Source organism: Mesorhizobium sp. M6A.T.Cr.TU.016.01.1.1 (assembly GCF_003952585.1).
GTDB lineage: Bacteria > Pseudomonadota > Alphaproteobacteria > Rhizobiales > Rhizobiaceae > Mesorhizobium > Mesorhizobium mediterraneum.
Genome location: NZ_CP034452.1, coordinates 4,777,001 through 4,834,364, shown reverse-complemented (window position 1 = coordinate 4,834,364; position 57,364 = coordinate 4,777,001). Strand labels below are relative to the sequence as shown.

The 57,364-nt window shown below is 63.4% G+C and carries 52 protein-coding genes and 1 other RNA gene (2 of these 53 cut by a window edge); 17 read left to right on the top strand and 36 right to left on the bottom strand.

Annotated features, from left to right (window positions below):
- A protein-coding gene (locus EJ075_RS23360) for an SCO family protein (RefSeq protein ID WP_126105903.1) crosses the window boundary here: on the top strand, positions 1-146 show its 3' end. 430 nt of this gene lie to the left of the window's left edge; only the last 146 of its 576 coding nucleotides appear in the window; its start codon lies off the left edge, out of view; the stop codon is at positions 144-146.
- Positions 147-211: 65 nt separating this feature from the next.
- Positions 212-1,084 (top strand): 50S ribosomal protein L11 methyltransferase, encoded by an 873-nt coding sequence (locus tag EJ075_RS23355; protein ID WP_126107428.1) that lies wholly within the window; start codon positions 212-214, stop codon positions 1,082-1,084.
- A 34-nt stretch (positions 1,085-1,118) separates the two neighbouring features.
- Here EJ075_RS23355 and EJ075_RS23350 read toward each other — a convergent pair whose 3' ends face one another.
- Positions 1,119-1,304, bottom strand: coding sequence for a hypothetical protein (locus EJ075_RS23350; RefSeq protein WP_095483353.1), 186 nt, complete (start codon positions 1,302-1,304; stop codon positions 1,119-1,121).
- 271 nt (positions 1,305-1,575) lie between these two features.
- On the opposite strand from EJ075_RS23350, the gene EJ075_RS23345 reads away from it, so the two are divergent.
- The 6 genes from EJ075_RS23345 (at position 1,576) to EJ075_RS23320 (ending at position 7,656) form a co-directional block, all read left to right on the top strand.
- Positions 1,576-3,420 carry an aminopeptidase P family protein gene (locus EJ075_RS23345; RefSeq protein WP_126105902.1) on the top strand — a complete coding sequence of 615 codons (1,845 nt, stop codon included), beginning with the start codon at positions 1,576-1,578 and terminating at the stop codon, positions 3,418-3,420.
- Positions 3,421-3,637: 217 nt separating this feature from the next.
- Positions 3,638-4,186 carry an RNA polymerase sigma factor gene (locus tag EJ075_RS23340; RefSeq protein ID WP_126105901.1) on the top strand — a complete coding sequence of 183 codons (549 nt, stop codon included), beginning with the start codon at positions 3,638-3,640 and terminating at the stop codon, positions 4,184-4,186.
- The gene (locus EJ075_RS23335; RefSeq protein ID WP_126105900.1) at positions 4,183-4,587 is read left to right on the top strand and encodes a hypothetical protein; all 405 of its coding nucleotides are present in this window, start codon (positions 4,183-4,185) and stop codon (positions 4,585-4,587) included. Before EJ075_RS23340 ends, EJ075_RS23335 begins: the two co-directional genes overlap by 4 nt.
- Positions 4,584-5,051 carry a periplasmic heavy metal sensor gene (locus tag EJ075_RS23330; RefSeq protein ID WP_126105899.1) on the top strand — a complete coding sequence of 156 codons (468 nt, stop codon included), beginning with the start codon at positions 4,584-4,586 and terminating at the stop codon, positions 5,049-5,051. The genes EJ075_RS23335 and EJ075_RS23330 overlap by 4 nt, the downstream gene beginning before the upstream one ends.
- A gap of 73 nt (positions 5,052-5,124) precedes the next feature.
- The gene (locus EJ075_RS23325) at positions 5,125-6,495 is read left to right on the top strand and encodes a DUF1800 domain-containing protein (RefSeq protein WP_245457994.1); all 1,371 of its coding nucleotides are present in this window, start codon (positions 5,125-5,127) and stop codon (positions 6,493-6,495) included.
- 21 nt (positions 6,496-6,516) lie between these two features.
- Positions 6,517-7,656: a DUF1501 domain-containing protein gene (locus EJ075_RS23320; protein WP_206437504.1), complete on the top strand. Its 1,140-nt coding sequence runs from the start codon at positions 6,517-6,519 to the stop codon at positions 7,654-7,656.
- Between the two features lie 24 nt (positions 7,657-7,680).
- Here the strand turns inward: EJ075_RS23320 and EJ075_RS23315 are convergent, their stop codons facing one another.
- From EJ075_RS23315 to mraZ, 23 genes are all read right to left on the bottom strand, one after another.
- Entirely contained in the window at positions 7,681-7,977 is a 297-nt protein-coding gene (locus EJ075_RS23315) for an AzlD family protein (RefSeq protein ID WP_095483346.1), read from the bottom strand.
- Positions 7,974-8,702, bottom strand: coding sequence for an AzlC family ABC transporter permease (locus tag EJ075_RS23310; protein ID WP_126105896.1), 729 nt, complete (start codon positions 8,700-8,702; stop codon positions 7,974-7,976). The genes EJ075_RS23315 and EJ075_RS23310 overlap by 4 nt, the downstream gene beginning before the upstream one ends.
- 140 nt (positions 8,703-8,842) lie before the next feature.
- Entirely contained in the window at positions 8,843-9,535 is a 693-nt protein-coding gene (locus tag EJ075_RS23305; RefSeq protein ID WP_126105895.1) for a TIGR02453 family protein, read from the bottom strand.
- On the bottom strand, positions 9,532-11,682 hold the full coding sequence (gene ligA, locus EJ075_RS23300) for an NAD-dependent DNA ligase LigA (protein ID WP_126105894.1): 2,151 nt from the start codon (positions 11,680-11,682) through the stop codon (positions 9,532-9,534). The genes EJ075_RS23305 and ligA overlap by 4 nt, the downstream gene beginning before the upstream one ends.
- 236 nt (positions 11,683-11,918) lie before the next feature.
- The gene (gene recN / locus EJ075_RS23295) at positions 11,919-13,589 is read right to left on the bottom strand and encodes a DNA repair protein RecN (RefSeq protein WP_126105893.1); all 1,671 of its coding nucleotides are present in this window, start codon (positions 13,587-13,589) and stop codon (positions 11,919-11,921) included.
- Positions 13,590-13,602: 13 nt separating this feature from the next.
- Entirely contained in the window at positions 13,603-14,472 is an 870-nt protein-coding gene (locus EJ075_RS23290; protein ID WP_126105892.1) for an outer membrane protein assembly factor BamD, read from the bottom strand.
- A 215-nt stretch (positions 14,473-14,687) separates the two neighbouring features.
- A complete protein-coding gene (gene lpxC / locus EJ075_RS23285) occupies positions 14,688-15,635 on the bottom strand; it encodes a UDP-3-O-acyl-N-acetylglucosamine deacetylase (RefSeq protein WP_126105891.1) in 948 nt (315 codons plus the stop codon).
- A 273-nt stretch (positions 15,636-15,908) separates the two neighbouring features.
- Positions 15,909-17,573: a cell division protein FtsZ gene (gene ftsZ / locus EJ075_RS23280; protein ID WP_126105890.1), complete on the bottom strand. Its 1,665-nt coding sequence runs from the start codon at positions 17,571-17,573 to the stop codon at positions 15,909-15,911.
- A 67-nt stretch (positions 17,574-17,640) separates the two neighbouring features.
- Complete coding sequence (ftsA, locus tag EJ075_RS23275) at positions 17,641-18,948, bottom strand: cell division protein FtsA (RefSeq protein ID WP_095483339.1); 1,308 nt, start codon at positions 18,946-18,948, stop codon at positions 17,641-17,643.
- Positions 18,945-19,886: a cell division protein FtsQ/DivIB gene (locus tag EJ075_RS23270; protein ID WP_126105889.1), complete on the bottom strand. Its 942-nt coding sequence runs from the start codon at positions 19,884-19,886 to the stop codon at positions 18,945-18,947. Before EJ075_RS23270 ends, ftsA begins: the two co-directional genes overlap by 4 nt.
- The gene (locus EJ075_RS23265) at positions 19,874-20,800 is read right to left on the bottom strand and encodes a D-alanine--D-alanine ligase (protein WP_126105888.1); all 927 of its coding nucleotides are present in this window, start codon (positions 20,798-20,800) and stop codon (positions 19,874-19,876) included. The genes EJ075_RS23270 and EJ075_RS23265 overlap by 13 nt, the downstream gene beginning before the upstream one ends.
- A 302-nt stretch (positions 20,801-21,102) precedes the next feature.
- Positions 21,103-22,068, bottom strand: coding sequence for a UDP-N-acetylmuramate dehydrogenase (murB, locus tag EJ075_RS23260; protein ID WP_126105887.1), 966 nt, complete (start codon positions 22,066-22,068; stop codon positions 21,103-21,105).
- A complete protein-coding gene (gene murC / locus EJ075_RS23255; RefSeq protein ID WP_126105886.1) occupies positions 22,065-23,471 on the bottom strand; it encodes a UDP-N-acetylmuramate--L-alanine ligase in 1,407 nt (468 codons plus the stop codon). The genes murB and murC overlap by 4 nt, the downstream gene beginning before the upstream one ends.
- Positions 23,468-24,595, bottom strand: a complete 1,128-nt coding sequence (gene murG, locus EJ075_RS23250) for an undecaprenyldiphospho-muramoylpentapeptide beta-N-acetylglucosaminyltransferase (protein WP_126105885.1) — start codon at positions 24,593-24,595, stop codon at positions 23,468-23,470. Before murG ends, murC begins: the two co-directional genes overlap by 4 nt.
- A gap of 1 nt (position 24,596) precedes the next feature.
- Positions 24,597-25,748 carry a putative lipid II flippase FtsW gene (ftsW, locus tag EJ075_RS23245; protein WP_095483333.1) on the bottom strand — a complete coding sequence of 384 codons (1,152 nt, stop codon included), beginning with the start codon at positions 25,746-25,748 and terminating at the stop codon, positions 24,597-24,599.
- Positions 25,748-27,151, bottom strand: coding sequence for a UDP-N-acetylmuramoyl-L-alanine--D-glutamate ligase (murD, locus tag EJ075_RS23240; protein ID WP_126105884.1), 1,404 nt, complete (start codon positions 27,149-27,151; stop codon positions 25,748-25,750). Before murD ends, ftsW begins: the two co-directional genes overlap by 1 nt.
- Positions 27,152-27,159: 8 nt before the next feature.
- Positions 27,160-28,242: a phospho-N-acetylmuramoyl-pentapeptide-transferase gene (gene mraY, locus EJ075_RS23235; protein WP_126105883.1), complete on the bottom strand. Its 1,083-nt coding sequence runs from the start codon at positions 28,240-28,242 to the stop codon at positions 27,160-27,162.
- A 24-nt stretch (positions 28,243-28,266) separates the two neighbouring features.
- The gene (locus tag EJ075_RS23230) at positions 28,267-29,700 is read right to left on the bottom strand and encodes a UDP-N-acetylmuramoylalanyl-D-glutamyl-2,6-diaminopimelate--D-alanyl-D-alanine ligase (RefSeq protein ID WP_126105882.1); all 1,434 of its coding nucleotides are present in this window, start codon (positions 29,698-29,700) and stop codon (positions 28,267-28,269) included.
- The gene (locus EJ075_RS23225) at positions 29,697-31,151 is read right to left on the bottom strand and encodes a UDP-N-acetylmuramoyl-L-alanyl-D-glutamate--2,6-diaminopimelate ligase (protein WP_126105881.1); all 1,455 of its coding nucleotides are present in this window, start codon (positions 31,149-31,151) and stop codon (positions 29,697-29,699) included. The genes EJ075_RS23230 and EJ075_RS23225 overlap by 4 nt, the downstream gene beginning before the upstream one ends.
- 54 nt (positions 31,152-31,205) lie before the next feature.
- Positions 31,206-32,939 carry a penicillin-binding protein 2 gene (locus tag EJ075_RS23220; RefSeq protein ID WP_126105880.1) on the bottom strand — a complete coding sequence of 578 codons (1,734 nt, stop codon included), beginning with the start codon at positions 32,937-32,939 and terminating at the stop codon, positions 31,206-31,208.
- Positions 32,936-33,313, bottom strand: a complete 378-nt coding sequence (locus EJ075_RS23215; protein ID WP_095483327.1) for a hypothetical protein — start codon at positions 33,311-33,313, stop codon at positions 32,936-32,938. The genes EJ075_RS23220 and EJ075_RS23215 overlap by 4 nt, the downstream gene beginning before the upstream one ends.
- Positions 33,314-33,317: 4 nt before the next feature.
- On the bottom strand, positions 33,318-34,349 hold the full coding sequence (gene rsmH / locus EJ075_RS23210; protein WP_095483326.1) for a 16S rRNA (cytosine(1402)-N(4))-methyltransferase RsmH: 1,032 nt from the start codon (positions 34,347-34,349) through the stop codon (positions 33,318-33,320).
- Positions 34,346-34,804, bottom strand: a complete 459-nt coding sequence (gene mraZ, locus EJ075_RS23205; RefSeq protein WP_095483325.1) for a division/cell wall cluster transcriptional repressor MraZ — start codon at positions 34,802-34,804, stop codon at positions 34,346-34,348. Before mraZ ends, rsmH begins: the two co-directional genes overlap by 4 nt.
- 404 nt (positions 34,805-35,208) lie before the next feature.
- Between mraZ and EJ075_RS23200 the strand changes: the two genes are divergently transcribed.
- Complete coding sequence (locus tag EJ075_RS23200; protein WP_095483324.1) at positions 35,209-36,324, top strand: cystathionine gamma-lyase; 1,116 nt, start codon at positions 35,209-35,211, stop codon at positions 36,322-36,324.
- Between the two features lie 3 nt (positions 36,325-36,327).
- Here the strand turns inward: EJ075_RS23200 and EJ075_RS23195 are convergent, their stop codons facing one another.
- From EJ075_RS23195 to EJ075_RS23165, 7 genes are all read right to left on the bottom strand, one after another.
- Positions 36,328-36,621, bottom strand: coding sequence for a type II toxin-antitoxin system RelE/ParE family toxin (locus EJ075_RS23195; protein ID WP_095483323.1), 294 nt, complete (start codon positions 36,619-36,621; stop codon positions 36,328-36,330).
- Positions 36,618-36,902: a type II toxin-antitoxin system ParD family antitoxin gene (locus tag EJ075_RS23190; RefSeq protein ID WP_126105879.1), complete on the bottom strand. Its 285-nt coding sequence runs from the start codon at positions 36,900-36,902 to the stop codon at positions 36,618-36,620. Before EJ075_RS23190 ends, EJ075_RS23195 begins: the two co-directional genes overlap by 4 nt.
- A gap of 198 nt (positions 36,903-37,100) precedes the next feature.
- Positions 37,101-37,498, bottom strand: an RNA gene (rnpB, locus tag EJ075_RS23185) — RNase P RNA component class A.
- Positions 37,499-37,557: 59 nt separating this feature from the next.
- Entirely contained in the window at positions 37,558-38,337 is a 780-nt protein-coding gene (locus EJ075_RS23180) for a transglycosylase SLT domain-containing protein (protein ID WP_126105878.1), read from the bottom strand.
- A 186-nt stretch (positions 38,338-38,523) separates the two neighbouring features.
- Positions 38,524-39,291, bottom strand: coding sequence for an N-acetylmuramoyl-L-alanine amidase (locus EJ075_RS23175; RefSeq protein ID WP_126105877.1), 768 nt, complete (start codon positions 39,289-39,291; stop codon positions 38,524-38,526).
- Positions 39,288-40,007 (bottom strand): DnaJ family molecular chaperone, encoded by a 720-nt coding sequence (locus EJ075_RS23170; RefSeq protein WP_095483319.1) that lies wholly within the window; start codon positions 40,005-40,007, stop codon positions 39,288-39,290. Before EJ075_RS23170 ends, EJ075_RS23175 begins: the two co-directional genes overlap by 4 nt.
- Before the next feature lie 378 nt (positions 40,008-40,385).
- Complete coding sequence (locus EJ075_RS23165) at positions 40,386-40,589, bottom strand: hypothetical protein (protein WP_095483317.1); 204 nt, start codon at positions 40,587-40,589, stop codon at positions 40,386-40,388.
- A 178-nt stretch (positions 40,590-40,767) separates the two neighbouring features.
- On the opposite strand from EJ075_RS23165, the gene EJ075_RS23160 reads away from it, so the two are divergent.
- From EJ075_RS23160 to EJ075_RS23150, 3 genes are read left to right on the top strand one after another with little or no spacing between them, the layout of a single operon-like run.
- On the top strand, positions 40,768-44,682 hold the full coding sequence (locus tag EJ075_RS23160; RefSeq protein ID WP_126105876.1) for a hydantoinase B/oxoprolinase family protein: 3,915 nt from the start codon (positions 40,768-40,770) through the stop codon (positions 44,680-44,682).
- Positions 44,683-44,713: 31 nt separating this feature from the next.
- Positions 44,714-46,012 carry a DUF3419 family protein gene (locus EJ075_RS23155; protein WP_126105875.1) on the top strand — a complete coding sequence of 433 codons (1,299 nt, stop codon included), beginning with the start codon at positions 44,714-44,716 and terminating at the stop codon, positions 46,010-46,012.
- Complete coding sequence (locus tag EJ075_RS23150) at positions 46,009-46,695, top strand: class I SAM-dependent methyltransferase (protein WP_126105874.1); 687 nt, start codon at positions 46,009-46,011, stop codon at positions 46,693-46,695. Before EJ075_RS23155 ends, EJ075_RS23150 begins: the two co-directional genes overlap by 4 nt.
- Before the next feature lie 5 nt (positions 46,696-46,700).
- Here the strand turns inward: EJ075_RS23150 and EJ075_RS23145 are convergent, their stop codons facing one another.
- Positions 46,701-48,080: a serine hydrolase gene (locus EJ075_RS23145; RefSeq protein WP_126105873.1), complete on the bottom strand. Its 1,380-nt coding sequence runs from the start codon at positions 48,078-48,080 to the stop codon at positions 46,701-46,703.
- A 222-nt stretch (positions 48,081-48,302) separates the two neighbouring features.
- Here EJ075_RS23145 and EJ075_RS23140 point away from each other — a divergent pair, with 222 nt between their 5' ends.
- Positions 48,303-49,094 (top strand): GH25 family lysozyme, encoded by a 792-nt coding sequence (locus EJ075_RS23140; RefSeq protein WP_095483313.1) that lies wholly within the window; start codon positions 48,303-48,305, stop codon positions 49,092-49,094.
- A gap of 79 nt (positions 49,095-49,173) precedes the next feature.
- Positions 49,174-50,349 carry a lytic murein transglycosylase gene (locus tag EJ075_RS23135; protein WP_095483473.1) on the top strand — a complete coding sequence of 392 codons (1,176 nt, stop codon included), beginning with the start codon at positions 49,174-49,176 and terminating at the stop codon, positions 50,347-50,349.
- A 224-nt stretch (positions 50,350-50,573) separates the two neighbouring features.
- Here the strand turns inward: EJ075_RS23135 and EJ075_RS23130 are convergent, their stop codons facing one another.
- Positions 50,574-51,467, bottom strand: a complete 894-nt coding sequence (locus tag EJ075_RS23130) for a LysR family transcriptional regulator (protein ID WP_126105872.1) — start codon at positions 51,465-51,467, stop codon at positions 50,574-50,576.
- 131 nt (positions 51,468-51,598) lie between these two features.
- Between EJ075_RS23130 and EJ075_RS23125 the strand changes: the two genes are divergently transcribed.
- Positions 51,599-52,330, top strand: coding sequence for an SDR family oxidoreductase (locus tag EJ075_RS23125; RefSeq protein WP_095482943.1), 732 nt, complete (start codon positions 51,599-51,601; stop codon positions 52,328-52,330).
- 12 nt (positions 52,331-52,342) lie between these two features.
- On the opposite strand, the gene EJ075_RS23120 is transcribed toward EJ075_RS23125, so the two are convergent.
- Positions 52,343-53,563 carry an alanine racemase gene (locus EJ075_RS23120; protein ID WP_095482869.1) on the bottom strand — a complete coding sequence of 407 codons (1,221 nt, stop codon included), beginning with the start codon at positions 53,561-53,563 and terminating at the stop codon, positions 52,343-52,345.
- Between the two features lie 230 nt (positions 53,564-53,793).
- Here EJ075_RS23120 and EJ075_RS23115 point away from each other — a divergent pair, with 230 nt between their 5' ends.
- Positions 53,794-54,711, top strand: a complete 918-nt coding sequence (locus EJ075_RS23115; RefSeq protein WP_095482870.1) for a DMT family transporter — start codon at positions 53,794-53,796, stop codon at positions 54,709-54,711.
- A 36-nt stretch (positions 54,712-54,747) separates the two neighbouring features.
- Entirely contained in the window at positions 54,748-54,879 is a 132-nt protein-coding gene (locus tag EJ075_RS34055) for a hypothetical protein (RefSeq protein ID WP_280953341.1), read from the top strand.
- 677 nt (positions 54,880-55,556) lie between these two features.
- Here the strand turns inward: EJ075_RS34055 and metF are convergent.
- Together metF and EJ075_RS23105 are read right to left on the bottom strand one after the other, a co-directional pair.
- A complete protein-coding gene (gene metF / locus EJ075_RS23110; RefSeq protein ID WP_095482871.1) occupies positions 55,557-56,474 on the bottom strand; it encodes a methylenetetrahydrofolate reductase [NAD(P)H] in 918 nt (305 codons plus the stop codon).
- A protein-coding gene (locus EJ075_RS23105; protein ID WP_126105871.1) for a metalloregulator ArsR/SmtB family transcription factor crosses the window boundary here: on the bottom strand, positions 56,474-57,364 show its 3' portion. It continues 132 nt past the right edge of the window; only the last 891 of its 1,023 coding nucleotides appear in the window; its start codon lies beyond the right edge, outside the window; the stop codon is at positions 56,474-56,476. The genes metF and EJ075_RS23105 overlap by 1 nt, the downstream gene beginning before the upstream one ends.

Below are 57,364 nucleotides of genomic sequence, written 5' to 3'. Positions count from 1 at the left end.
TCGATACCGGTAACGGCGACTACACGATGGACCACACCGCTTCAGTGCTGCTGCTCGACGCCAGGGGCGACTTCGCCGGCACCATCGCCTACGGCGAAAGCTCGGACACCGCCATCGCCAAGCTCAAGCGACTGGCGGAAGGTTAGAGCATGATCCCGAAAAGTGGGACCGGTTTTCGGAAAAGATCATGCTCAAACAAGAACATCGTTTGATGACCCAAACGCGGCTTTATTTCACCGCTGGAAAGATCGGGGCCGACCGTATCTTCGCGGCGTTCGAAGCGGCCTTCGAGGACGAGGGTCTGCCGATTGCCATCCTCGAAGTCGATGAGGATCGCGACATCCACGAAGTGTCGCTCTATGCCGACGGCGATGTCGATGCCGTCGAGGCACGCGTGGAAGAGATTCTTGCCGGGCTTGCCCTGTCGAGGCCGATTGCGCGCGAGCCCGTGCCTGATATCGACTGGGTAACGCGTTCGCTGGAGGGACTGAAGCCGGTGCGCGCCGGCCGTTTCTTTGTTCACGGCGCGCATGACCGCAGGAAGCGCCACAGCGGCGAGCTCGCCATCGAGATCGAAGCGGGCCTTGCCTTCGGCACCGGCCATCACGGCACCACCGCCGGCTGCCTTGAAATGCTGGAAAAGGTTGTGCGGCGCGAGCGCCCGCGCAACGCGCTCGACCTCGGCACCGGCAGTGCTGTGCTGGCGATCGCGGTGGCCAAGCTCGCTCACATCCCGGTGCTGGCGACCGACATCGACCCGGTCGCCATAAAGGTCGCCGCCGCCAATGCGCGGCTCAACCATGTCAAGGCGCTCGTCGAAACGGTGACGGCGCCCGGCTTCCACCATCCGATCTTTGCCGCGCGCGGTCCCTTTGACCTCATCGTCGCCAACATACTGGCGCGGCCGCTGATGCGGCTGGCGCCCGAAATGGCCGGGCATGTCACCTTGGGCGGCTCGATCGTGCTGTCAGGCATCCTCGACCGGCAGCGCGACGCAGTGATCTCGGCCTATGTCGGCCAGCGGTTCCGCCATGTCAGGACGTTGCACCGCGAGGGCTGGGTGACGATCCACCTCAAGCGGTGACGCGCAGCGCCTTCAAACGCAAGCAGCAAGTCGCTCAGACGTAGGGCGACCTTGCCGCCTTCCTCAGCTCTTCGCGATCGTAGCCGTGCGCTTTCAGCGTTTCGTCGTCAAAGCCAAGCAGAACGCCGCTCACATAGCGGCTCGCTTCGCGCTGGCGCGCTTCGATGAGAGCGTTCATGGCGCTTCGGAAAAATCCGCGTCTGGCTGAAATCGTGGACATGATGGTCTCCTTTGCAGGGCAATAAGACTCTTTCCTCCACGCGAAAAAGGTAAGCTCTGCTGACCTATTTGAAAATCGCCGATTCTGCATGGCGCCTATGCGCAAAAGCGATGCTGCTGGACCAAATCCCGCCGATTGTCAGGCGGATGACGCTGTAGCACTTTGATCTTGCGCTGATTTTCTCCGAACCGAAGATCAGCCCAGCAAAAGTCGATTCCGATTTTCGGGGTCATGCGCTACGGTCGCGCCAGCATCCGAGGAGGGCCCCGTCATGTTCCAGACTTTTGATTCCGCCGGCGACCCCGCCGTCGGCAAGCCGCGTGTGGCGCTGCTGCGTCAATGGCTGGCGGCCAATGGGCTGGATGGCTTCATCGTGCCGCGTGCCGATGAGCATCAGGGCGAATATGTCGCCGACCGCTCGGCGCGGCTGAAATGGCTGACCGGCTTCAGCGGCTCGGCCGGCATCGCCATCGTGCTCGGCGACCGCGCCTTCATGTTCGTCGATGGGCGCTACACGCTGCAGGTGCGCCAGGAGGTCGATCTCGACATCTTCTCGATCGAAAGCCTGGTCGACAATCCGCCCGCCACCTGGATCAAGGACAATCTCGGCAAGGGTGTGCGGCTTGGCTTCGACCCGTGGCTGCAGACGATAGGCGATGTGAAAGCGCTGAAAGCTTCGGCCGAAAAATCGGGGGCGGTTTTGGTGCCGCTCGAGAAGAACCCAATCGACGCCATCTGGAAGGACCAGGCCGACCCGCCGCGGGCGCCGGTCGAGCTCCATCCGATTGCCTTTGCCGGCGAACTGGCCAAGGACAAGCTGGCGCGGCTGGCGTCGGCCATTGGCAAGGATGGCGCCACCCATGCCGTGCTGACCGATCCGTCCTCCATCGCCTGGGCCTTCGACATCCGCGGCGGCGACGTGCCGCACACCCCACTGGCGCTCGGCTTTGCCGTGCTTGCCGCCGATGGGTCGCACCTGCTTTTCATGGACCAGCGCAAGTTTTCGCGCACCGTCGCGGCTTATCTGACGCAGCTCGCCGAATTGCACCAACCCGGTGAATTCGAAGCTGTTATCGCAGCCCTGGCCAAGGGCGGCGCAAAAATCGCGCTGGATCCGGTGCTGGCGGCGGAGAAGCTCAGGACGCTGGTCGAGGACAATGGCGGCACCGTCATACCAGCGCCCGATCCTGCCCGCATCCCACGCGCAACGAAGAACCAAGCCGAGATCAACGGCGCCCGCGCCGCGCATCGCCGTGATGGCGCCGCCGTGGCCAAGCTGCTTTGCTGGCTCGACCGCCAGAAACCCGGCAAGCTCGACGAAATCGCCGTCGTTACCAGGCTCGAGGAGTGCCGCCGCAGCACCGGCGAGGAAACGCAGATGCCGTTGCGCGACGTGTCCTTCGACACCATCTCGGGCGCCGGTCCGAATGGCGCCATCATGCACTACCGCGTTTCCCGCGCCACCAGCCGAAAACTGAGGGATGGCGAGCTATTCCTGCTCGATTCGGGCGGGCAGTATCAGGACGGCACCACCGATATCACCCGCACCGTGCCGATCGGCAAGCCGACCGAGGAAATGCGCGAACGCTTCACGCTGGTGCTGAAGGGCATGATCGGCATTTCCATGCTGCGTTTTCCCCCGGGCACGCGCGGCTCCGAGATCGATGCCGTGGCGCGGCTGGCGCTGTGGAAACACGGTTGCGATTTCGCCCACGGCACCGGCCACGGCGTCGGCTCCTATCTGGCCGTCCACGAAGGCCCGCAACGCATCGCCAAGACCGGCACTGAAAAGCTGCTGGCGGGCATGATCCTCTCCAACGAGCCGGGCTACTACAAGGAAGGCTCTTACGGCATCCGCATCGAGAATCTCCTCCTAGTGACGCCAGCCGAGCAGATAGAGGGCGGCGACATCGCCATGCATGGCTTCGAGACGCTGACGCTGGCGCCCATCGACACCAGACTGGTGCGGTCCGACCTTTTGACGCGTGACGAGTTGCATTGGCTCGACCAATATCATGCGCGCGTGCTGGCCGAGATCGGACCAATGCTCGACGGCGAGACGCTGGCATGGCTGGAAAAGGCAACCGCACCGCTGCCGCACGACCAGAAGTCGTGATTTTCGGAAAGGTGGTGGGGTCAGCTATCGCCCCCTAAACGGACATCTGGCTCTCGATGTCGCGCCAATGGTGTGCCACCAGACTGGGGCCATGTCTGTCCCCCAAGCACGGGTCGCCGACGGATTTCGCATTGAAACCCGTTGAAGACACATAGCGGGTGCAGGATGACGGTCGTGTCAGCGGAAGGTCTGGCGTGGTGGAACGAGAAGGCAAAGCGTGGGCGAGACCGACGAGCGGCTGCTGGCGCTGATCGCGCAAAACAATGCGGCTGCGGTGGAAGCCATGGTCGAGCGCAAGCTGCCGCGGCTGATCCGTCTCGCCACGCGAATGCTGGGCGACCGCGGCGAGGCAGAGGACGTCGCGCAGGAGACCTTCTTGCGCATCTGGCGGGCGGCTCCGGGCTGGCGCGCCGGCGAGGCGAAGTTCGACACCTGGCTGCATCGCGTCGCACTCAATCTCTGCTACGACCGGCTGCGCAGGCGGCGGGAGACGCCGGTGGCGGAACTTCCCGATCGCCCCGATGAACGACCGGGCGCGGAAGCGGATATGCTCGCGGCCGACGATCAGCACCAGGTGCGGCGCGCTCTGGCCGAGCTGCCGGAGCGCCAGCGCGAGGCGATCGTGCTGCAGTATTATCAGGAGCTTTCGAACGGCGATGCCGCAGAGGTCATGGGAATCAGCGTTGAAGCATTGGAAAGCCTCTTGTCGCGGGCGCGGCGGCAGTTGCGCTCCAGGCTCGGACGAGACAGGGACGAAATGACATGACTCCAGAGAGGTTTTCCGCGCTCGTTGCCGCCTATGGCGGGTCGCCGCAGCGCTGGCCTGAAAACGAGCGGGCGGCGGCGCTGGACTTCATCGCCGCCTACCCGACTCAAGCCGAAGTCGCACTTGCACCGGCGGCGGAGCTCGACGATCTGCTGTCGCGCCATCGCGTCGCAGCTCCGGACGGCGCGCTCGCGCGAAGGATCATTGCCACGGCGCCGTCTGCGCTGTGGCGCCGCACACGGCTCATCTGGCAGTGTGCCGGGTTGGCCGGCGTCGGACTGGCGGGCGCACTAGCCGGTGTGCTGACAGTCGCCGTGCTGTTGTCGCTCAACAGCGCCCCTGACGATGGTGACGCCTATGCGCTGACCGCATTCGGCGACATGCAAGGGGATGTGCAATGAGCGAACGCAGCATCAGGATCCTGCTTGCCGTCTCGCTGGCGCTCAACATCTTCGTGCTCGGCGCCGCTGCCGGAGCTGGCTACATGTGGCAGGCGCAGGAGGGGCAGCGCGACGGGGCGGGCGACCAGCGCGGCCTGCGCTTCGCCGCAGCCGGCCTGTCGCCCGAACAGCGCAAGGCGTTCCGCCAGGCGCTCGCCGAGGCGCGGCGCCAGTCGGCTGCCGACATCGAAGCAGCTCGGGCCGGCCGCGAGGCGGTCGCGCGCCTGATCGAGGCTGAGCCGATCGACGCAGCGGCGATCAATGCGACGCTCGCCTCGGTCCGGCAAGCCGATATGGCGCTACGCGGCCGGCTCGAACAGGCAATCGTGACCTTCGCGACGGGATTGACGCCAGCCGACAGGGCTCGGCTTGTCGACGGCCTGCGCGGCCGCACCAACATGCTGCGCCGAGCGCACGAAAAATAGAGCCGGAAATAGCGACGGATTCCGGTCACCGCCGCGTTGAAGCCTCTGAAAAGCAATGCTGACGGAGGCACGATTGGCACGTCCAAGCGAGGTCGCGGTTGCGCTCAACCGCTTCGGCCTGGGCGCCCGGCCCGACGACGAGGCGCCTGCCGACCCGAAATCCTGGTTGGTAGCGCAGTTCGAAAACTACGACGCAAACCCAGCCGTCTTTTCCGGTGCGCAGGACTCGGCCACACTCGGTGCCGGCTATGCCGAGGCGATGCTCGAGGCCAAAGACGCCGACCGGGCCGCAAAGATGGCCGCCCGCAAGACGGCGCGCCAGAAGGCTCAAGCGCTTTATCGCGACGAGGTCGACACGCGAGCACGCGCGGCGCTCGAAACATCGACCCCCTTCGTCGAACGGCTCGTGCATTTCTGGTCGAACCATTTCGCCATCTCGGCGGAGAAACCGCAGGTGACCCTGATCGCCGGCGCCTTCGAGCGCGAGGCGATCCGCCCGCATGTGCTCGGCCACTTCGAGGATATGCTGCTCGCCGCCGAGCGCCACCCGGCGATGCTGTTCTATCTCGACCAGGTGCGCTCGATCGGTCCCAACTCAAGATTTGCCAGCCGCGCCGCAAAACGCAACGCCAAGCGCAAGCCCGGCATCAACGAGAACCTGGCCCGCGAAATCATGGAACTGCACACACTCGGCGTGCGCTCCGGCTACAGCCAGACCGACGTGACCGAATTCGCGCTGGCCCTGACCGGTTTCAGCACCGGGCGCGCTCAAGAGCGAGGCCAGGCTGGCGCCTTCACCTTTCGACCTGGGCTGCATGAGCCAGGCGAACGCACGATCATGGGCAAGACCTACCACCAGAGCGGTGAGAAACAGGCGCTTGCCGTGCTGAGCGACCTCGCGGCGGCCGAAGCGACCGCAACGCACATCGCGACCAAGCTGGCGCGCCACTTCATCGCCGACGAGCCGCCGGCAGCGGTCGTGACGCGGCTCGCCGAAGCCTTTCGCCGGTCGAAGGGCGATCTCGTCGCCGTCTACCGCGCGCTCATCGACAGTCCAGAAGCTTGGCAGCCGGCGGCGGCCAAGTTCAAGACGCCGTGGGAATGGACGATCTCGGCGCTGCGCGGCCTGGGCCGCAGCGACATCGGCAAGCCGCGCCTGGCGCAACTGCTCAACCAGATCGGCCAACCGGTGTGGCGGCCGCGTTCGCCGGCTGGCTATGATGACGTTGCCGGGAGCTGGGCCGCGCCCGACGCACTGGTGCGCCGGGTCGAGGCGGCGCAGCGCCTCGCCGCGCAGCGTGGCGACATCGATCCGCGAGATCTCGCGCGAAAACTCTTTGCCGGCTCACTCAGCGAACTGACGGTGGCCGAGATCGACCGCGCCGAGAGCCGGCGCACCGGCATCGCGCTGCTGCTCGTGTCGCCCGACTTCCAACGAAGATGATTTCCAGAGGAGATGACCAACATGAAACGCCGTCAATTCCTCACTCTCGCTGGCGCCGGCCTCGGCTCGATGCTGATTGCGCCGCGCATCGTCTTCGCCAATGTGGAAACCGATCGCCGCTTCGTTTTCATCATCCAGCGCGGCGCCGCGGACGGGTTGAACACGATCATTCCCTATGCCGAGCCCGCCTACCGCACACTGCGCGGCCCATTGGCAATCGACAATCCGATAAAGCTCGACGGCACGTTTGGCCTGCATCCTTCGCTCACCGGGCTTCGCAAGCTGCATCAGGACAAGCAGGCACTGTTCGTCCACGCGGTCGCTTCGCCCTATCGCGAGCGCTCGCATTTCGACGGTCAAAACGTGCTCGAAAGCGGCGGCACCTCGCCCTATGAACGCAAGGACGGTTGGCTAAACCGGCTGGTCGACATGCTGCCTAAGTCTCGCGGCGAAGCGATCGCTTTTGCACCGACCATCCCGCTGGCGCTACGAGGCCAGGCGGACGTCACCTCCTATGCGCCATCCGCTCTGCCAGAGGCGCCGGACGACCTGATGATGCGCGTCGGCAAGCTCTATGACGCCGACGAACAGCTGCATCCGCTGTGGAGCAGCGCGATGGAGACACGAGCGCTTGGCGCAGTGAATGCGCAGCGCAAGGACGCGGCGAGCGTCGGCCGCACCGCTGCGGGCTTCCTCTCCAAGGCCGACGGACCGCGCGTTGCCATGATCGAAACCAGCGGCTGGGACACGCATAGCGGCCAGCAAGGCAGGCTAGCCAATCAGCTCAGAGCGCTCGACGCGCTCATTGATGCGTTGCACGTTGGGCTCGGCGACGTTTGGAACGATACGACCGTGCTGGCCGCCACTGAGTTCGGCCGCACTGCCGCCGTCAACGGCACTGGCGGCACCGACCACGGTACGGCATCGGCCGCGATGCTCGCTGGCGGGGCGGTGAATGGCGGGCGGGTGCTGGCCGACTGGCCGGGGCTATCGACCAGTGCGCTCCACCAAGGACGCGACCTTGCACCGACACTCGACCTCGACGCTCTGATTGCGGTGACGGCCGCCGAAACGTTTGGTCTCGATCCGGAAGAGACGATGCGCACGCTCTTTGCAGGAGGTCGATTCGACCCCGCGATCTCCGACATCGTGCGCAAGTAGGACCGGCCTACTCAGTCGGTCCAGTCACCCGACGAACTGCCGGGCGAGGATCAGCACGGCGGCACCGGCCAAAAACATCGCCATAAGCCCGCCGCGCAGCGAGACCAGCCCGGCGACGATCAATGCCGCCCATTCCGTCGGCCCGGCGCTCAGCGCTGCCGGCGCGACCAGAGTGGTCAGCACCGCCGCCGGCACCGCATTCAGCCCGGCCTCGACGCGCGGATGGATGTTTTCGAAGCGCGAGATGACCAGATGGCCGCCGATGCGGGTGAGATAGGTGGCGATCGCGCCGGCGATGATGATCCACAGGGTTGTGCTCATGGCCGCGCCTCCACACCACTGTGGTGCGGCGGCAGGATGACTGCGAGCAGCACGCCAGCCACGGCGCCAATGGAGACGTGCCAGGGCGAGCCCACCGTCTTGTAGGCGATGATGGAGGCAGCAGCACTGGCGACGACCACCGGTAGCCACAGTGGCCGTTTGCGAAAGCTCATGACCAGTCCGAGAAAATAGATCGGCAGCAGGAAATCGATGCCCAGCGCATGCGTATCGGGAATGAGCTTGCCGAACATCGCGCCGAGCGCGCTTTCGGTTACCCAGAACACATAGACCGGCAGGCCAAGCCCCATGTACCAGGCGAAGCCGACCGTCTCGCCGGCTTCCGCCTTACGCTCAGCCACCGCGAACTGCGGATCGGTGAGCAGGAAATAGCCTACCGCTTGCTGGATCAGCGGCCAGTGCGCGATGCGCCGGCCGATACCGGCGGAATAAAGCACATGGCGGAAATTCACGGCGAAGATCGACAGCACGATCAGCCATGGCGCGACATGCTGCCCGAACAATTCGATACCCACCATCTGGCTCGCGCCGCCGTAAACCATGGCGCTCATCAGGACGGCTTCGAGCACCGAAAAACCATTGTCGACGGCAAGCGCACCGAACAGCAGTCCAAACGGCGCCGCCGCCACCACGACGGGCATCGAGAGCCGCACGCCTTGCCAGAAATCGCTCTTCGCGCGGTTTTCGGAGATTGCTTCCGCCGACATCAGCCACTCCTTGGGACCATTCTTTTGGAGAAAGGTCGTATGTAGGGAGCGCCACTTGCCTTGTCACACCAATTCGCTTGAGCCAATGATCAGCGGAAATGATCCCTCACAAGTTCGGGTGTGCACCATGGGCCCGAAGCTTAGTCCACCGGGACCTTGGCTTCGATCGCCCTGCCCCAGTCGAGCAGCGGCTTGGCCCGCATGGTGAAATCGACGAGTTCGTCGACCAGTGCCGCACTGTGGATTCCCGCAGGGTCGATCTCGTGCCGGACTACGAAATGCCGATTGCGGATGGCGGCCACGAGGTCGATGTCGGTGACATGCTCGAAGCCACGCGGTGTGCGCTTCATGCAGCCTTCCGGATCAAGTTCGAGACGGTTTTGCTTCAACGCCTTGATCAGCGCTCGAAATTCACCCGGCCGTGTCCCGATGGCTTGGCGCATCGCCAGCAAAAGCGCCGGCCCGGGTTGCCACCAGGCAACGGCGGCAAAGCAGCGCTCAAGCCCGATATAGACGAACAACACGCCCTGTTCCATCTTGGTGCCGTCAGGCGAAAGAATTGCCGACAGATGCCGGTTATAGGGTCGTTTATCCTTAGCGAAACGCACGTCGCGATTGATCCGGAACAGCGACTTCTTGCGATCGCCGCGCAAACCCAGCCCTATCGCCGCGAAGCGCTCGGAGAGCGTTTCGACCAGATCGCCGAACGGGTCGCGCAGCTCACCTTCGAAAAGGTCGCGGTTTTCCACAAACCATTCCCGGCTCTGATGAAAATCGAGCGCCTTGAGGAAGGGAATGGCCTTTTGCCCGAACCCGTTAAATGCCACCGTCACGCCTTGCCGATCCGCACGAACCACGCATCCTCGTCGATCACTTCGATGCCCAGTTCGGTGGCGAGCTTGAGCTTGGAGCCGGCACCGGGTCCGGCAACGACGAGATCGGTCTTCTTCGACACCGAGCCGGCGACTTTGGCGCCGAGCTTTTCGGCCATCGCCTTGGCCTCGTCGCGCGACATTTTCTCCAGCGCGCCGGTGAAGACCACCGTCTTGCCGGAGACCGGCGACGACACGCCACCGACCGGCTCCTCGTCGAGCACTGTTACTTCCGCCAGCAATGCATCGAGCGCCTGCCGGTTATGGTCTTCAGCGAAGAAGTCGACCACCGCTTCGGCAACGATTGAGCCGATGCCGTTGATGCCGTTCAACTCCTGCCAGGCAGCGTTGCCCGGGTCGCCCTTGCCGGCCGGCATGACGGCGCTTTGCCCGGTTTCGCGGAAAGCGGCAAAGGAAAGAAAATGGCGAGCCAGCCGCTTGGCGTTGGTTTCGCCGATGTGGCGAATGCCGAGCGCATAGAGGAAGCGTGAGAACTCGACCTGACGCCGGTCGTCGATTGCCGCGAACAGCTTGCGTACCGAGGTCGCGCCGAAACCGTCGACATTCTCGAGCTTGGTCAGCGATGCTGCCTGCCGTGCATTCAGTGTGAAGATGTCGCCCGGCGAATAGATGCGCAGCGATGGATCCTCGGCATGGAAGAAGAACTCAATCTGCTTCTCGCCCAGCCCCTCGATATCAAAAGCGCCTCGAGACACGAAATGGCGCAGACGCTCCACCGCCTGCGCCGGGCAGATCAATCCGCCGGTGCAGCGCCTGACTGCTTCACCCTCCTCACGCACGGCGTGGCTGCCGCAGGCCGGGCAAAGCACTGGGAATGCATATGGCACACTGTCGGGCGGCCGCTTTTCCATGACCACGTCGATGACCTGCGGGATGACATCGCCAGCACGCTGGATGCTCACAGTGTCGCCGATGCGAATGTCACGGCCTTCGCGGATCGGCTGGCCGCTATTGCCAATGCCCTTGATGTAGTCCTCATTGTGCAGCGTCGCGTTGGTCACCACGACGCCGCCGACCGTCACCGGCGCCAGCCGCGCCACCGGTGTCAGCGCTCCGGTGCGGCCGACCTGGATGTCGATGCCGGTCAGGATCGTGGTCGCCTTCTCGGCCGGGAATTTATGCGCGATCGCCCAGCGTGGCGAGCGTGACACAAAACCCAGCCGCTGCTGCAGCTCGAGACTGTTCACCTTGTAGACGACGCCGTCGATGTCGTAGCCGAGCGTCGCCCGGTTGGATTCGATCAGCCGGTATTGTTCAAGCAACCCCTCGACGCTGTCGAACAGCTTCATCAGCGGATTGACCCTGAAGCCAAAGCGCTCGAACGCTGCCACCATGCCCATTTGCGTGTCGGCGGGCATGGCGCTCACCGCGCCCCAGGCATAGGCGAAAAACCGCAGCGGCCGGCTGGCGGTGATCGAGGTGTCGAGCTGGCGCAGGGAGCCTGCCGCCGAGTTGCGCGGATTGGCAAAAACCTGCTTTCCGGCCTCGGCATTGCGGCGATTGAGCTCGGCGAAATCAGTGAGGCGCATATAGACCTCGCCGCGCACTTCCAATACCTCGGGAAAATCCCCCGAAAGCACATTGGGAATCTCAGCGATGGTGCGGGCGTTGGCTGTCACATCCTCGCCGACCTGGCCGTTGCCACGCGTTGCTGCCGTCACCAGCCGTCCCGCCTCGTAGCGCAGCGACAGCGACAGGCCGTCGATCTTCGGCTCGGCCGTCATGGACAACGGCGCGTCGGCGCCGAGCCGCAAGAAGCGGCGAATGCGGCCGACGAAATCGATCACGTCGGCATCGGCAAAAGCGTTGTCGAGCGACAGCATCGGAATGGCATGGACGATCTTGCCGAATTTCTCCGAGACCGCCGCCCCGACTTTCCGTGACGGCGAATCATCGCGCACAAGATGAGGAAAACGCTGCTCGATGGCGAGATTGCGCCGCCGCAGCGCGTCGTAGGCGGCGTCCGAAATCGTCGGCGCATCTTCGGCGTGATAGCGCTGATCATGGCCGGCGATTTCCTCCGCCAGCCGCTTCAGCTCGCTTGCTGCCTCGCTTTCACCAAGCGAATCGACAGGTTTTTCGGACATGCACTGCTCCTCGACGCACACCCCCGGAGACCGAAGCGATCTTCAGAAAGGATCCTGTGCAAAATCAATTGCTACAGAGTCCCTTGCGCGCCCGAAAGGACGCGCGGCGCTGCAGCGGTGGCGCGCCACAATAGATCAGGATTTTGCCGTGAGGGAGCCGTGTCTTGAGAAAATCATTCCGGAACAGCAGCATGGAGCCACATCCTGACTCGATCCATAACGCTGAGGAATCTCCGCTATGCGGCTGTGTTCTCCCGCAGCAGGCGCTCGGCCGCCGCGCGTGCCTCGTCGGTGATGGTCGCTCCGGCAAGCATGCGCGCGATCTCTTCCTGGCGTGCCGCCCGGTCCATCTCGGCGATGCCGGTGGCGACTCGATCGGCGCTGCCGGATTTGGAGATCAGGAAATGCGTCGCTGCGCGCGCCGCCACTTGCGGGGCGTGCGTAACCGAAAGCACCTGCACGCGCTTCGACAGCCGCGCCAGCCTTTGGCCGATGGCGTCCGCAACCGCGCCGCCAACGCCGGTGTCGATTTCGTCGAAGACCAGCGTCGGCGCCGAGCCACGGTCGGCCAGCGCCACCTTCAGCGCCAGCAGGAACCGTGAAAGTTCGCCACCGGAAGCGACCTTCATCATCGGCCCTGGCCTTGTGCCGGGATTGGTGCGCACCCAGAACTCGACCTGATCGATGCCGTCTTCCATTCGGCTCTCGGCCTCACTTGCCATCTCGACGATGAAGGCGGCCCGTTCGAGCTTCAGTGCCGGCAGTTCGGCCATCACCGCCTTGGTCAATCCGACCGCCGCAGCGTGGCGAAGCGACGAAAGCTGTGCCGCGGAAATGTCGTAGGTCTCGCGCGCCGCGGCGGCTTGCTTCACCAGCCCGTGCAGGCGCTCCTCGCCGGCGTCGAGATCGGCGAGATCGGCCGCCATCGTGTCGCGCAATTGCGCCAGATCGTCGACCGCCACGCTGTGCTTGCGTGAGGCGGCGCGCAACGAAAACAGCCGCTCCTCAGCCTGTTCCAGCCGCCGCGGATCGTATTCGGTGGCGCGAAGTGCCGCTTCGACCCCCGACTGTGCCGCGTCGAGCGACAGCATCGCCTCATCAAGCGATTTGACCACGTCTTCGAGCAGGCCGGGTGCCTCGGTCACCTTGCGCTGCAGCCGCCGCAACAGGCTGGCGAGTTGCGGCAAGGGCGAGGACGGGCCCGAGAGCACATCCTGCGCGTCGTGGATTTCCGATGCGATCTTTTCCGCCCGCATCATCGAGGCGCGCAATTCGGCAAGGTCGGCTTCCTCGCCTGGCTGCGGGTCGAGCTTGGTCAATTCGGCGACCGCGGCGCGCAGATAGTCGGCCTCGCGGGCCGCCGCTTCCACTTTGGCGCGGTGTCGCGAAAGTTCCTGCTCGCAGGTCCGCCAGTGCCGCCATGCCTCGCCGGTCGCCCGGACGGCGCCGAGGTGACGGCCAAAACTGTCCAGCAATTCGCGATGGGCGCCGGGATCGACCAGGGCGCGCTCGTCATGCTGGCCGTGGATCTCGACCAGCGCGTGACCGACGTCGCGCATCAGCGTCACGCTCGAAGGCTGGTCGTTGACGAAGACACGGGTGCGGCCGTCCGCCGTCTGCACGCGGCGCAGGATGATGTCGCCATCGTCCTCGATGGCGTTGTCGGCAAGCAGCATGCGGGCAGGATGGTTGCGCGGCACGTCGAACACGGCGATGACCTGGCCCTGTGCCGCGCCGTGCCGCACCAGCGAAGCGTCACCGCGCGCGCCAAGCGCCAGCGAAAGCGCGTCGAGCAGGATGGATTTTCCAGCGCCGGTTTCGCCGGTCAGCACCGAAAGGCCGGACGAGAAGTCGATGTCCAGCTTCTCGATCAGAACGATATCGCGGATCGACAGTCTGGAAAGCATGGTGACGCGCCGCTCAGGCGCCGGTGATCAGCTTCCCGGCCTTGGCGATCCACGACCCGGCATTCTCGCGCGGCTCGAGCCCACCAGTCTGCAGGAGCTTGTAGGAATCCTTATACCACACGCTGTCGGGATAGTTGGTGCCGAGCACAGCCGCGGCAGTCTGCGCCTCCGATGTCAGCCCCATCGCATAGTAGCTTTCGGTAAGGCGCGCGAGGGCCTCCTCGACATGGCGCGTGTTGGAATAGGTCTCCACCACGTTGCGGAACCGCTTGACGGCGGCGATATACTCACGGCGCTCGAGATAGTAGCGGCCAATCTGCATCTCCTTGCCGGCGAGCTGGTCGTTGGCGAAGCGGATCTTTTCCTTGGCGTCGTCGACATATTCGGAATCTGGCCAGCGCGTCACCAGATCCTGCATCGTCTGCACGGTCTGACGCGCTTCCTTCTGGTCCTGGGTGACGTCCTTGATTTGCCGGTAGTAGCTCAGCCCGATGATGTACTGGGCATAGGCGGCGTCGTCGGTCGAGGGATAGAGCGTGAGATAGCGCTTGGCCGAACCGATCGCCTCGCTGTAGTTGCCTTGGCGATAGTCGGCAAAGGCGCCCATCACCATCGATTTGCGGGCATATTCCGAATAGGGATGCTGGCGGTCGACCGCACTGAATTTGCGGCTCGCCTCTTGCAGGCGCCCGGCATTCAGGTTGGCGAGGCCCTGATTGTAGAGAACGTCGGCCGGCTCGGTCTGCTCGACATAGGTCGACAAGTCGACATCCTTCTCGGACGACATGCAGGCCGACAGGAACAGCGATGGAACAACCACCGAAAGCGCCAGGAAAACAGACCGATGCGGCGCTTTCGATTGACCAACTCGCTTGAAAAACATGATTGGATTCCGCCCTTTCGGCGTCATTTCAGTCGTCATTCGCTCTGGGGCAGCAGCCATAAACCATAACCGCCGTGCCCGGCAACGCTATCCCCGGCCAATCGCACATTTTTGTGGCGGCTTGGCGCGGCCCGCGCACTTACATGATTTCGCCGGCCAATGATGCATTCATGCAACACAGGCCGGCGCCTATAAAACCCGAAAAACGTTAAGAATCAGATCATCCAGGGCGCGTAAACGGGCGCATAGACGGCGCTCATATCGGCCGCACGACCGCGCTCGCGGCGTGTCGTCTCGACGATCTCGAACGCCGAACGGTCCGACAAAAGGCGGCGCAACGCTGCCGCGTTCAGCCTGTGGCCGCCGCGATACGAACGGAAGCAGCCAATGAACCGGGCGCCGGCCAGCGCCAGATCGCCCATGGCGTCCATCGTCTTGTGGCGCACGAACTCGTTGGGATAGCGCAAGCCTCCCATATTGATCACGCGGTTGTCGTCACCGATCACCAGGGAGTTTTCCAACGAGGAGCCAAGCGCATAGCCGGCTGCCCACAGCCGCTCGACATCCTTCATGAAACCAAAGGTACGGGCCCGCGCGATATCGCGGCGGAAAATGTCGGCGTTCATGTCGGATGCGAAGAGCTGACGGCCGATCGCCGGGCTTTCGAAATCGATCTCGATCTCGAAGCGCGTGCCGTCATAGGGCCTGAACTCCGCCCAGGAGGCACCGTTCTCGATGCGAACCGGCTTGACGACACGGATATAGCGGCGCTTGACCGGCAGCGTGTCGATGCCCGCCTGGTCGATTGCCTCCAAGAATGCCATGGCGCTGCCGTCAAGGATCGGAACCTCATGGCCGTCGATCTCGATGACGACATTATCGATGCCAAGCCCGAAAAGCGTGGCCATCAGATGTTCGACGGTGGCGATATGCTCACCTGCCGGGTCGCCGAGCATCGTGCAGAGATCGGTGGCGCCGACTTCCGAGACGAGCGCACGGAACTCACGGCCCTCGCTTCCATTCGAAAGCTGGAACACGACACCTGTATCAGCGTCTGCCGGCAGGAAATGAACGGTAACGGAATTGCCGCTGTGAACGCCGGTACCGGTCAGCGTCGCACGCGATTTAAGTGTCGTCTGATAGTCGTGCAAAACAAACCCCATAGCCCATACTGCCTAAGTCCGCTTCATGAGCCCGAGGGCGCGGCTCTTTGATCGGCAGGCAGGGTACTTCCCCCGAATCCCGGCAAACCGACATTGCTCGGGGCGAAGATAGTGGTCCGGCAGGAAGTCTCCAAATCACGGTTTCTTACTATCTGTAACCGCAATCCGGAGCAGGCATGGTCTCGTAAAGCTCTGTTTTCCCATTGCTTTTAACATTAACAGGCAAACAATTTCTTGTCTGCCTGTTAACAACTGTTACGGACCGTTAACAGGTCAATTGGCCTGGCGGCGCAGGAATGCCGGAATCTCCAGCTGATCGTCTTCCTGGACAGCCCTGCTCTGTGGCGTCAGCCGGCCCTGGTCATCCAACTGGCCGCGGCGCGGCGCGTAAAGCTGCGGGTCCTGGCTGGCAAGACGGCGCACTTCGGGTGCCGCCTGGCGCAGTTTCGGCTCGCGCGGCTGCGCCGGCTGCAGCCGTGCAGGCTCCTCTTCGCGGCGGGTAAGGCCGTTCGTCAGACGCTTGAGCAGCCCCATCGGCCCGCTGTTCTCATGGTCGGCCGGGCGGCCCTTGGCTTCCACTTCGGCTTTCACCACCGGCGGGAAGTCCTCGACGCGCGGCATGCGCTGGGGTGCCGCGGCTACCGGCTGAAGCATCTCGCGCTGTGGCGCAGGCTGCATCGCTTGCTGAACCATTGGCTGCACCATCGGCTGCGGCTGGGCCGGCGGCGCCTGGAAGATCTTGCTCTGCGGGCGGAAGTCTTCCGCCTGGGCAGCCGGTGCGGGACGCGCCATCGCCGCGGCATTCGCCTCGGCAAGCTGGATCGCCTCGGCTACAGGATCGGCGGCGCGTGGCTCGTAGCCTCCTTGCTGGACAGGCGCCGGACGGCTTTCCGTGACCGGAACGGCCGGGCGGCTGACCGGCTTTGGCGGAGCCGTGCGGATGGCGATCGGCGCGGCGGCGATGTCAGCCGCCGATTTGTCGATGCCGGTAGCAACCACCGATACGCGGATGACGCCTTCGAGATCCTCGTCGAACGTCGCACCCAGGATGATGTTGGCTTCCTGATCGACCTCCTCGCGAATGCGGGTTGCCGCCTCGTCGACTTCGAACAGGGTCAGGTCGCGGCCGCCGGTGATCGAGATCAACAGGCCCTTGGCGCCCTTCATCGAGGTCTCGTCGAGCAGCGGGTTGGCGATTGCGGCTTCGGCGGCGGCCATGGCGCGGCCCTCGCCGGAAGCTTCGCCCGTCCCCATCATCGCCTTGCCCATCTCGCGCATGACCGAGCGGACGTCGGCGAAGTCGAGGTTGATCAGCCCTTCCTTGACCATCAGGTCGGTGATGCAGGCGACACCGGAATAGAGCACCTGGTCGGCCATGGCGAAAGCGTCGGCGAAGGTCGTCTTGTCATTGGCCAGCCGGAACAGGTTCTGGTTGGGGATGACGATCAGGGTGTCGACGCATTTCTGCAATTCCTCGATGCCCAGATCCGCCGTCTTCATGCGGCGCTGGCCTTCGAAATGGAACGGCTTGGTGACGACGCCGACGGTGAGAATCCCCTTTTCGCGGGCAGCACGTGCAACGACAGGCGCGGCCCCCGTGCCGGTGCCGCCGCCCATGCCGGCAGTGACGAAGCACATATGGGTGTTGGAGAGATGATCGATGATCTCGTCGATGCATTCCTCCGCCGCCGCGCGCCCGACTTCCGGTTGCGATCCCGCACCCAGGCCCTCGGTGACATGCGCGCCGAGTTGGATCAGGCGATCCGCCTTGGACATGGTCAGCGCCTGCGCGTCGGTATTGGCCACCACGAACTCGACGCCGCGCAAGCCGGCGGTGATCATGTTGTTGACGGCATTGCCGCCGCCGCCGCCGACACCGAACACGGTGATACGCGGCTTGAGCTCGGTGATGTCCGGCTTCTGCAGATTGATGGTCATTGTCTCCGTCCTTTGCCTTTCCCGCCGCTTCGCCGCTGCGGCCGCCTATGGGGCTGTCCCCGTCAATTTAAAAACTGTCTCTCAACCACTGACTCATTCGATGCAGTTTTCCGCCCGTTCCGGTCATCCTGAGACCAGAAATTCCTTTCGCCGGATGGCTCTCGAAATTCGCCATCTGCGGATAGATCAGAAGCCCGACCGGCGTCGAGAAAGCCGGTCCCTTGGCCGCCTCGGGCAGGCCCGCCACGCCGAGCGGACGGCCGATGCGCACATTGCGTCCGAGAATGCGGCGCGCCGCCTCGGGCAGGCCGGAAAGCTGGCTGGCGCCGCCGGTCAGCACGACGCGCTTGCCGACGGCGTTGCCGTAGCCGGACCTGTTGAGCCGGTCGCGCAACAGTTCGAGCGTCTCGTCGATGCGTGCCCGGATGATGCGCGTCATCACCGAACGCGGTATCTGCAGCGGCATCTCGCCATCCTCGCCGATCGGCTGTATCGAGACCAGATCGCGGTCGTCGGCACTGCCGGGCAGCGCCGAGCCATGCATCACTTTCAGCCTCTCGGCGGCGTCGAGCGAGGTCGACAGGCCCTTGGCCATGTCCAGCGTCACATGGTTGCCGCCGATGGCGATGGCGTCGCCATGGACGAACTTGCCTTCCGAAAAGACCGAGATCGTCGTGGTGCCGCCACCCATGTCGATGCAAGCTGCGCCCATTTCGAGTTCGTCGTCGACCAGTGCGGCAAGCCCGCTGGCATAGGGCGTCGCCACCATGCGCTCGACCGACAGGTGCGAACGGTTGATGCAAAGCTCCAGATTGCGCAACGGTGCCGCGTCACCCGTCAGCACATGCATGTCGACGCCGAGCTGGTCGCCAACCATGCCGCGCGGATCACGCACGCCGCGCTCGGCGTCCAGCGAAAAGCCGACGGGAAGCGAATGGATCACCTCGCGCTCGGCCCGCAGTGCCTGCTTGGCACCGGCGGCAAGCACGCGCTTGATGTCGGCCTCGTCGGCCTCATGGCCGCCGAGATTGATGGTTGCCGAGAAGCTTTCGCTCTTCAGCCGGCCGGCCGTCATGTTGACGATCAGCGAATCGACGGTCAGGCCGGCCATGCGCTCGGCGGCATCGACGGCAAGGCGGATGGCGTGCTCGGCCCTGTCGAGATCGATGACGACACCCGATTTCACGCCTTGTGATTTCTGGTGGCCGATGCCGATCACCTGGATGCGATGCGAGCGCCCGCGCAGCAGATTGCCGTCCTCGCGCGGCTTGAGCTTGGCCACCACGCAGCAGACCTTGCTCGAGCCGACATCCAGCACCGTCATGATGCCGGATCGGCGCGACGAGGCATCGCTGTTGCCGCCAAGCCAGCTCATATTTTCGTCTCCGCCTTGCGCTTCGGCATTTTCGGCTTTTCGTTGAGCGCAGCCTGGCGCTGCGTTGCCGCCTCCGGCGTCAACTGGACGACGAGGCGATCGGAAAGGCGCATGTCGACGGCGGCGATGTCGCGCGTCAGCAGCCCGTTCTCGCGGTCCATCCTGACCAGATCGGCGATCGCCTGATCCTCGCCATCTTCGGGGAGCTTGACCGTAATGCCGTTCTCCAGCTTCAGGTCCCAACGCCGTTCGCCGATGCGAATATAGCCTTTGACCCGCGCAGCAAGCTCTGGATATTTCTTGACCCTTGCCAGGAAATCGGGCGCCTTGGCCGGGGCACCAGTGCCGACGATCAGCGGCAGCAGCGCTTGCTTGCCGCCGGAGAATGGCGCGATCACGGCGCCGGACCGTTCGATGACGGAAAGCTCGCTGCCCTGCTGCCAGAGCGCAAAAGGCTCTCGCTCCTCGATGCGCACCTCCAGCGTGTGCGGATAGACCTTGCGCACCGCCGCAACCTCGACCCAGGGCAGCGTGGCTATGCGCTCCCGCGCGGCTTCGACATCGAAGCCGATCAGCGACGTCCAGCCATCGAGCTGCATCCTGTCGAGAATGTCGATCTCTGAGGTTGCGCGGTTGCCAACCACCTTGATCTGATCGACGGCAAAGCCGGTGCGGGCGGTGATGCCCTGAACGATACCGTCGACATGTCCGCCGAGATAGGCGCCATAGGCACTGCCCGATACGAGCAGCGCCGCCGACAGGATGGCCGCGGAAAACGGCGGCACCTCGAAGTCGTCCTCGCCCAGACGCGCAAGCACGCGCACCGGCCGGCGAAGCAGACGCGGCAGCACGAAATGGTCGAACGACAACGACACACCGAACAGCGTCGGCCCGGCCGCGCCCTTCCCCTTGCCCTGTCCCCACCTCAACGCAGACACGAAGCGTCCTCCACCATCCAACTCAACAAATCGCCGAACGAGTGTCCTGCCTGCGCAGCGATTTCAGGCACCAAGGATGTCGGCGTCATGCCCGGCTGAGTGTTGACTTCGAGCCAGACAATTTCGCCGTTCTCGGAGTGTCGATCATCATAACGGAAGTCCGACCGGGAAACGCCCCGGCAGCCGATAGCTTGGTGAGCCTTGAGCGTCAGTGTCTGTATTTTTTGGTAAATATTCGGTGAAATTTTTGCAGGGCATTCGTGTTTTGATCCGCCCGCGACGTATTTTGAATCATAGTCGTAGAAGGAATGGCCGGTCGGGATGATCTCGCAGACGCCAAGCGCCACGTCGCCCATCACCGCGCAGGTCAATTCCCGTCCGTGCACGTAGCGCTCCACCATGACGGTATCGCCGTACTTCCAGTCGGACGAACCGATAACCTGCGGCGGATGCGACTGCCCTTCATGCACGATGACGACGCCGAAGCTCGACCCTTCGTTGACCGGCTTGACGACATAGGGCGGCTTCATCGGGTGCTTGTTCTGGATGGCGAAGCGATTGACCACCTTCGATTCCGCGACCGCGATGCCGACAGACTTGGCGATCTTCTTGGCCTGTTCCTTGTTCATGGCAAGCGCCGAGGCGAGCACGCCGGAATGGGTGTAGGGAATGGCAAGATATTCAAGGATGCCCTGGATGGTGCCGTCCTCTCCGAAAGGGCCATGCAGCGCATTGAAGGCAACATCGGGCCTGAGCTCGGCGAGCACCGATCCGACGTCACGCGAGACGTCGACGCGAGTAACCCGGTAGCCTTCCTTCTCGAGCGCATCGGCACAGGCTTTCCCCGAGGACAAAGACACGGGCCGCTCGGACGAGAATCCACCCAGAAGGACGGCCACGTGCTTGCTTTTCATTTCCCGTCATTCCCTCTCACGGCGGGCCCTTTCACGGCGGGTCTGCATCTCACATGCCCCGGAAAGGGCCGCACACTCAAACGCTCGGAGCAGTCCCTGCTCTCATGATTTCCGCAACATCGAGTCCCCGAGCCTCCCGGCAGGCTGCCCCTGACGGAAAAACGCTGGCAACGCGTCGAAACGACTCAAATCAGGAAACGCTTCAGGGCAGAGAATCAGAGAGTTGATTCACTGGCAAGTCCTTACGATTCCGAGAGATTCACTTTCCGCAAAAACGGCAGTGAAAACTGTGTTGTGAGTCTTTAGAGCAACTGTCCGAGGAACTCCTGAACCTCGTGTCCCGGCCGGAAATTGCCGATGCGCTTGATTTCCCAATGCAGCCGGATGCCCGACTTTTCGAGCACACGAGCGCGCACCGTCTCGCCGAGATATTCGAGGTCGTAGCCGGTCGCGGTTCCGGTGTTGATCATGAAGTTGCAGTGCATCGGTGACATCTGCGCGCCGCCGATCATCAGCCCCCGACAGCCCGCCCTGTCGATCTCCTTCCAGGCCGAGGTGCCCTCCGGATTCTTGAAGGTCGAGCCGCCGGTCTTTTCGCGGATCGGCTGCACGGTCTCGCGATGATGCTGGACGGCGTCCATCGCCGCCTTGATCGCGGCCTTTTCTGCCAAAACCCCTTCGAACACAGCCGATGTGAAGATCAGCCCGGCAGGTGCTGCCGAATGGCGATAGGCGTAGCCCATATCGGCGTTGCTCAGCGTGTGCAAATTGCCCTTGCGGTCGAGCGCCCGCACCTCGACGACGCGCTCGCGCGTCTCGACGTCATTGGCGCCGGCGTTCATCCTCAGCGCGCCGCCGACGGCGCCCGGAATGCCGTGGTAAAAATCAAAGCCGCCGATCCCGGCCTGGTAGGCAACGGCCGCAACGCGCTTGTCGGGCGTGGCAGCCCCCGCCTTGATCGTGGTCGGCGCAATCACTTCGGCTTCGCCAAAGCCTTTGGCCGAAAGCCGGATGACGAAGCCGGCAATGCCCCCGTCGCGGACAAGCAGGTTCGAGCCGATGCCTACGATGGTCAGCGGTATCTCTTCGGGCACTGCTCTAAGGAACGCGGCGAGATCGTCCTCGTCGGCCGGCTGGAACAGCGCGTCGGCCAGTCCGCCGGCGCGGAACCAGGTGATCTTGTCCATCTCGGCATTGGGCGTGATGCGGCCGCGCAGGCCGGCAAGCCGGCCGCCAAGCTTGTCGATCAATGCCTGGCCGCGCATCATGAGGCGGTACCGCCGAGTTCCTTGGGCAGCGCGTAAGCCCATTGCGTGATGTTGCCGGCACCAAGGAAGACGATGAAATCGCCTGGTTTCGCCAGGTCGCGGATAACCGGCGCAATCGCCGCGGGGCCTTCGATGTAGCGCGCGTCGCGATGGCCGCCGGAGCGGATGCGCGACACCAATGCTTCGGACGTCACCCCGTCGATCGGCTCTTCGCCTGCCGCATAGACCGGCGCCACCATCACCGTGTCGGCATCGTTGAAGCAGACGGAAAACTCGTCGAACAGGTCGTGCAGCCGGGTGAAGCGGTGTGGCTGGGCAATGGCGATGACGCGGCCCTTGGTGGCATCGCGCGCCGCCTTCAGAACCGCCGTGATCTCGACCGGATGGTGGCCGTAATCGTCGAATATTTCGACGCCGTTCCACGAACCGGTTCGGGTGAAGCGCCGCTTGACGCCGGCGAAGGACGACAGGCCCTTCTTGATCGCCTCGGCCGAAAGGCCGAGCTCATGCGCGACGGCGATCGCCGCGGTCGCGTTGGAGACATTGTGACGGCCGGGCATCGGCAGGCGCAGGCCTGATATCGTCGACTGGCCGCGGGTCTTGCGGTCGCGGATCACCACGTCGAATTCCGAGGTCGGGCCGTCCATCCGGTGATTGGTGAAACGCACGTCGGCCTGCGCGTTCTCGCCATAGGTGATGACGCGCCGGTCCTCGATGCGGCTGACCAGCGCCTGCACCTCCGGATGGTCGGTGCACATGACGCCGAAACCGTAGAACGGCACGTTCTCGACGAACTGGCGAAAGGCCTCGCGCACCTTGTCGAAGGAGCCGTAATGGTCGAGATGTTCGGGATCGATGTTGGTGACGACGGCAATCTCGGCCGGCAGCTTCAGGAACGTGCCGTCGCTCTCGTCGGCCTCGACCACCATCCATTCGCCGTCGCCCATGCGGGCGTTGGTGCCATAGGCATTGATGATGCCGCCATTGATCACGGTCGGATCGAGCCCGCCGGCTTCGAGCAGCGTCGCCACCATCGAGGTCGTCGTCGTCTTGCCATGGGTGCCGCCGATGGCCACCGCCTGCCGAAAGCGCATCAGTTCGGCAAGCATCTCGGCGCGACGGACGACGGGAAGCAGTTTCTCCCGCGCGGCCTTCAGCTCCGGATTGGATTTCTTGATCGCCGTCGAGACGACAACCACTTCGGCATCGCCGACATTATCGGCGTGATGGCCGACAAAGCACTCGATGCCCTTGTCGCGCAGCCGCTGCACATTGGCGCTGTCGGCCTGGTCGGACCCCTGCACCTTGTAGCCGAGATTATGCAGCACCTCGGCGATGCCGCTCATACCGATACCGCCGATGCCGATGAAATGCACAAGGCCGATCGTCTGCGGCATCTTCATGCGTGCGTCTCCTTCCTGAAGTCCGATATGCTTTTCTTCGACGCAATAGCCTCTGTCAGATCGGCGAGCAACCGTGCCGCGTCCGGTTTTCCGGCCGATTTCGCCGCCGCGGCCATTGTGGTCAGCCGCTCCGGATTGTCCATCAGAGTACCAATCAGCGCGGCAATGCGCTTGGACGAAAGCGTGGATTGCGGATGCACTTCCGCTCCACCTGCAGCGGCCAATGCCGCGGCATTGGCCGCCTGGTCGTGGTCGAGCGCGTGCGGATAGGGCACCAGCAGCGCCGGACGGCCGATCACCGCGATTTCCGAAACGGTCGATGCACCGGACCGCGACATCACCAGATGCGCCGCAGCGATGCGCGCCGCCATGTCGGTGAAGAAGGGCGACACCTCAGCCTCGACGCCAAGGGCGGCATAGGCCGCCTTCACCCGCTCGACATCGTCGGCGCGGGCCTGCTGCGTTATATCAAGCCGCTTGCGTTGTGCATCGGAAAGCAGTCCGACCGCCCCCGGCATTACATCGGAAAAGAACTGTGCGCCCTGGCTGCCGCCGAACACCAGAAACCGGAAGCGCTGGTTTCCGGTCGAGGTCGTGTAAGGCGTCTTTGCCGCCTCCAGCACTTGCGGCCTGACCGGATTGCCCGTCGTCACCGTCTTGGCGCCTGCAGCGCTTGAATCTTCCGGCAAAAACCCGCCGGCAATGGCATCGACGCGGCCGGCCAGCGCCCGGTTGGCGCGCCCCATCACCGCGTTCTGCTCGTGGATCATCGTCGGCACCTTGCGCCGCGTCGCCGCATAGAGCGGCGGCAGCGTCGGATAGCCGCCGAAACCGACCACGACGGCGGGCTTGATCCGGCCGATCACGGCGGATGCCTGCCGCACGCCACCCCAGATTTTCCAGAAGGCGGCGAGCACCGCAAAAGGATTTTTCGAGCCGATGGTTGCCGACTGGATCGGATGGATGCCTGCGGCCGGAAACTGGCCGGCAAAACGCGCGGCGCGGTCATCGGTGGCCAGATGCACCGTCCAGCCGCGCCTGGTCAGCTCGTGCGCCAGCGCCTCGGCCGGGAAGAGATGCCCGCCCGTGCCGCCGGCCGCTAGTAGGATAACGCCCCTCGACATTTCACTCCGCCGGCATGGCGCGCTGCGACGGTGCGAAGCCCAACTGCTTGCGCTTTTCCGGCCGCTTGCGGGTCAGCGCCAGCACCATGCCCATCGAGATTGCGATGGCGATCTGCGAGGAACCGCCATAGGAGATGAACGGCAGGGTCATGCCCTTGGCCGGCATCAGCTGCAGGTTGACGGCCATATTGATGACCGACTGCAGGCCGAAAACCGTGACCAGGCCGCCAACCGCATAGCGTGTGAAATCGTCCTGCTCCTTGAGCGCGGTGCTGAGCCCGCGCAGCACGATGAAGGCGAAGATGGTCATGATGAAGAAGCACATGATCAGTCCGAACTCCTCGCCGGCCACCGAGAAGACGAAATCGGCATGGCTGTCGGGTATGACCCGCTTGACGGTGCCCTCACCCGGCCCGACGCCGAACCAGCCGCCATTGATCAGCGCATCGCGGCCCATGTCGACCTGGAACGTATCGCCCTCGCCGGTCAGGAAGCGGTCGATGCGGCCGGCGACATGCGGGAACACCGTATAGGCGGCGAACACGCCGCCGATGCCGGCAGCGCCCAGCGCGATGATCCACAGCCACGGCAATCCGGCCATGAAGAACATCACCCCCCAGGTGCCGAGCACCAGCATGGTCTGGCCGAAATCAGGCTGCGCCACGAGCAGCGAGATGACGAGGGCAAGCAGCAGCATGGCGAACAGATTGCCGGGAATGTCGGGCTGACGCTTATGTTCTGCAAACAGCCAGGCGCAGATGACGACGAAGGCCGGCTTCAGGAATTCCGACGGCTGGATCGACAGGCCGGCAAGCGATACCCAGCGCCGCGCCCCCTTCACCTCGACGCCGATGTAGAGCACCGCCACCATCAGGAACAGCGTAGCGCACAGCATCACCAGCGCCATGCGCCTGATCTGCCGCGATTCCAGGAAGGAAACGGCCAGCATCACGCCAAGTGCTGGAATGGTGAAGATGATCTGCCGTGTGGCGAAGTGGAAACTGTCAAGGCCGATGCGCTGGGCCACTGCCGGGCTCGCCGCGAAGGACAGCACGATACCGAGCCCCATCAGCGACAGGAACGCGGCCAGGAACCAGCGATCGATCGTCCACCACCAGGTGGCAACCGGGCTTTTGTCGAGACGACTTTGCATTATCGTGTCCCTCCGATCGGCTTCACGCCATCAATAGTGCTCGCAGCTTGCCTGAAGGCTTCGCCGCGCACTTCGAAATTCTTGAACTGGTCGAAACTGGCGCAGGCCGGTGAAAGCAGCACCACCACCTCGCCGTTGCCATCATCCCTGGCCGCGTCGCTTGCGGCGTGTTCGACCGCCGCAGCCAGCGTGCCGGAGATCTCGTAAGGCACCGCCTCGCCGAGCGTCGCCGAGAAGGCTGGTGCGGCCTCACCGATCAGATAGGCCTTGGCGATGCGCGGAAAGAGTCCCCGCAACGGCTCGATGCCGCCCTCTTTCGGCAACCCGCCGGCGATCCAGTAGATGCGCGGGAAGCTGGACAATGCAGGCGCTGCCGCATCGGCATTGGTTGCCTTGGAATCGTTGATGAACAGCACATGGCCCTTGCGGCCGACCTGCTCCATGCGGTGCGCCAGCCCGGGAAAGCTCTCCAGCCCCGACTGGATCTCGCCCAGATCGAGCCCGACCTTGAGGCAGGCGGCGACGGCGGCCAACGCATTCTGCGCATTGTGCTGGCCGCGCAGCGAGCCGATGCCTTCGAGAAAGGCAACGCGGCTATACCGGCCATGCACCGCTTCCATCAGATCGGTGCCGTCGGCGAAATAGCCGTCGGTCAGCGGCAGGCGCTTGGAAATGCGGATGACGTGCCGGCCTGCCCGTTCCAGCCGGTCGGCGAGCTGGGCGCACCAGGAATCGTCGATACCGACAATCGCGGTTTCGCTGCCGGCCGCCAGCCGTTCCTTGATCGCGGCATAGTGCTGCATCGTGCCATGACGGTCGAGATGATCGGGCGTCAGGTTGAGCAGGACGCCGGCGGTCGGATTGATCGAGGGCGCCAGGTCTATCTGGTAGGACGAGCATTCCACGACATAGTGCCGCCCGGGCTCCGGCGGATCGAGCGTCATCACCGCGCGGCCGATATTGCCGCCCATCTGCGTGTCGCGTCCGGCCGATTTCAGAATATGCGCCGTCAGCGCCGTGGTCGTCGATTTGCCGTTGGTGCCGGTGATGGCGATGAAGGGTGCTGCCGGCGCCAGCAACGTCCGCTCGCGGCAGAGCAGCTCGATGTCGCCAATGATCTCGACGCCTGAAGCGCGCGCCAGCTCCACTGTCCAGTGCGGCTTCGGATGCGTCAGCGGCACGCCGGGCGACAGCACGAACGCCGAGAACTTCGCCCACTCGGCACCGCGCAGATCGCCGGTCGCGATACCGACGGCCGCGGCATTGGCGACGCTGCCGGGATTGTCGTCCCAGGCCAGCACGTCCGCTCCGCCCTCGATGAGCGCGCGCGCCGTGGCGATCCCCGAGCCGCCGAGCCCGAAGAGCGAAACGCGCTTGCCTGCGAAGGATACGGCGGGGATCACGCGACCTCCTATCGGAGCTTCAGGGTCGACAGACCGACCAGCGCCAGGATAACGGCGATGATCCAGAAGCGGATCACCACCTGGCTTTCTGTCCAGCCGAGCTTTTCGAAATGATGGTGGATCGGCGCCATCAGGAACACGCGCTTGCCGGTCATCTTGAAGTAGCCGACCTGGATGATGACCGACAGGATCTCGACGACGAACAGGCCGCCGACGATGACCAGCACGATCTCATGCTTGGTGGCAACCGCGACCGTGCCGATCAGGCCGCCCAAGGCCAGCGAGCCGGTATCGCCCATGAAGATCGCGGCGGGCGGTGCGTTGAACCATAGGAAGCCGAGGCCGGCGCCGATCACCGCGCCGAGGACCACCGCCAATTCGCCGGTGCCGGGCACGAAATGGATCTGCAGATATTCGGCGAACACCGCGTTGCCGGACAGGTAGGCGATGACGCCGAAGGACGCCGCCGCGATCATGATCGGCACGATCGCCAGCCCGTCGAGGCCATCTGTCAGGTTCACGGCATTGCCGGCGCCGACGATGACGAAGCACGCAAACGGGATGAAGAACCAGCCGAGATTGACGAGAAACTCCTTGGCGAAAGGAAAAGTCAGCGATGACGAGAACGGCGCCTGGCCGTTGTGCATGATCACCCAGGCGGCGATGCCGGCGATGACGAATTCAAGCGCCAGCCGCGCCTTGCCGGAAAAACCGAGATGCGATTGCTTCGTCACCTTGAGATAATCGTCGTAGAAGCCGATCGAGCCGAAACCCAGGGTCACCAGCAGCACCACCCAGACATAGATGCTGGACAGGTTCGCCCACAGAAGCGATGAGCCGACGATGCCGCACAGGATCATCAGCCCGCCCATGGTCGGCGTGCCGGCTTTCTTGAAATGCGTCTGCGGCCCGTCGGCGCGGATCGGCTGGCCCTTGCCCTGCCGCAGCCTCAGCGAATTGATGATGGCCGGTCCGAAGATGAAGACGATCAGCGCCGCGGTGATCAGCGCACCGCCGGTGCGGAAGGTTATGTAGCGGAAGACGTTGAAGACCGAGATCTTGTCCGCGAATTCGACGAGCAGTGTGAACATGCGATTCGGCCCCCGGACCTGGCTCTAGGTCTGTTTTGTGGTTGCGGCTACAGCCGGAAATTTGCCGAGCAATGCGTCGACCAGCTTGGAAAAGCCGATGCCTTTCGACGATTTGATCATCACCACATCGCCAGGCTTCAGCGCCGACAGAAGCACCAGCTTCAGATCCTCGGCGCCGGCCCGATACTCCGTCTTGATCTCATCGGGCAGGATATCGGCCAGCGCCCGCATCTCCGGGCCGGCGAGAAAGACCGTGCGCGTGTCGGTGCCGACGATGAGATCGGCAAGTGCGGCATGCAGCTTCGCCGAGTGGTCGCCGAGTTCGAGCATGTCGCCGAGCACCGCGATGCGCCTGCCTTCGCCCGACACCGGCGTCGCGTTGAGCAGCGCCATTGCAGCGCTCATCGACGCCGGATTGGCGTTGTAGCTCTCGTCGATCAGCGTGATCGAACCCCTGGGGTGGCGCAGCACATGGCGCTTGCCGCGTCCGCGTTCGGCCGAAAGATCGGCGAGCGCCAGCGCCACCCTGGCGATGTCGGCGCCGACCAGATGCGCGGCGCCCAGCACGGCCAGGACATTCTGCACCATGTGGCGGCCCGGCGCGCCTACCCTGGCGGTGATTTCCTGTCCGCCGATCTTGGCGGCGATGACCGAATGATCGGCATGCAGCGCGCATTTGAGCAGTTTGAAGGTCGCGCGGGCATTCTCGCCAAACCCGTAAATGTGCTCGACGCCGGCGGCTCTCGCCATCTTGTCCAGAAGCTTCCAGCGCGGGTCGTCGCGGTTGAGAAGAACGGCGCCGTCCGGTTCCAGCCCTTCGAAAATCTCGGCCTTGGCCTTGGCGATCTCGTCCAGATTACGGAAGAAGCCGAGATGTGCCGCGGCGATCAGCGTGATGATGGCGACATGCGGCCGGACCATCTTGACCAGCGGCCGGATCTCATCGGGGTGGTTCATGCCGATCTCGAAGACGGCATAGTCGCAATCCATCGGCATCCGCGCCAGCGTCAGCGGCACACCCCAGTGGTTGTTGAAAGACTGGGGCGACGCATGCACCTTGCCGACCGCGGACAGCACATGGCGCAGCGCTTCCTTGGTGGTGGTCTTGCCCGCCGAACCGGTCACCGCGATGATCCTCGCGCTGGACCGCGCGCGTGCGGCCAGGCCTAGCTTTTCCAGCGCGGCCAGCACGTCCTGCACGACGATCATCGGCGCCGTCAGCCGCCCGAGCGACGGCAGCTTGCCCTCGGCGACGACCAGCACGCCGGCGCCGGCCTTGATGGCGGCGGTCGCGAAATCATGGCCGTCCATCGCCTCGCCCTTGATGGCGAAGAAAGCATCGCCCGGCTCAAGGCTGCGGCTGTCGATCGAGATGCCGCTAATACCTTCCGGCATCGGCCCGAGCGGTCGTCCGCCCATGGCGGCGACGAGATCCTCGGAGGTCCACAGGAAGCTCATGCGACGCGCTCCTGGAGCGCGGAGCGGACTTCCTCATGGTCGGAAAAATGCAGCGTCTCGGCGCCGACGGTCTGGCCTTCCTCATGTCCCTTTCCAGCCACGATCAGCGTGTCGCCGGCATGGAGCATGGCGACTGCCTCGTGGATCGCCTTGCGCCGATCGCCGATCTCTACGGCCCCGGGTGCGGCGGCAAGGATCGCAGCGCGGATCGTTTCGGGCACTTCCGAGCGCGGATTGTCGTCGGTGACGATGACGACATCGGCGAGTCGCGAGGCGATCTCGCCCATGATCGGACGCTTGCCCCGGTCGCGGTCGCCGCCACAGCCGAACACGACGATGACGCGACCGGTGGTGAACGGCCGTACCGAAGCCAACACGTTTTCCAGCGCGTCCGGCTTGTGCGCGTAATCGACATAGACTGGCGCACCGTTGACAGTGGTGCCGACAAGGTCCAGCCGACCCGGCGCGCCCTTCAATTTCTCCAACGCCATCAGGGCTTTGGCGGCAGGCGTTCCAGTGGAAATGGCGAGGCCCGCCGAAACCAGCGCATTGGCTATCTGGAAATCCCCGGCCAGCGGAAGGTCGACCTCGTGGAGAATGCCATCGACCTCGACCTCGGCACGCTGGCGGTGGCGCTCGTGCTCGACCCGCTTCAGTCTCAGGAACTCGCCATGACGGCCAACCGTCAGCACATTCAATCCCGCCGCTCTCGCCGCCTGGATCGTCGGCTCTGACCATGGATCGTCGGCAAAGATGACGGCCGGCGCGCCCTTCGGCAGCAGCGTGTCGAACAGGCGCAGCTTGGCGCGATGATAGTCCTCGACCGTCGGATGGTAGTCCATGTGGTCGCGACCGAGATTGGTGAAACCGCCGGCTGCAAGTTTCACGCCGTCGAGCCGGCGCTGGTCGAGGCCGTGGCTGGAGGCTTCCATCGATGCGTGGGTGACGCCGGCATCCGCCAGTTCCGCCAGCAGCCTGTGCAGATCTACCGGGTCGGGGGTGGTCAGCGAGCCATATTCGTTGCGGCCCGGCGCCACCACGCCGGTCGTGCCGATTGAAGCGGCAGCGAGGCCTGACTGCTCCCAGATCTGCCTGGTGAAAGCCGCGACCGATGTCTTGCCGCTGGTGCCGGTCACCGCGACCATGGTTTGCGGCTGCCTGCCGAAGTAGCGGGCGGCACTCAGCGCCAGCGCAAGGCGCGGATCGTCGACGGCGAGAACGGGCACCGGCAGTCCGGCGATGGCGCTGCCCTTGCCGGCCACGATCGCTGCTGCGCCGCGGCTGGCGGCATCGGCGGCATAGGCGGCGCCATCCGCCTTGGTGCCGGTGAGCGCGAAAAAGACCACGCCCGGTCTTACCTGGCGGGAATCCGACGAAATCCCGGTAACCTCCGTATCGAAGGAAGCTGTCCCCTCGACAGGCAGGATACCGGCTAGATCTTTCAGCTTCATCGAACCCCGTTCATCGCAACAAAATAGCGCGCAGTTGCCGGCGCGCCCTAAGAATCACTGATAGGAAACCAGCGTTGCGCCATTTTCATGGCTGAAATCTGGCTTCACGCCAAGCATGGAAGCCGAACGTCGAATGATGTTTGCAGCCATGGCGCCCGCATTCGAGGCGGCCGTCGCACCCATGCCGGGCTTTTCCGGCTTCGGTTCGTCGGCGATCGTGAGCACGATGTATTGCGGATCGTCCATCGGGAAAGCCGCAACGAAGGCGTTGAAATTCTTGTCCTTTGAGTAGCGGCCGTTGACAACCTTCTCGGCCGTTCCCGTCTTGCCGCCGACGCGATAACCTGGAACCCTGGCGTTCCTGCCTGACCCTTTCTCGGCGTTCAGCGCGTAGAGATAGCGCATGCTCTCGGATGTCTTGTCGCTGACCACTTTCTTGGCCACCGACATCGCCTGGTCCTGGGTGCGCGTCAGGAAGGTCGGCTCGATCAGATAGCCGCCATTCATCAGCGCGGCGCAGCCGACCGCCGTCTGCAGCGGCGTCGTCGACACACCGTGACCGAAGGCGATGGTGATCGAATGGACCTGCTTCCAGACTTTGGGCTCGGTCGGGCGGGCGACCTCCGGCAGTTCCGTCTGCATCTTCTCGAGGATCCCCAGGCGATGCAGGAATTCGCGGTGCCCCTCAATGCCAACCGCTTCGGCTTCCTTGGCCGAACCGATGTTGGACGAGTAGATGAACACTTCGGGCACCGACAGCACCCGGGCCTTGCCATGAAAATCATGGATGGTCTGACGGCCGATCCTGATCGGACGCGAAGCGTCGAAACGGCTTTCCAGCGTCACTTTGCCGGAATCGAGCGCCATGGCGGTGGTAAAGCTCTTCAAGGTCGAGCCCATTTCGTAGAGGCCGGCCGACATGCGGTTCAAGCGGTCCTTTTCCTGCGCATTGTAGGGGTTGTTCGGATCGAAATCCGGAACCGAGGCCATCGCCATCACTTCTCCGGTCTTGATGTTGAGAACGACGGCGCCCGCCGCGATTGCGCGGTATTTCTCCATGCCGCTGGCGACCTCGTCACGCACGACATGCTGGACGCGCAGGTCGATCGAGAGCCGCACCGGCTTCAGATCCTTGGCCACGGCAAGTCCCGACGCCTGAAGGTCGCTCAGTCCCTGTTCGTCGATGTATTTCTCCATGCCGGAGATGCCCTGGTTGTCGACGTTGGTGAGCCCGACAATGTAGGACGAGGTTTCGCCGGCCGGATAGAAACGGCGCTTTTCGGTGCGGAAGCCGAAGCCGGGAATACCGAGTTGCATGATATCCGATTGCTGCTTGGGCGTCAGTTGCCGCTGCAGCCAGACGAAGCCGGCGCCGCTCTTCAGCTTATGGTAGGTCTGCTCGTAATCGATTTCGGGAAGCACCGTCGCCAGCTTTTCGATCGCCTCGTCGGCGTCGACGATGCGGCGTGGCTCGGCAAACAGCGATGCCGTCTTGATGTCCGTCGCCAGCACCTCGCCGTTGCGGTCGACAATGTCGGGCCGAGACGCCGTCACCCGGCTCTGCGGGCCGCCGGACAGGTCGGGATTCTGAAAACCCAGATAGACCAGCCGCCCGGTGATGGTCGAATAGATGCCGAAGAACACCGCCATCGTCATCACAATGCGGGTCCTGCCCTTGCCGCCGGTCGCCTTGCGGGCGCCTTCGACCACAATCGATCCGTCCTCCAACTTGGCGCCGCTCTTCAGCAGTCTGGCAACCCTGGCGATCAATGGAACCCTCGGAATCATTGGACGATGCCTCCGGTGACCACAGGGTCCTTGCCGCCACTATCGGCCATGCCGCCCAACGGCTGGGACGAAAGGTCCTCGATTGTGACGGGTTTTGCCGGCAGATCGTCCAGCCCGATGATCTGGCGGGCGCTGACCGGCTCGAGCTCGAGTTGCGATTTATAGATGTCGGCCAGCTTTTGCAGGCGCGACGGCTGGGTAAGCAGGCTCCAGTCCGCCTTGAGCAGGTCGATCGTATCCTCCTCGTAGCGGATCTGCGCTTGGATCTTGTGCACCGCCGCCAATTGTTCTTCGGCTTCGCGCTTGGTCTTGTAGGTCAGGGCCGCAGCCGAAACCATGACGGCGATCAGGACTATGTCGCTGGTACGAAACACGTGCTCACCTCTCTCCCGGCCGGTCGGCACCGGGAAGTTTTGGGTCAGGAAGTTTTGGAAGCCCGAAAATCGAAACGTCGCCGGCGCGCGCCGGTGCGTCGGTGCGGGCAGCAGCGCGCAGCCTAGCCGAGCGCGCGCGCGGATTGGCTGATATCTCGGCCTCATCCGGCGTCACGCCGCTACCCACCTTTTTGAAGGTGGCGGTGCGCGCTTGCGCCTCGGGCAGGTGCCGCGATCCGGTCGCCGCATCAGCGCGATCGGCGATGAAACGCTTGACGATGCGGTCTTCCAGGGAGTGGAACGTCACCACGGCCAGCCGTCCGCCCGGTTTCAGCACGCGTTCAGCCGCAAACAGCGCCTTGGCCAGTTCGCCGAGTTCGTCATTGACGAAAATGCGTAGCGCCTGGAAGACGCGGGTTGCTGGATGGATCTTGTCCTTCGGCGCGCGGCCGATATGCGTCTCGATCGCGTCGGCAAGGTCGAGCGTGCGCTCGAACGGATGTTTTTCGCGACGGTTTTCGATCATCCGGGCGATGCGGCCGGCATGGCGCTCTTCGCCAAGAAACCCGAAGATGCGGGCAAGGTCGCCCACCTTGAAGCTGTTGACGACATCGGCGGCGCTCAGGCCAGCCTGCGCCATGCGCATGTCGAGCGGTCCGTCGGCGCGGAACGAAAAACCGCGCTCCGCCTGGTCGATCTGCATCGAGGAGATGCCGATGTCGAGCACGACGCCGTCAGCGCTTTCCAGATGCTCGTCCAATGTCGAGAACGGCGCCTGAACCAGTCTGAGCTTGCCGCCCGATTGTTGTTCGAGGACACGACCCGCAGCGATCGCATCCGGATCGCGGTCTATGGCGACGACCGAGGCGCCGCTCGCAAGAATTGCTTTGGTGTAGCCGCCGGCGCCGAATGTGCCGTCGACGATCACCTCGCCCGCTGCAGGCGAAAGCGCCTTCAGCACCTCGGCAAGGAGGACCGGAATGTGACGAGCCGGTCCGCCAGCAGCGTGAGGGTCGTCGCCGTAGCCCGCCATCATTCCGGTCGCTCCCCAGGCTTCGTCCCCTGCCGAAGCTGCAAAAGCCGGGCGCGTGCTTCCGTCCCATAGGCGGTGAGCCGTCCAGGCTCCCAGATCTGAAAGAAATTGCCGCGACCGACAAACGCCGCTTCCGCGGAAATGCCCGTGTGCTCGCGGATGAAATCGGTCATCGAGATGCGGCCGTCCTGATCCAGCTTGAGAAAGGTTCCATCGCCATGGCAGAAGAACGACATGTCGTCCGCCGTCTGCAGGAAGGGGTCTTCCTGCGCGATGCGCTGCTCGTAGCGGTCGAGCAGGTCGAGCCCGCCGACATCCATCGCCGGACGGTCCAGGCAGCGCAGCGCATAGAGTTCCGAATAGCCGCGTTTCTGCACAACCGCACGGAAATGCGCTGGAACGGACACCCGCCCCTTCGCATCGATCCTGTTCACCGCGCTTGACAGAAACCGGTCCATTACGCGTTACGGCCGCTTGCGCCGCCGCACCCCTCTGCATCTTGCCCTCCGCGCCGGCGCGGCGCGGTCCCTGCCCAAAACTCACTTCGTTCCGGGCGAAGACAGGCAAACGCGCAGCCGCCGCGGCTGCCCGATTGGCGTACGCTTCACCCTGACGCGGAACGAAAGTTTGAATATCGAAATGGGATATCATGGGGCGTTATGGGCGTCAACGGGAATAGGCTTCACAAACGCGCGCGTCACAACCGATGAGAGCAGCTTTGACGGCACTCCCGTCTTTATGCTCCATTAAGCCTAACGAAGCGTTTAGAGCTGCTTGACCTAACCGGAGTCGGCTTGCCGCGGGTCGCTGCCACGCATAGCGTCGGCCCGTCCTTTCCCGGTCAGAAACAAGGTTGAAATCCATGTCCGAAACAGCCAAGTTCCGCGCGGCCGCACTTCCCCATCTGCGTCGCGGCAGGCTTGCCAAGGGCGCCCCAATCCCTTTGCCCCTGACTATGGCGGCCATTTTCCACGCGCCCGGCGACGCCACCGGCTTCGATCAATATGGCCGCTTCAGCAATCCGACCTGGGACGCGGTCGAACACATGCTGGCGCATCTGGAAGACGCGCCGTGTGTTGCCTTCCCCTCGGGAATGGCTGCAATCTCGGCGGTGTTTTTTGGGTTGCTCAAATCCGGCGACCGTATCCTGCTGCCGTCGGACGGCTATCACACCACCAGAGCGCTGGCGGAGCGCTTCCTGAAATCTTTCGGCGTCGCCTACGATGTCCGGCCGACATCGACCTTCCTCGACGGCGGCTTCGATGGATATCGACTGGCCTTCGTCGAAACTCCCGCCAACCCGGGACTGGATATCTGCGACATTACGGCTGTCGCCGAAGCGGCGCACAAAGCGGGCGCGATCCTGGTGGTCGACAACACGACGATGACGCCCTTCGGCCAACGACCGCTCGATCTCGGCGCCGACATCGTTGTTGCCGCCGACACCAAGGCACCCAATGGCCATTCCGACGTGCTGTTCGGCCATGTCGCCAGCCGCAATGCGGATATCATTGCTGCCGTCACTGACTGGCGCGAAACATCAGGCGCCATTCCCGGGCCGTTCGAGGCATGGCTGGTGCATCGCGGCCTGGAAACGCTCGACGTGCGTTTCGACCGCATGTGCTCTTCCGCGGAAGTGCTGGCGCGGCGGCTGAAGGACCATCCTGCGATCAGCGGCTTGCGCTTCCCGGGGCTTAAAAGCGATCCGTCGCACAATCTTGGCCACGCCCAGATGGAGCGCTTCGGCTTTCTCATCTCATTCGTGCTCGCCTCGGAGGACAAGGCCGAGGATTTCATCAACAACTGCGCATTGATGCAGGCGGCGACGTCGTTCGGAGGCGTGCACACTTCGGCGGAACGGCGAGCGAAAAGAGGAGACGCTGTTCCGCCCGGCTTCGTTCGCCTGTCGGTCGGCTGCGAACCGGTGGAAGAGCTTTGGCAGGCGATCGAGGCGTCGTTGGACGGCATCAGCGGCTGAAGATCACGAGCCGACGTCGTCGGCCTCGATATTGCGCCGGCCATGCAGCACGCGCAGGATTTCGACTGAATCCTCGCCGACACGGTACAAGGTGAGATATTCGCCGACGACTAGATGGCGAATGCCGGGCGCAATGTCTTCGCGCGGCGCGCCTGAGAAAGGATGCAGGGTCAGCAAATCCCAACGCCTCTCCAAGGTGTCCACGAGGCGGACCGCCGCATTAGGATTGTGTTCGGCAATGTAGTCGCCGATAAGTTCGAGGTCGATCAATGCCTGAGGAAGCAGGCGGTATTTCACTCCTCAAGGCCCTTGGCCTCGGCTATTTTCAGATATTTGGCGCGCAATCGTTCCATGATTGGCGGCCCGTCCAGCGCCGGTCCGCTGTCGATCCCTTCCTGCACCAGCTTGCGCAACTCCTCGACAGTATAGCCGTGCAAGGCGCGCCGGTCCTTCCATTGCCTGAGCGCGTCACGGATCACCTCGCTCGCCGAAGCGTACTCGCCGGCGGCGACCACGTCGTCGACCGCCGCCGCCAGTTCCGGCGAAAGCGTGATGCTGCGTTTATCGACCTGACCCATGATGCGCTCCTGATATTGCCCGTATATATGGTACGATTTAATCGCACCAACTTCAAGAAACGCTTGTTCCTTGCACAGCCCCGCAAGCTGATTCAGTCAATGAAGCGCCTGAACCAGCAGGCGCGCCCAAAGGCGCAACCTGCTGATATCAGGGAATTTCCCAGTAGAATCTGGAAGAAAGTGTAGAATCTAGAAGAAATTGCCAGCTGGCCTGTAAGCCGGGTTCTGTATGGCCCTCGCCCCTTGCGGGACGAGAACGTGGCGGCCATTCATCTTGGGCGCATGTTGCCATGCGCCTCACGCAACCTACCCGGACGGTGAGCCGGAAACAGCCCTCGAGGGTTTCCCCTCGCACCGCCCCTATTCGGTCTTGCTCCCGGTGGGGTTTACCGTGCCGCTCCTGTTGCCAGTCGCGCGGTGGGCTCTTACCCCACCCTTTCACCCTTACCACGACGGATCGTGGCGGTTTGCTTTCTGTGGCACTTTCCCTAGGGTCGCCCCCGCCGGCCATTAACCGGCACCGTGTCTCCATGGAGCCCGGACTTTCCTCACCCGCAGCCTTTCGGCTTCGCGGGTGCGGCCGCCCGGCCAGCTGGCAAGGCGTATAAAGGGGTTCACGTCCGAAAACGCAAACAAAAAAGCAGGTTGTGACTTATTACGCCGGCGCCCCAAGCGCGGCCAACTGCACCTTGACCTTGCCGCAATAGGCCGCGGACATCGGGTTCATCCGCTTGGCGCCATGCCCGGCATTGTACTTCAGGATCGTGCCGCAGGTCGTGCCGCCGCCGAGGTTCCGCGCCATGGCGAGATATTTCATGCCGTATTTGATGTTGGTCTCGGGATCGTAGAGATCCTTGATCGAGCCGCTGTAACCCATCATCCGCGCCGTCGACGGCTTGATCTGCATCAGGCCGATCTCACCGGCGCTGCCGACCTGGTTCGGCTGAAAGCTGCTCTCGATCATGATGACGGCCTTGGCGAGCGAGACCGGCACACCGTTGCTGGCGGCATGACGCTCGATGATCGTAGAATACTGGTCATTGCCGCCAGCGGCCGCCGCCTTCGGCGCCGTCGCCCGACTTTTCCGGCCGATCGACGCCGTCGTCGCCTGGTCGATGCGGGTCCTGTTGCGCTTCACATGCCGCTTGGAGACTGCCTTTTTTGCAGAGGTTGGCTTTTTCACTTTTACCCCAGCTTTTTCCGCCTTTGCGGATGCTGGTTTTTTCACACTTACCGCAGCAGCTTTTACCGCCTTTGCGGAGACCGTCCTTTTTTCCTTCGCAACTTGGCCGGCTTTCGGCGTGGCGATTTTGTCGGACGCGGTAATGAAACCCTGGTCGGCTCGCTGGCTCAGTGGCGCGCCATTGGCCGCACCGATGGCAAAAGTCATTACGCCGGCAGCAACAGCTGCCGTTAAAACGGTCAATTTCTGCATGGGATCCTGTTCTGTCTGAACCGCGCGAAGAACTTCACGCAGGTACGCTAAATCAACATCGGAACATATGGGGGGCTGTAGGTCCGACAACTTGCACGGACCGCCTTTGACGGTCGAATTAGCGGCAAAGAAGGCGAGGCAAGTCACTTTAAGTGACAGATTGTAATTTAACGACTAAGATAAAGACTACCTGGTCGGAGCTGCCCTTACGGAAGCAAGCAGTCTTTCCAGCGTGCGGATTGTCGATCCGTCGGCCACGCCATCCACTTTGCGTTGCCGGAAATGCCGCTGGAAAGCCTCGACGACGATTTCGGTCTGCCGGTCGAAAGCACCTGATATCTCCAAGCCATAACCATAGAGCGCCAGCATCGACTGCAACGCCTCGACCTCGGCATCCGTGTCGCCGACTTTCAGCACCGCGCCATGCCTGACGGGTGCCGCTTCGACGAGGTGGCCGACACCGGCTTCGGACAGGGCCTTCCAGGGGAATTTCTCGCCCGGATCGATCTTGCGTCCCGGCGCGACGTCGGAATGGGCGAGCACCCGTTGAGCTGGAATCGAATGGCGCTGAACAATTCCCTTGCATAAACCGATGACGGCATCGATCTGCCGTTTCGGAAAATTCCGATAGCCCAGCGAATGCCCGGGATTGACGATCTCGATGCCGACCGAACAGGAGTTGATGTCGCTGCGTCCGAACCACGAACTCTTACCGGCATGCCAGGCACGGTCGCTTTCCCTGACCATCTGGACGATGCGGCCATCCTCATGGACGAGATAGTGCGATGAAACCTCGCTCGCCGGATTGCACAGCCAGGCTTCGGCGCCCGCGCCGGTGTTCATACCGGTGTAGTGCAGCACGACCATATCGGGCTTGGCCGTCTCGCGTCGTGGACCGAAATTCGGCGATACCCTTACCTCGGCGCTCGGCTCGTCGGGCAGGAAGCCGCTCATGCGTGCCGCAGGCCTCGTTCGATCATCTCATAGGCCGCGTTGATCGCCGCTATCCTGCTCGTTGCGATCTTGATGAACTCCTGCGGCAGGCCGCGTGCGATCAGCCGGTCGGGATGGTTGTCCGAAACCAGCTTGCGATAACGTTTTCGGACCTCCTCGAACGGTTTTCCCCGCTCGATGCCAAGCACGACATAGGGATCGGCCGCACCCAGGTCGACGTGCCGAGCCAGAATGCTCTGGTAATGCGCCTCCTCGATCCGGAAGATCTCGGCGATACGATGCAGGAACTGGCCTTCGCGCTCATGAACCAGCCCGTCAGCCTTGGCGATGTGGAACAGCCCGTCGAGAATGTCCTCCAGCATCGCGCAGTTCGAATGGCCGGAGCCGCAAAGCTGCGCCATGCGCGCGGCATAGGTCTCGAAGCCGGCGATGTCGCGCTTGGCCAGATCGTAGAGCCGCGCCACATTGCGCGTCTGCTCCTTCGGCACCTCGAATATTTGCTGGAAGGCGCGCACCTCGTCCTGCGTTACGATGCCGTCGGCCTTGGCCATCTTGGCCGACAGCGCGATCATCGCCACCGAGAAGGCGACGCGCCGGCGCAGATCCGGATCGCCGGAGAAAACCGTGCGCACGGCTTCGACCACGTCGGCGACACCCGACGAGGTTGAGGACGAAACGCGCGTGATGAAGTCGCCGAGGCGATCCCAAATCGACATGAGCACCTATTAGGGCTAACCGGGCACCGCTATCAAGCGAAGACAATGCCGCAGGGCCGGCTAACCGATTTCGCGGGATGCCTGAAGCAGCTGGCGCTAACCGTCGATCATGGAATGCACCGGCATAGCGCGCAAAACCGCAGGCCTTTGCGACATCTTGCTGTTCGTTACCGCCATGGCGGCGAGCTTCGGCTATGTCGTCTCGGGGAAACGGGCGCGGGAAATGCCGGCTGATAGGGTCGTCTGCTGGGGCGAAAAAGTGACAGACAAAACCACCACGCTTGCGGTGATGGCCATCGCCGCAAGGCGCGCGTGTCTTGAAACAGATGCGGGGAAGGCCGGCATCATACCGGCCTTCCCGGTCCTCAGTCAGATAAACTACTGCGCCGGCGCAGGAGCAGGCTCTGCCGGAGCCGGCTCAGCCGGCTTCGTGGCGTCAGGAGCCGGTTGCATCGGCTGTTCGGCCGCCGGCGGATTGGTGCTCTGCGTGGTTGTGGCGTCCCCGCCCGTGCCGCTGTCGCTGCAAGCCGCAACGCCAAGCAGGGCAAGCGCCGAAAACGACGCAAGAATGAGTTTCTTCATGGTATCTCTCCTCTAATCACGCCCCCGCTAACGGTGACGATCGAGGACAGAATGCATCAGGCGCCTATGAGTTTCGTAACGTTGCATTTCCGTATGTAACATCATCTGCTTTTGCCGTTGCCGGTCGGGCTACTGCGAATTAACACATTGAATCAATAAAATGCCGGGGAGAGCTGCCGTGACCGTCAAATGGGATTTCTGGATCGACCGCGGCGGCACCTTCACCGATGTCATCGGCCATGACCCGGAAGGCAGGCTGCAACCACGCAAGCTGTTGTCCGAGAATCCTGAAGCCTATGCCGACGCCGCCATCCAGGGCATTCGCGAACTGCTCGGATTAAAATCCGGCGCTCCGATCCCATCCGGCCTGATCGGCGACATCAAGATGGGCACCACCGTTGCCACCAACGCGCTTCTGGAGCGCAAGGGCGACCGTGTGCTGCTGCTCATCACCAGGGGATTCCGTGACGCGCTGAGGATCGCCTATCAGGCGCGGCCCGACATCTTCGCCAAGGAAATCATTCTTCCCGAACAGCTCTACGAACGCGTCATCGAGGTCGACGAGCGCGTGCGCGCCGACGGGAATGTCGAACGTCTGCTCGACATTGCCGCCTGCCGGCCGGCCATCGAGCAAGCCAGGGCGGACGGCATCGACGCCGTGGCGATCGTCTTCATGCATGCCTGGAAATATCCCGGCCACGAAAAGGCGGTTGCAAAAGTCTGCAGGAAACTGGGGTTTTCGCAGATCTCCGTGAGCCATGAGGTCTCGCCGCTGATCAAGCTGGTCGGCCGCGGCGACACCACGGTCGTCGACGCCTATCTGTCGCCGATTCTGTCGCGCTATGTGCAAAGGGTGGCGGGAGAACTGGGCGCGGCGCCAATCTCCCCCCTTGTGGGGGAGATGTCGGCGAAGCCGACAGAGGGGGGCGCTGTCCCGCCAGCATCTCAGCATCCCAGTGACGTCAATCATGACACAAAGCACCCTACGGCGCCCCCCTCTGCCCTGCCGGGCATCTCCCCCACGAGGGGGGAGATCGGCCATTCCCCCCGCCTCATGTTCATGATGTCCTCCGGTGGTCTCACGGCTGCCGATATGTTCCAGGGAAAGGACGCGCTGTTGTCCGGCCCGGCCGGCGGCGTCGTCGGCATGGTCGAGACGGCAAAACTCGCCGGTTTCGACAGGGTCATCGGCTTCGACATGGGCGGCACCTCGACCGACGTCGCCCATTATGACGGCGACTATGAGCGCGCCTTCGACACCGAGGTTGCCGGCGTGCGCATCCGCGCGCCGATGATGCGCATCCACACTGTGGCCGCCGGCGGCGGCTCGATCCTGCATTACGAGGCCGGCCGCTTCCGCGCCGGGCCGGATTCGGCCGGCGCCAATCCCGGCCCGGCCGCGTATCGGCGCGGCGGCCCGCTGGCCGTCACCGACGCCAATGTCATGTTGGGCAAGCTGCAACCCGACTTCTTTCCGGCCATTTTCGGACCCGGCCAGAACGAGCCGCTCGACGTGCAGACCGTGCGCGAGAAATTCGCAGCGCTCGCCGCCGAAATCGGCGACGGGCGGACGCCGGAGGCGGTCGCCGAAGGGTTCGTCACCATCGCCGTCGAAAACATGGCCAACGCAATCAAGAAGATTTCCGTGCAGCGCGGCTATGATGTCACCGAATATCTCCTGAACTGTTTCGGTGGCGCCGGCGGCCAACACGCCTGCCTCGTTGCCGACGCACTCGGCATGGAAGCGGTGCTGATCCATCCTTTCTCCGGCCTGCTTTCGGCATACGGCATTGGATTGTCCTCGATTTTTTCGTCGCGCCAGCAGGCGCTGCTGAAACCGCTGGCGGAAGACTCCCGGCCGGCGATCGACGACCTCATCGCGACATTACAAAAAGCCGTCATCGACGAGCTTGCCACACAAGGCATAGCCGAGGACGCTGTCGCCTCGAAACCGGTGCTGCAGATCCGCTACGACGGCACCGACACCGCGTTGCCGGTGAATTTCGAGCACGGCTCGATTGAACGGGCCAAGGGCGATTTCGAAACGGTCCACAAGGCGCAGTTCGGTTTCGTCTATGACGACAAGCCGATGATCGTGGAATCGGTCGGCGTCGAAGGCATCGACACCGGCGGCACCGGCCGCGAGGAAAGTGATTCAGCCCTTGAGGACATCGCCGCAAACCCTGCGGAGAATAGGAAGATCTTCGCCGACAGCGCCTGGCGCGACGCCAGTATCTTTCCTCGCGAGACATTGAAACCGGGCAACAAGGTTGCCGGCCCTGCTTTGATCATCGAGCCTAACCAGACCATCGTCGTCGAGCCGGGCTGGCAGGCCGAGATCACCGCCAAGAACCATGTGCTCTTGCGCCGCATCGAGAAAAAGCGCCGGCAGGCGGCGCTCGGCACTGAGGCCGATCCGGTCATGCTGGAGGTGTTCAACAACCTGTTCATGTCGATCGCCGAACAAATGGGCGTGACGCTGCAAAACACCGCGTATTCCGTCAACATCAAGGAACGGCTGGATTTTTCCTGCGCCGTCTTCGACCGTCATGGCGCGCTGGTCGCCAACGCGCCGCACATGCCGGTGCATCTCGGCTCCATGGACCGTTCGGTGGAAACCATCATCCGGCTCAACTCCGGCGACATTCACCCCGGCGACGTCTTTGCCCTCAACGCGCCCTACAATGGCGGCACGCATCTGCCTGACATTACGGTGGTGACGCCGGTGTTCGAGGAAGCGCGCCCAATCTCCCCCCTTGAGGGGGAGATGTCGGCGAAGCCGACAGAGGGGGGCGCTGTCCCGCCAACCTCTCATTCTGTCACGCCCCCCTCTGCCCTGCCGGGCATCTCCCCCTCAAGGGGGGAGATCGGCCAATCGCCAAAGATCCTCTTCTACGTCGCCTCGCGCGGCCATCATGCCGACATCGGCGGCACGGCGCCCGGCTCGATGACGCCGCTTGCCACCACCGTCGACGAGGAAGGCGTGCTGTTCGACAATTTCCGCATCGTCGACCGCGGCCGGTTCCGCGAGAAGGAACTGGAGACGCTGCTCACCGACCACCCCTACCCCGCGCGCAATCCGCACCAGAACATCGCCGACCTCAAGGCGCAGATTGCCGCCAACGAAAAGGGCGTTGCCGAGCTGCGCAAGATGGTCGCGCATTTCGGTCTCGATGTCGTCGAGGCCTATATGGGTCATGTCCAGGACAACGCAGCCGAAAGCGTGCGCCGCGTGCTGGAGCGGCTGCCCGACAGTTCCGTATACGAGTATCCGACCGACACCGGCCAGGTGATCAAGGTGAAGATCTCGGTCGACCGGAAAAAGCGCGAGGCGACCGTCGACTTCACCGGCACGTCGCCGGTCATGAAGAACAATTTCAACGCTCCCGAGCCGGTCGCCCGCGCAGCCGTGCTCTATGTCTTCCGCGTCATGGTCGAGGACATGATCCCGATGAATGCCGGGTGTCTGCGACCCATCAACATCGTTATCCCCGATGGCTCGATGCTGAAGCCCGCCTATCCGGCTGCCGTCGTCGCCGGCAATGTCGAGACCTCCCAACATGTCACCAATGCGCTGCTCGGCGCCATGGGCGCGATGGCCAACGCGCAAGGCACGATGAACAACCTCACCTTCGGCAACAAGCAGTACCAGTATTACGAGACGATCTGCTCCGGCTCGCCGGCAGGCCGGATGAACAACGGCCGCGGCTTTGCCGGCACCTCCGGCGTCCACACCCACATGACCAATTCGCGCTTGACCGACCCGGAAGTGCTGGAATTGCGTTTTCCCGTCTTGCTCGAGGATTTCCACATCCGCGAAGGCTCCGGCGGCAAAGGCAAATGGAGTGCCGGCGACGGCACCAAGCGCACCATCCGCTTCCTTGAAAAGATGGAGTGCGCCATCCTGTCCTCGCACCGCAACCGCCCGCCGCAAGGCCTGGACGGCGGCGGCGATGGCGAGGCCGGCTCGACCAAGGTCCGCCGCAAGGATGGCCGCGTCGAAGTCCTAAAGGCTTGCGACCAGACGGTGCTGGAGGCCGGCGACGCCGTCATCCTCACGACACCGACGCCAGGTGGGTTTGGCGAGGCCTGAGTTAGCTTCAACAGGTTGTCACCGGCCTGTCATGACGCTGCGCTACCCGCTTGCGCCAGAGCAAATGGGGAATCGCCTTGTCATGACGGATCTTTCCGGAGAACTGGTTTTTCGCCGCGGCAAGGAAGTTGGCAAGGCCGTCTACCAGAACCGCCCGCTGTCGAAGGCCGGTGTTTCCGAACGGCTCTTCGCCTTTTTGTTTTCCGGCCTCGTCTATCCGCAGATCTGGGAAGACCCCGATGTCGACATGGACGCGATGCAGCTTGATCAGGGCCACCGTATCGTCACCATCGCCTCGGGCGGCTGTAACATCCTTGCCTATCTCACCCGGTCGCCGGAGAGGATCGACGCCGTCGATCTCAACACCGCCCACATCGCGCTGAACCGCATGAAGCTCGAGGCGGTGCGTCATCTGCCCTCGCAGGGCGACCTGTTCCGTTTCTTCGGCGCTGCCGAGACCCGTCACAATTCGCAAGCCTACGACCGCTTCATCGCGCCGCATCTCGATCCGGTCAGCCGCCACTATTGGGAACATCGCAACTGGCGCCGGCGTCGCCGCATCGCCGTCTTCGACCGCAATTTCTACCAGACCGGCCTGCTCGGCCTGTTCATCGCCATGGGCCACCGCACTGCCAAGTTCTTCGGGGTCGACCCGGCCGGCATCATGGAAGCCAAAAGCCTCGCCGATCAGCGCCGCTTCTTCAATGAGGAGTTGGCGCCGGTCTTCGAAAAGCCGCTGCTGAAATGGGCCACCTCGCGAAAGGCCTCGCTGTTCGGGCTCGGCATTCCGCCGGCGCAGTACGATTCGCTGATCACCTCGGGCGACGGCACCATGGCCAGCGTGCTGAAGGCCCGGCTCGAAAAGCTCGCTTGCGATTTTCCGCTAGAGAACAACTATTTCGCCTGGCAGGCTTTTGCCCGCCGCTATCCCAATCCTGGCGAGGCGGCGCTGCCCGCCTATCTCGAAAAGCGCAACTACAAGACGATCCGCAACAATGTCGACCGCGTCGCCATCCACCATGCCAATCTGATCGAATTCCTCGCCGGCAAGGATGCCGGTTCCGTCGACCGCTTCGTCCTGCTCGACGCGCAGGACTGGATGACCGACGACCAGCTCAACGCGCTATGGGCCGAGATCACCCGCACCGCGTCGACTGATGCCCGCGTCATCTTCCGCACCGCGGCCGAACCCAGCCTGCTGCCCGGCCGTGTCTCGAATTCGCTGCTCGACCAATGGAGCTATGCGGACGAAGCCTCGCGCGAATTCTCGGCCCGCGACCGTTCGGCCATCTATGGCGGTTTCCACCTTTATGTGAAGCTGTCCGCATGAGCACGACCGAACTGCCGGCCAGGCACGGCGAACCGCCGGCCAGGCATGCCGAACTGATGGACGGCGTCTACCGCTGGCAGCGCCATATCTACGACCTGACCCGCAAATATTACCTGCTCGGCCGCGACCGGCTGATATCAGGGCTGGATGTGCCTGCCGGCGGCACGGTGCTCGAACTCGGCTGCGGCACCGGCCGCAACATAGTCCTCGCCGCCCGCCGCTATCCCGACGCCCGCTTCTTCGGTCTCGATATTTCGGCCGAAATGTTGGAAACGGCCATGGCTGCCATTGCCCGCGAAGGCCTGTCCGGCCGCGTCAAGCTGGCACGCGGCGACGCGACGGATTTCGACGCGAAAGCACTGTTTTCTGTCGAAAGTTTCGACCGCATTTTTGTCTCATATTCGCTATCGATGATCCCCGGTTGGGAGAAGACAATTTCCGCGGCACTTGCAGCCCTGTCGGCTGGCGGCTCGCTGCACGTCGTCGATTTCGGCCAGCAGGAGGCCCTGCCCGGCTGGTTCCGCACACTGCTGCGCGGCTGGCTGAGAAAATTCCATGTCGAGCCGCGTGAATCCCTGCGCGATGTCCTGGAATCGGAATCCGAGCGGATCGGCGCAAGCCTTCGGTTCAGAACACTGTATCGCGGCTATGCGTGGCTCGCTGTGGTCGGATCGCGCAGATAGCTTTTCTATTGCAGCGCCTTCACCAGCGCTGCCAGCATCGTCTGCGGCCGATAGCCGAGCTTGGCGGGCGTCAGGCCGAGCCGCACCACCACCAGCTGCTCGGAGGGGATGATGGCGACGGTCTGTCCGTCATGGCCTTCCATCCAATAGGTATCCCTTGGCAGGCCCGCAGCGATGCCGGCGCCGGGGCTCTCCTCGTCGCCCGGCCCCTCGATCCACAACTGGCCTCTGCCGTAGACTTTCGAGGCCGGTGCAGCTTCCCGCATCCAGTTGACGAAACCCGCAGGCAGGATCTCCTTGCCGTTCCAGACACCATCCTGCAGCAGGAACTGGCCAAAGCGCGCCCAGTCTCGCGCGGTGGCGTAGAGATGTGACGAGCCGACGAAGGTGCCGTGCTCATCGGCCTCCAGCACCGCACTCTGCATGCCGAGCGGGTCGAACAGCGCAACCCTCGGCCACGCCAGCGCCTTGTTCTTGTCGCCGATCGCGTCCTGCCACAGCCTGGACAGCATCACCGCCGTGCCGCTCGAATAGGAGAACATTTTGCCCACTTCGCCGGTCAGTGGCTTGGATCCGGCAAAGCCGGCCATATCAGGCTCGAGATAAAGCATCCGCGTCACGTCGGCGACGTCGCCATACTCCTCGTTGAACTCCAGCCCGCTCGACATCGCCATCATGTCGGCGAGGCTGATGGCAGCGCGGCCGTCCGTTTTCCAGGGTCCGAACAGCCCCTGGTTCGTCATCGCCATCTTGCCGTCTTTCACCAGGGTGCCGACGATCGCGGCGTTCACCGTCTTGGTCATCGACCAGCCGAGCAGCGGCGTCTTTTCAGTAAAGCCGTCGCCATAGCGCTCGGCGACGATGCGGCCGTTCTTGACCACCACCACCGCCCGCATACCGGGGCCGGTCATTGCGGGATCGTCAAGGATTTGCTCGATTTCGGGGTTCTGCGAGACGTCGGCCTTGTCGCCGTCGGGCCAGAGCGCGTCGAGCGGCGGTGCCGGCGTCAGCGCCGCCCCGATGACCGCCTTGGCAGCGGTGACATTGCCGTCCGGAACCGACGTGCAGCCGAGCCCGTCACGAACGACCGCGACGCTCTTGCCGAACACGCCAAACAGCCCCGCCGAAACCGTGCCCTGCTTCTTGTCGACAGAGATCCTCATCAGCCTCAGCAATGGATGGCCTGGCGCCTGCACGTCGACGGCGAGCACCTCATTGGCATCGCGTCCGGCGATAAAGACATTCGAGCAGACGATCTTGGCCGAATAACCCGAGCCGACGCGGATCAGTTCCGGCGGCGCCAAATACAGCCAGGCGGCGAGTGCTGCGACCGCCAGCACGACCAGCCCGACCAGCCATTTCACCAGCCTTAGAACAGTCCGCATTTTCCGACTCCCCCGGACGCTCATCTATGTCATTGATTTGCCGCCATTGCTTCGGCAAAATCGCGGCTCCTGTCGAGCGCCGTGAACGGAATATCAACCATGATCGGCGATGACCAGGGATAGGAGCGGTCCTGTGGGGTGATCGCTTTGGGGGTACGGTCGAGGGGGCCACCTGCAGCAACAACCCATCAGCGGCCGGCTGAAACCGGTTCAGGAGTAGCGATGCGCCGTTTCGCGGCTTTCATCATGCTGACGTTGCTGGGTGCCTGCTCGACGGTCGACGATCTTGCCCCGTCGCTGCCGAGCGCCCCGACCGTTGCGGTGCGTGCACCCCGTTTTGACGACTCCGACCCGCATGAGTGGGAAAGCGGCGCGCCGTGGAGCTATGCCGTTCACGGCACCGACGTCTCCAAATACCAGACCTCGGTCGATTGGCCGGCGGCCAGGGCCAGCGGCATTTCCTTCGTTTTCATCAAGGCGACTGAAGGCGGCGATCGCTTCGACGAATATTTCGACGAGCATTGGAGCCGCACGAAAGCCTCGGGAATTCCGCGCGCGGCCTATCATTTCTACTATTTTTGCACGCCGGCCGCCACGCAGGCGCGCTGGTTCATCAAGAACGTGCCCAAAGACCGCTCGGCGATGCCGCCGGTTCTCGACATGGAATGGAACGCCAAGTCGCCGACTTGCAGGCTGCGGCCCGATGCGGCCACGGTGCGTAGCGAGATGAGCATATTCCTCGAAATCGTCGAAAGACACTATGGCAAGAAGCCGATCATCTACACCTCGATCGATTTCTTCGACGACAACGGCCTGTCGGCTTTCCGCGGCTACCCCTATTGGCTGCGCTCGGTGGCCGGGCACCCGCGCGAGAAATACGGTAGCCACCCCTTCACTTTCTGGCAGTACACCGGAACCGGCGTTGTGCCGGGCATGAGGGGCAATGCCGACATCAATGTCTTCAACGGCTCGGAAGCAGCCTGGAACAAGTGGCTGCGGCAGAACACCCGTTGACACCGGGCCTGCCGCCTGCTTTTCGACACAGCCAGTGAAGACGCCTGCAACCGCCGGTAATCTTCTTGGAAGGATGGCGATGCGATTGCGCTTGGAAATTCTCGCGGCGCTGCTTCTGGCCGCCACGGCGCCAGCGGTGGCACAGCAATGCGGCGGCGATTTCGAGGCGTGGAAGCAGGGCGTGGCGGCTGAGGCCAAGAGCGCCGGCGTCGGCACTGCCGGCCTTGAGGCGCTGGAAAACGCCACCGCCGATGAAAAGGTGCTAGCACGCGACCGCTCCCAAGGCGTCTTTACCCAGACCTTCGTTGAGTTCTCGAACCGTATGATCTCGTCCCATAGGCTGAAGCAGGGCGCGGCCAATCTGAAGAAATACGCGGATGTTTTTGCCCGCGCCGACCGGGAATTTGGCGTCCAGCCACCGATCATCGCCGCTTTCTGGGCGCTAGAAACCGATTTCGGCGCTGTGCAGGGCGATTTCCACACGCTGAACGCACTGGTCACGCTCTCGCATGACTGCCGCCGCCCGCAACTCTTCCGGCCGCAGATCACGCCGCTGCTGACCCTCATCGATCGCGGCGTCGTGCCGGCCGATGTCACCGGCGCTTGGGCGGGCGAAATCGGCCAGACGCAGATGCTGCCGTCCGACTATCTCGGCCGCGGCGTCGATGGCGACGGCGACGGTCTGGTCGACCTGCGCAGCAGCGCGCCGGACGTGATCATGACCACGGCCAACAAGATCATGTCGCGCGGCTGGAAACGCGACCAGCCCTGGATCGAGGAAGTCCGCGTGCCAGACGACATGCCATGGGACCAGACCGGCCGCACCAACAAGCTGCCGCTGACGCAGTGGGCTCAGTGGGGTGTCACCAACCCGAATGGCACGCCGCTTGTCGACAACGGCCTAAAGGCAGGTCTCGCGCTGCCCATGGGTCGCAAGGGACCGGCCTTCCTCGTCTACGACAATTTCGACGTCTATCTCGAATGGAACCAATCCTTCACCTATGCGCTGACCGCGGCAAATCTCGCCACGCGGCTGGCGGGCGCGCCGCAATTCGATCCGCGCAATCCCGAACCCGGCCTCAACGGCGACCAGATGAGGGCCTTGCAGACGAAGCTCGAGGCCAAAGGCTATGACGTGGGCACGGTCGACGGCATCCTGGGCACCAACACCCGCGAGGCGATCCGCAAGGAGCAGAAGCGGCTAGGCTTACCGGTCGACGGCTGGCCGACACCGGAGCTTTTGGGGAAGCTGTAGCTCCTCTTCCTTCTCCCCTGTGGGAGAAGGTGGATCGGCGCGCAGCGCCGAGACGGATGAGGGGTGTTGGAAGAAACGCCAGCGCCGCGATCCGTCCAGCACCCCTCATCCGACCGAGCTGCGCTCGGCCACCTTCTCCCACAAGGGGAGAAGGGAAGAACTCACCCTGCCATTGTCTCCAAGGCTGGCAAATCCCTGCGGCGCGTCACCTTCATCGAACGGCATCATCGCCTGGCAAGCAGGAAGTCGATGAAGACGCGCAACGCCGGCGGAACCTGCCGGGAGCTCGTATGATATAGGTAGAAGCCGGGAAATCGGGGCGACCAGGCTTCGAGAAAACGGATAAGCTTGCCGGCCTCGATCCACGGCCGAACCTGGTATTCCAGCATGTAAGCCACGCCGACCCCGTCCAGGGCCGCCCCGATCATCAGTTCCGTGTCGTTGACCGTCAGACCGCCGTTCACGGCTATTTCCAAAGCGCGCTGGCCTCGCGCAAACTCCCATCGATAGATGTTGCCGCCACCGGGCCATTGGAAATTGATACATTCGTGATGATGCAGGTCAGCGGGATGGCGGGGTATGGGGTGATGCTCCAGATAGCTGGGCGCCGCTACCGCGGCCATCTCCAGCTCCTCGCTGAGCTTCACCGCCACCATGTCCTTATGCAGCCGCTCACCAAGCCTGATACCGGCGTCGAATCGTCCCTCCACAATGTCGGTCAGCATGTCATCGATGATTATGGTGAGGGCAATATCGGGATAGGTGCGGCGGAAATCGCCGAGGATGGGCGCGATGAAACGCATCGCGGCAATGCGTGGAACATTGATGCGCAGCGAGCCTGCCGGTCGATCGCGTGAAGCATGCGCGTCGGCGACAGCCCCTTCGAGCTCGCTGAATGCCGGAGCGAGGCGGGCAAACAGCGTTTCGCCTGTTGCGGTCGGCGACACGCTGCGGGTCGTGCGGTTGAGCAGCCGGACACCGACACGCTCTTCCAGCCCGCGTATCATCTGGCTAAGTGCGGATGGGGAAACCCTGAGCCTGGCCGCGGCGCGGACGAAGCTGCCTTCCTCGACGATCGCCGCAAACGCGTTCAGCTCGGAGAACTCGGTTCCTCGCATTATGTACCCCAAACTTAACAAGCCTATTCGATAATAGGCTATTATCTGAGCAATAGCATGCCCCTAACTTCGACATGGCACTGCCGCCCGATTTGGTGCGGCCGCACACTCAGACGAACAAAGGGACAGCTATGTATCGTTCGCTTGAAGGCAAAACCGCGCTCGTGACGGGCAGTTCGCGCGGCATCGGACGCGCCATCGCCGAGGGGCTCGCGGCAAACGGCGCGGCCGTGGTCGTCAACTATGTCGGTAACGAAAAAGCCGCTCAGGAAGCCGTTGCTGCCATCCGCGAGAATGGCGGAAAGGCCGTCGCCATTCGGGCCGATATCTCCAATATTTCCTACATAAGCCGGCTTTTCGATGAGACCGAAAAGCAGATGGGGCCAATCGACATCGTTGTCGCCAATGTCGGCGTCGCCGTCATAAAGCCGTTCGTCGAGGCCACCGAAGCCGATTTCGACCATGTCTTCGGCGCCAATGCCAAAGGCACCTTCTTCACGCTTCAGGAAGCAGCGCGCCGCGTGCGCGACGGTGGCCGCATCATCGCCGTCTCCACCGGTGGAACCAAAATGTTCTTCACGCAGACGGCACTTTATCTCGGCAGCAAAGGGGCCGTCGAGCAGTTCGTCCGCGTCCTCTCGCGCGAGCTCGGACCGCGCGGCGTCACCGTGAATACGCTTTCGCCAGGCTTTACCGACACCGACCTGCTTCCGGAGCGGGACCGGGCCGTGGCCGCCGACATGTCGCCTTTCGGCAGGATCGGAGCGCCGCGGGATGTTGCCGATGTCGCGGTTTTCCTCGCCTCCGACGAGGCGCGCTGGCTGACCGGCGAGAACATCCAGGCCGGCGGCGGCGTAGCCTGACCTGCGTATGGCCTAATCCGCCATCGTCTCCAGGCTGGCAAACCCCTGCGGCGCGTCGCCTTCGTCGAACGGCGTTGTCACCTCGACGAATGTGTCGGGATAGAAGCCGTTGAACCGTGTCCTGAGCGACAACGAATAGGCGCCGATATGGCCGATCTCGATCCAGTCACCGGTATCGACCGTTTCCGGCAGCCAGAACGGCCGCGACAGGATGTCGACGGAATCGCAGGTCGCACCGCACACCTTGAACGGCACGATGGTCTTCTCCACGCCATTGCGCGAGCGGATCGCCGGGTCTGGAATGAAGCGCGCCGGCAGCGTGATCTTGCCGGTCCATGAATCCGACAGCGACGCCCAGATGCCGTCATTGATGTAGAGCCGCTTGCCCTTGCGCAGCAGCACGCGCACGATCAGCGACAGGCAGCGCGCCACGATCACCCTGCCCGGCTCCGCCACCAGCGGCATCTGGTCGAACTGGTATTCCTTCAAATCGCCCGACAGCCGCGACATGATCTGGCCGAGCGACGGCATCTCGATCAGCTTGCGGTTGGGATCATGGCCGTACTCGGCGGGAAAACCGCCACCGACGTCGAGCCCGGCAATGTCGAAGCTGACGCGGTTGCGCACCCAGTCGGCCGAGGCCAGCGCCCGCTCATAAGTGTCGGGATCCTCGATCTGGCTGCCGACATGAAAGCACAGCCCGACCTTGTAGCCCGTCCGGTTCAGCCTTTCGGCCAGATCGACCGCATTGGCCGGCCCGGCGCCGAATTTCTTCGACAACTCGTAAGCCGCCGATCCTTTCGTCTGGATGCGCACGAACACCGTGATCGCACCCGGATCGATATCGAGCGCCCGAACCACGCGGGTCAGCTTGGTGATCTCGTCCTCATGGTCGAGCGAGATAACGCGGATGCCATATTTCTCCAGCGCCAGCTTGATGTCCGACTGCGCCTTGACCGGATGCATGTAGAGCATCTCGGCGTCGGGCGAGACCGCGCGCACGGCGGCGAACTCACCGGGCGAGGCCACGTCGAAGGCATTGACGCCGGCCTCGACCAGCGCCTTCAGCACGATCTGCTCGCCGTTGGTCTTGACCGCATAGGCGGTCTTGCCGGGAAACATGCCCATGAACTGCCTGGCGTCCGCCTTCAGCACCTGCGGGCGGAAGCAATAGATCGGATCGTCCGGGCGAAGCGCCAGCGCCGCCTCGCGGGCATTTTCGAATCGCTGCATGGACGAATCCCTTGACCTGAACTGCGCACAATTAATCCAACCTATGCGTGAATGAAAACAATTCTGTGTCTCGCGCCGCTGAAGCTGCGGCGCTACGCCGGATGACAGGCCAGACGACAGGAAAGCTAGCCCACCGATCTGGTTTCGGGTGGCCCTTGCCATCGAACAGGATATGGCCTGAACAGACGCTTGATTGGCTTGGCATTCAGGGCCATCTGGGAGGACGATCCATGGCGATCACAACCACGACTGTAATGCGCGGCCCAATGGCCCTGAAAGACTGGGGGCAGCTTCTGCTGCTCGGTGCGATCTGGGGCGGCTCGTTCTTCTTTGCCCGCATTGCCGTTGCTGAGCTCCCCCCGCTGGTGCTGGTGCTGTTTCGCGTCGCCATCGCAGCGCTGGCGCTGCACCTCTATCTTGGCCTGCGCGGCCCGTCCTTCCGCCTCGCCTTGCCGCATGCCGGCCTGTTCTTCCTGCTGGCGCTCGTCAACAACGTCATTCCCTTCTCGCTGATCTTCGCCGGGCAGACCGAGCTTGGCGCCGGTGTCGCCTCGGTGCTCAATTCGACGACGCCGTTCTGGACGTTGATCCTCGCCAACGCGCTTACATCAGACGAAAAACTCTCCTGGAACAAGCTTGCCGGCATCGCGCTCGGCATCGTCGGCACAGCGGTGATGATCGGTCCCGGCCTGCTTGCCGGGCTCGGCGGACCGGTCTGGGCAAAATTCGCGCTGATCGGCGCGTCGCTGTCCTATGCCGTCGCCCTGATGGTGGCCCGCCGCTTCAAAGGCGTGCCGTCACCGATCATCGCCACCGGACAATTGACCGCCTCGACCATCATCATGATCCCGGTCGTGCTGCTCGGCTATGGTCCCGCCAACCTGTTTTCGGCCTCGCCGCCGGTCTGGGCGGCGGTGTTAGCGCTGGCGTTGCTGTCCACTGCCTTCGCCTACATTCTCTATTTCAACCTCGTCGCTTCGGCCGGCGCCACCAACGCCTCGCTGGTCACGCTCATCGTGCCGGCCAGCGCCATCCTGCTCGGTTTCCTGTTCCTGGGCGAACGGCTTGAATTGTTCGAGCTCGGCGGCATGGCGCTGATCGTGCTCGGCCTCGTAACCATCGACGGCCGCATGTTCAGCCGACGGTAGCGTCATTCCTGCGACATCGGTTTCGGGAACGACGGGTTGGCTCAGATGAAGCTGCGTCCCGATCGGTCGGTTCATGAGGTCGGCGAGCGGCACAGCCTGGCCTTGAGCGAGCACGCCCCCCTGCTCCACCTGTATGATGTCATCGGGGAAGACGTCGTCGATCCGTAGTACCCGCGACCCTTCGTAGAACCTGCTCATCAGTTGGCACCCGCGGGATTTTCGACGAGGACGGGGCCGGCGATCGGCGGAGCTGGAATGGTTGCTGTCATGGTTCCAAACGCGCCCTTGCAGACCGGACGTTGGCTAAACGCCTCGTGTTACATTGCTTTACGCTGGGTCAAGATAAAGCAAGCCGCGCATCGGGACAGTCGTCATATGCCGACTGTCGGCAATCCTGATTTCAGAACCGAAAGTCCGCGCAAAAGACGAATCCGGCTTTTGGGCCGACGCGGTAGCGCTGCCATCCTCGATATTGCCCGGGCTTCGCCACAATTTATTCACAGGTCCGAAGCCGGCTTTTGCCGAAGAGTTTCAATGCCTAACGGCAAAGAGCCGGTCGCAAATTCCACAATGTCGTCGCATTGCAACATATTTTCCGCTTGCCTGTGGCACAAATGACCCTAGACTCTGGCCATAGCTCTTTAAGAGGAGGCTATGACATGGGACTCACGAGGCCAATCAACGCATTGATGATTTGTGCTGCATTTGCATTTATCGGAGCCCTGATTATGGGCTTTCTTCCGTAAGACCCGCCAAGCGACGGAAGGCCAGCACCGAATAGTCCAACTCATTGAAAAGGCCGGGTTTTTACCCGGCCTTTTTGGTTTTCAAAACGGCGATAGAGATTACGCCGCGGCAGACCCCGCAGCTTCCGCCTCATGCGAGCGGATGCCGATCATGTGGCAGATGGCGAACACCAGATCGGCACGGTTCATGGTGTAGAAGTGGAAATCGCCGACCCCGCGCTCGACAAGGTCGAGCACCTGCTCGGCCGCAACGGCCGATGCCACCAGCGCGTGCGTCTGCGGGTCCTTCTGCAGCCCGTCGAAGCGCTCGGCCAGCCACGCCGGCACTAGCGCGCCGGCGCGCGACGAGAAATTGGCGACCTGGGTGAAATTGTGAACCGGCAATATGCCCGGCACGATCGGTATGTAGATGCCGGCCCGCCGTGCCCGCTCGACATAGCGCTCGTAAAGATCATTGTCGAAGAAGAACTGGGTGATCGCCCGCGTCGCGCCATTGTCGACCTTGCGCTTCAGCATATCGATGTCGGTGGCGAAATCCGGGCTTTCCGGATGCTTTTCCGGATAGGCGGAGACCGAGATGTCGAAATCGCCGACACCTTTCAGCGCCCCCACCAGTTCGGCACCGTTGGCGTAGCCGTCCGGATGCGGACGGTAGGCGGCGCCGACGCCCTCGGCCGGATCGCCGCGCAAGGCGACGAAGCGGGTGACACCCATCTCGGCGAATTCCTGAATGACCTCATCGACCTCGTGACGCGCCGCGTTGACGCAGGTCATGTGCGCCGCCGGCGTCAGCGCCGTTTCGTTGAGGATGCGCTTGACCGTGCGCGCCGTGCGCTCTCGCGTCGAGCCGCCGGCGCCATAGGTGACGGAGACGAATTTCGGCTTGAGCGGCTCCAGCCGGGTGACTGTGTCCCACAGCCTTGCTTCCATCTCGTCGCTCTTCGGTGGGAAGAACTCGAATGAAACCCGGATCTTGTCGCCAATGTCAGGGCGGCGGGAGAAGCGGAACTGGTTCATCAGGCGGTTTCCCCTATCGGATAGGCATTGGCCGGTTGTGCGTGGCTGGAAGGATCGGCGATCAGCATGCGCTGGTCACGGCCGAGCCACAGCTTTACGGTGAGCCTGGCCTCGTTGCCGCCGCGCGGCTCGAATTCCTGGCTGTCCTCGAGGTCGAGCCCGGCCTCGGAAAACCACTCAGTGATCTGCCGGTCGGAAAAGCCGAGCCGCACATGCGCGTGTGCATCGCGCAGGAATTCCAGCGCATGCGGAGCGAAATCGACGATCACCAGCCGGCCTGCCGGGCGCAACAGCCGCGCTGCCTCGCGGATGGCGCGGGCGGGATCGTCGAGATAGTGCAGCACTTGGTGGATGGTGACGAGATCGAAGGCATCGCGCTCGACCGGCGGCGCGAAAATGTCGCCCTGGCGCACCTGCGCATTCGAAATGCCGGCTTTGTCGAGGTTGGCGCGCGCCACGGTCAGCATCTCGCGCGACATGTCGATGCCGATGCCGCGCCGGTAGAGCGGCGAAAAGATTTCGAGCAGCCGCCCGGTGCCGGTGCCGAGATCGAGCATCGACTGGAACGGCCGCTTGCCGACGAGCTTGAGCAGCGCTGCCTCGACGGCGCGGTCCGGCACATGCAGCGAGCGGATATGATCCCAGCTTGCGGCGTTTACGGAGAAATATTCGGCAGCGCGATCCTGCCGCTTGCGCTTGACCGCTGCCAGCCGCTCGAGGTCACGCTCGACCTGGGGGTCGGCGCCACGGATGCCGGAAACCAGCCTGAGCACGAAATCGCGCGCCGCATCCGAATCCGACAGCCGGAAGAAAGCCCACGAGCCCTCCTGGTAGCGGCCGATCAGTCCGGCCTCCAGCAAAAGCTTCAGGTGGCGCGAGACGCGCGGCTG

Excerpts from the sequence above, each read along its gene's own strand:
- EJ075_RS23355 (WP_126107428.1), top strand. The coding sequence starts at position 212 with ATGACCCAAACGCGGCTTTATTTCACCGCTGGAAAGATCGGGGCCGAC.
- EJ075_RS23350 (WP_095483353.1), bottom strand. The coding sequence starts at position 1,304 with ATGTCCACGATTTCAGCCAGACGCGGATTTTTCCGAAGCGCCATGAAC.
- EJ075_RS23345 (WP_126105902.1), top strand. The coding sequence starts at position 1,576 with ATGTTCCAGACTTTTGATTCCGCCGGCGACCCCGCCGTCGGCAAGCCG.
- EJ075_RS23335 (WP_126105900.1), top strand. The coding sequence starts at position 4,183 with ATGACTCCAGAGAGGTTTTCCGCGCTCGTTGCCGCCTATGGCGGGTCG.
- EJ075_RS23330 (WP_126105899.1), top strand. The coding sequence starts at position 4,584 with ATGAGCGAACGCAGCATCAGGATCCTGCTTGCCGTCTCGCTGGCGCTC.
- EJ075_RS23320 (WP_206437504.1), top strand. The coding sequence starts at position 6,517 with ATGAAACGCCGTCAATTCCTCACTCTCGCTGGCGCCGGCCTCGGCTCG.
- EJ075_RS23315 (WP_095483346.1), bottom strand. The coding sequence starts at position 7,977 with ATGAGCACAACCCTGTGGATCATCATCGCCGGCGCGATCGCCACCTAT.
- EJ075_RS23310 (WP_126105896.1), bottom strand. The coding sequence starts at position 8,702 with ATGTCGGCGGAAGCAATCTCCGAAAACCGCGCGAAGAGCGATTTCTGG.
- ligA (WP_126105894.1), bottom strand. The coding sequence starts at position 11,682 with ATGTCCGAAAAACCTGTCGATTCGCTTGGTGAAAGCGAGGCAGCAAGC.
- recN (WP_126105893.1), bottom strand. The coding sequence starts at position 13,589 with ATGCTTTCCAGACTGTCGATCCGCGATATCGTTCTGATCGAGAAGCTG.
- EJ075_RS23290 (WP_126105892.1), bottom strand. The coding sequence starts at position 14,472 with ATGTTTTTCAAGCGAGTTGGTCAATCGAAAGCGCCGCATCGGTCTGTT.
- lpxC (WP_126105891.1), bottom strand. The coding sequence starts at position 15,635 with ATGGGGTTTGTTTTGCACGACTATCAGACGACACTTAAATCGCGTGCG.
- ftsZ (WP_126105890.1), bottom strand. The coding sequence starts at position 17,573 with ATGACCATCAATCTGCAGAAGCCGGACATCACCGAGCTCAAGCCGCGT.
- ftsA (WP_095483339.1), bottom strand. The coding sequence starts at position 18,948 with ATGAGCTGGCTTGGCGGCAACAGCGATGCCTCGTCGCGCCGATCCGGC.
- EJ075_RS23265 (WP_126105888.1), bottom strand. The coding sequence starts at position 20,800 with ATGAAAAGCAAGCACGTGGCCGTCCTTCTGGGTGGATTCTCGTCCGAG.
- murB (WP_126105887.1), bottom strand. The coding sequence starts at position 22,068 with ATGATGCGCGGCCAGGCATTGATCGACAAGCTTGGCGGCCGGCTTGCC.
- murC (WP_126105886.1), bottom strand. The coding sequence starts at position 23,471 with ATGAAGATGCCGCAGACGATCGGCCTTGTGCATTTCATCGGCATCGGC.
- murG (WP_126105885.1), bottom strand. The coding sequence starts at position 24,595 with ATGTCGAGGGGCGTTATCCTACTAGCGGCCGGCGGCACGGGCGGGCAT.
- ftsW (WP_095483333.1), bottom strand. The coding sequence starts at position 25,748 with ATGCAAAGTCGTCTCGACAAAAGCCCGGTTGCCACCTGGTGGTGGACG.
- mraY (WP_126105883.1), bottom strand. The coding sequence starts at position 28,242 with ATGTTCACACTGCTCGTCGAATTCGCGGACAAGATCTCGGTCTTCAAC.
- EJ075_RS23230 (WP_126105882.1), bottom strand. The coding sequence starts at position 29,700 with ATGAGCTTCCTGTGGACCTCCGAGGATCTCGTCGCCGCCATGGGCGGA.
- EJ075_RS23225 (WP_126105881.1), bottom strand. The coding sequence starts at position 31,151 with ATGAAGCTGAAAGATCTAGCCGGTATCCTGCCTGTCGAGGGGACAGCT.
- EJ075_RS23220 (WP_126105880.1), bottom strand. The coding sequence starts at position 32,939 with ATGATTCCGAGGGTTCCATTGATCGCCAGGGTTGCCAGACTGCTGAAG.
- rsmH (WP_095483326.1), bottom strand. The coding sequence starts at position 34,349 with ATGATGGCGGGCTACGGCGACGACCCTCACGCTGCTGGCGGACCGGCT.
- mraZ (WP_095483325.1), bottom strand. The coding sequence starts at position 34,804 with ATGGACCGGTTTCTGTCAAGCGCGGTGAACAGGATCGATGCGAAGGGG.
- EJ075_RS23200 (WP_095483324.1), top strand. The coding sequence starts at position 35,209 with ATGTCCGAAACAGCCAAGTTCCGCGCGGCCGCACTTCCCCATCTGCGT.
- EJ075_RS23190 (WP_126105879.1), bottom strand. The coding sequence starts at position 36,902 with ATGGGTCAGGTCGATAAACGCAGCATCACGCTTTCGCCGGAACTGGCG.
- EJ075_RS23180 (WP_126105878.1), bottom strand. The coding sequence starts at position 38,337 with ATGCAGAAATTGACCGTTTTAACGGCAGCTGTTGCTGCCGGCGTAATG.
- EJ075_RS23175 (WP_126105877.1), bottom strand. The coding sequence starts at position 39,291 with ATGAGCGGCTTCCTGCCCGACGAGCCGAGCGCCGAGGTAAGGGTATCG.
- EJ075_RS23170 (WP_095483319.1), bottom strand. The coding sequence starts at position 40,007 with ATGTCGATTTGGGATCGCCTCGGCGACTTCATCACGCGCGTTTCGTCC.
- EJ075_RS23165 (WP_095483317.1), bottom strand. The coding sequence starts at position 40,589 with ATGAAGAAACTCATTCTTGCGTCGTTTTCGGCGCTTGCCCTGCTTGGC.
- EJ075_RS23155 (WP_126105875.1), top strand. The coding sequence starts at position 44,714 with ATGACGCTGCGCTACCCGCTTGCGCCAGAGCAAATGGGGAATCGCCTT.
- EJ075_RS23150 (WP_126105874.1), top strand. The coding sequence starts at position 46,009 with ATGAGCACGACCGAACTGCCGGCCAGGCACGGCGAACCGCCGGCCAGG.
- EJ075_RS23145 (WP_126105873.1), bottom strand. The coding sequence starts at position 48,080 with ATGCGGACTGTTCTAAGGCTGGTGAAATGGCTGGTCGGGCTGGTCGTG.
- EJ075_RS23140 (WP_095483313.1), top strand. The coding sequence starts at position 48,303 with ATGCGCCGTTTCGCGGCTTTCATCATGCTGACGTTGCTGGGTGCCTGC.
- EJ075_RS23135 (WP_095483473.1), top strand. The coding sequence starts at position 49,174 with ATGCGATTGCGCTTGGAAATTCTCGCGGCGCTGCTTCTGGCCGCCACG.
- EJ075_RS23130 (WP_126105872.1), bottom strand. The coding sequence starts at position 51,467 with ATGCGAGGAACCGAGTTCTCCGAGCTGAACGCGTTTGCGGCGATCGTC.
- EJ075_RS23125 (WP_095482943.1), top strand. The coding sequence starts at position 51,599 with ATGTATCGTTCGCTTGAAGGCAAAACCGCGCTCGTGACGGGCAGTTCG.
- EJ075_RS23120 (WP_095482869.1), bottom strand. The coding sequence starts at position 53,563 with ATGCAGCGATTCGAAAATGCCCGCGAGGCGGCGCTGGCGCTTCGCCCG.
- EJ075_RS23115 (WP_095482870.1), top strand. The coding sequence starts at position 53,794 with ATGGCGATCACAACCACGACTGTAATGCGCGGCCCAATGGCCCTGAAA.
- metF (WP_095482871.1), bottom strand. The coding sequence starts at position 56,474 with ATGAACCAGTTCCGCTTCTCCCGCCGCCCTGACATTGGCGACAAGATC.